The sequence below is a fragment of the Hafnia alvei genome, assembly GCF_034424155.1.
GTDB lineage: Bacteria > Pseudomonadota > Gammaproteobacteria > Enterobacterales > Enterobacteriaceae > Hafnia > Hafnia alvei.
In genome coordinates, this window is the sequence record NZ_CP139992.1 from 633,081 (window position 1) to 690,751 (window position 57,671).

The 57,671-nt window shown below is 49.4% G+C and carries 55 protein-coding genes, 3 tRNA genes and 1 riboswitch (1 of these 59 only partly in view); of the genes, 33 read left to right on the top strand and 25 right to left on the bottom strand.

The annotated features are described in order from the left end of the window. Positions 1-198, top strand: the 3' portion of a protein-coding gene (gene folB / locus U0008_RS02960) for a bifunctional dihydroneopterin aldolase/7,8-dihydroneopterin epimerase (RefSeq protein WP_043490812.1). It extends 159 nt beyond the left edge of the window; the window shows 198 of its 357 coding nt (coding positions 160-357); its start codon lies beyond the left edge, outside the window; the stop codon is at positions 196-198. A 137-nt stretch (positions 199-335) separates the two neighbouring features. Continuing rightward, complete coding sequence (bacA, locus tag U0008_RS02965) at positions 336-1,154, top strand: undecaprenyl-diphosphate phosphatase (protein ID WP_043490814.1); 819 nt, start codon at positions 336-338, stop codon at positions 1,152-1,154. A 60-nt stretch (positions 1,155-1,214) separates the two neighbouring features. Here the strand turns inward: bacA and U0008_RS02970 are convergent, their stop codons facing one another. The 4 genes from U0008_RS02970 to U0008_RS02985 form a co-directional block, all read right to left on the bottom strand. Further along, on the bottom strand, positions 1,215-2,462 hold the full coding sequence (locus U0008_RS02970; protein WP_043490816.1) for a multifunctional CCA addition/repair protein: 1,248 nt from the start codon (positions 2,460-2,462) through the stop codon (positions 1,215-1,217). A 176-nt stretch (positions 2,463-2,638) separates the two neighbouring features. After that, positions 2,639-3,256 (bottom strand): TIGR04211 family SH3 domain-containing protein, encoded by a 618-nt coding sequence (locus U0008_RS02975; RefSeq protein ID WP_025799024.1) that lies wholly within the window; start codon positions 3,254-3,256, stop codon positions 2,639-2,641. Between the two features lie 220 nt (positions 3,257-3,476). Beyond that, entirely contained in the window at positions 3,477-4,742 is a 1,266-nt protein-coding gene (locus tag U0008_RS02980) for an inorganic phosphate transporter (protein ID WP_043490819.1), read from the bottom strand. Between the two features lie 53 nt (positions 4,743-4,795). Continuing rightward, on the bottom strand, positions 4,796-5,476 hold the full coding sequence (locus U0008_RS02985) for a TIGR00153 family protein (RefSeq protein WP_025799027.1): 681 nt from the start codon (positions 5,474-5,476) through the stop codon (positions 4,796-4,798). Positions 5,477-5,634: 158 nt separating this feature from the next. On the opposite strand from U0008_RS02985, the gene U0008_RS02990 reads away from it, so the two are divergent. The 4 genes from U0008_RS02990 (at position 5,635) to U0008_RS03005 (ending at position 10,554) form a co-directional block, all read left to right on the top strand. Then, the gene (locus U0008_RS02990; protein WP_043491003.1) at positions 5,635-6,957 is read left to right on the top strand and encodes a CYTH domain-containing protein; all 1,323 of its coding nucleotides are present in this window, start codon (positions 5,635-5,637) and stop codon (positions 6,955-6,957) included. A 105-nt stretch (positions 6,958-7,062) separates the two neighbouring features. Continuing rightward, a complete protein-coding gene (gene glnE / locus U0008_RS02995; protein ID WP_043490822.1) occupies positions 7,063-9,897 on the top strand; it encodes a bifunctional [glutamate--ammonia ligase]-adenylyl-L-tyrosine phosphorylase/[glutamate--ammonia-ligase] adenylyltransferase in 2,835 nt (944 codons plus the stop codon). A gap of 94 nt (positions 9,898-9,991) precedes the next feature. Then, a complete protein-coding gene (locus tag U0008_RS03000; protein WP_043490825.1) occupies positions 9,992-10,237 on the top strand; it encodes a type II toxin-antitoxin system CcdA family antitoxin in 246 nt (81 codons plus the stop codon). Then, positions 10,237-10,554: a CcdB family protein gene (locus U0008_RS03005; RefSeq protein WP_043490827.1), complete on the top strand. Its 318-nt coding sequence runs from the start codon at positions 10,237-10,239 to the stop codon at positions 10,552-10,554. Before U0008_RS03000 ends, U0008_RS03005 begins: the two co-directional genes overlap by 1 nt. Positions 10,555-10,618: 64 nt before the next feature. Here U0008_RS03005 and U0008_RS03010 read toward each other — a convergent pair whose 3' ends face one another. Then, positions 10,619-11,548, bottom strand: coding sequence for a Kdo(2)-lipid IV(A) acyltransferase (locus U0008_RS03010; protein ID WP_025799036.1), 930 nt, complete (start codon positions 11,546-11,548; stop codon positions 10,619-10,621). Positions 11,549-11,714: 166 nt separating this feature from the next. Here U0008_RS03010 and hldE point away from each other — a divergent pair, with 166 nt between their 5' ends. Together hldE and yjeH are read left to right on the top strand one after the other, a co-directional pair. After that, complete coding sequence (gene hldE / locus U0008_RS03015) at positions 11,715-13,145, top strand: bifunctional D-glycero-beta-D-manno-heptose-7-phosphate kinase/D-glycero-beta-D-manno-heptose 1-phosphate adenylyltransferase HldE (protein ID WP_025799038.1); 1,431 nt, start codon at positions 11,715-11,717, stop codon at positions 13,143-13,145. Between the two features lie 30 nt (positions 13,146-13,175). Continuing rightward, positions 13,176-14,432 (top strand): L-methionine/branched-chain amino acid transporter, encoded by a 1,257-nt coding sequence (yjeH, locus tag U0008_RS03020; RefSeq protein ID WP_043490829.1) that lies wholly within the window; start codon positions 13,176-13,178, stop codon positions 14,430-14,432. Between the two features lie 67 nt (positions 14,433-14,499). Here the strand turns inward: yjeH and ubiK are convergent, their stop codons facing one another. Next, entirely contained in the window at positions 14,500-14,778 is a 279-nt protein-coding gene (ubiK, locus tag U0008_RS03025) for a ubiquinone biosynthesis accessory factor UbiK (protein ID WP_043490832.1), read from the bottom strand. A gap of 207 nt (positions 14,779-14,985) precedes the next feature. After that, positions 14,986-15,163: riboswitch (FMN riboswitch) on the top strand. Positions 15,164-15,282: 119 nt separating this feature from the next. On the opposite strand from ubiK, the gene ribB reads away from it, so the two are divergent. Beyond that, positions 15,283-15,936, top strand: a complete 654-nt coding sequence (gene ribB / locus U0008_RS03030; protein ID WP_025799042.1) for a 3,4-dihydroxy-2-butanone-4-phosphate synthase — start codon at positions 15,283-15,285, stop codon at positions 15,934-15,936. Positions 15,937-16,002: 66 nt separating this feature from the next. Here ribB and zupT read toward each other — a convergent pair whose 3' ends face one another. Continuing rightward, positions 16,003-16,776 carry a zinc transporter ZupT gene (zupT, locus tag U0008_RS03035; protein WP_025799045.1) on the bottom strand — a complete coding sequence of 258 codons (774 nt, stop codon included), beginning with the start codon at positions 16,774-16,776 and terminating at the stop codon, positions 16,003-16,005. A 231-nt stretch (positions 16,777-17,007) separates the two neighbouring features. Here zupT and ygiD point away from each other — a divergent pair, with 231 nt between their 5' ends. Then, positions 17,008-17,790 (top strand): 4,5-DOPA-extradiol-dioxygenase, encoded by a 783-nt coding sequence (gene ygiD / locus U0008_RS03040; protein WP_043490834.1) that lies wholly within the window; start codon positions 17,008-17,010, stop codon positions 17,788-17,790. Positions 17,791-17,853: 63 nt separating this feature from the next. On the opposite strand, the gene U0008_RS03045 is transcribed toward ygiD, so the two are convergent. From U0008_RS03045 to U0008_RS03080, 8 genes are all read right to left on the bottom strand, one after another. After that, positions 17,854-19,068, bottom strand: coding sequence for an MFS transporter (locus U0008_RS03045; RefSeq protein WP_043490837.1), 1,215 nt, complete (start codon positions 19,066-19,068; stop codon positions 17,854-17,856). A gap of 177 nt (positions 19,069-19,245) precedes the next feature. Next, positions 19,246-21,081, bottom strand: a complete 1,836-nt coding sequence (locus tag U0008_RS03050) for an IucA/IucC family protein (protein WP_043490840.1) — start codon at positions 21,079-21,081, stop codon at positions 19,246-19,248. Further along, complete coding sequence (locus tag U0008_RS03055; RefSeq protein WP_025799052.1) at positions 21,078-21,680, bottom strand: GNAT family N-acetyltransferase; 603 nt, start codon at positions 21,678-21,680, stop codon at positions 21,078-21,080. The genes U0008_RS03050 and U0008_RS03055 overlap by 4 nt, the downstream gene beginning before the upstream one ends. Further along, positions 21,677-23,017 (bottom strand): lysine N(6)-hydroxylase/L-ornithine N(5)-oxygenase family protein, encoded by a 1,341-nt coding sequence (locus U0008_RS03060; protein ID WP_043490843.1) that lies wholly within the window; start codon positions 23,015-23,017, stop codon positions 21,677-21,679. The genes U0008_RS03055 and U0008_RS03060 overlap by 4 nt, the downstream gene beginning before the upstream one ends. A 175-nt stretch (positions 23,018-23,192) precedes the next feature. After that, positions 23,193-25,367, bottom strand: a complete 2,175-nt coding sequence (locus U0008_RS03065) for a TonB-dependent siderophore receptor (RefSeq protein ID WP_025799055.1) — start codon at positions 25,365-25,367, stop codon at positions 23,193-23,195. A 336-nt stretch (positions 25,368-25,703) separates the two neighbouring features. Continuing rightward, on the bottom strand, positions 25,704-26,078 hold the full coding sequence (locus U0008_RS03070; RefSeq protein ID WP_043490846.1) for a DUF805 domain-containing protein: 375 nt from the start codon (positions 26,076-26,078) through the stop codon (positions 25,704-25,706). Between the two features lie 133 nt (positions 26,079-26,211). Beyond that, positions 26,212-27,003, bottom strand: a complete 792-nt coding sequence (gene fhuF / locus U0008_RS03075) for a siderophore-iron reductase FhuF (protein WP_043490848.1) — start codon at positions 27,001-27,003, stop codon at positions 26,212-26,214. A gap of 309 nt (positions 27,004-27,312) precedes the next feature. After that, a complete protein-coding gene (locus tag U0008_RS03080; RefSeq protein WP_043490852.1) occupies positions 27,313-28,377 on the bottom strand; it encodes a GGDEF domain-containing protein in 1,065 nt (354 codons plus the stop codon). 292 nt (positions 28,378-28,669) lie between these two features. Between U0008_RS03080 and U0008_RS03085 the strand changes: the two genes are divergently transcribed. After that, positions 28,670-28,972: a DUF1435 family protein gene (locus U0008_RS03085; RefSeq protein ID WP_080723900.1), complete on the top strand. Its 303-nt coding sequence runs from the start codon at positions 28,670-28,672 to the stop codon at positions 28,970-28,972. Positions 28,973-29,082: 110 nt separating this feature from the next. Here U0008_RS03085 and U0008_RS03090 read toward each other — a convergent pair. The 4 genes from U0008_RS03090 to rsmC all read right to left on the bottom strand — a co-directional run bounded on the left by U0008_RS03090 (position 29,083) and on the right by rsmC (position 30,700). Beyond that, positions 29,083-29,169: transfer RNA gene (locus U0008_RS03090), tRNA-Leu, on the bottom strand. 47 nt (positions 29,170-29,216) lie between these two features. Then, a tRNA-Leu gene (locus U0008_RS03095) sits at positions 29,217-29,303 on the bottom strand. A gap of 34 nt (positions 29,304-29,337) precedes the next feature. Further along, positions 29,338-29,424: transfer RNA gene (locus U0008_RS03100), tRNA-Leu, on the bottom strand. A 235-nt stretch (positions 29,425-29,659) separates the two neighbouring features. Then, on the bottom strand, positions 29,660-30,700 hold the full coding sequence (gene rsmC / locus U0008_RS03105) for a 16S rRNA (guanine(1207)-N(2))-methyltransferase RsmC (protein WP_025799065.1): 1,041 nt from the start codon (positions 30,698-30,700) through the stop codon (positions 29,660-29,662). Between the two features lie 185 nt (positions 30,701-30,885). Between rsmC and U0008_RS03110 the strand changes: the two genes are divergently transcribed. The 10 genes from U0008_RS03110 (at position 30,886) to U0008_RS03160 (ending at position 40,559) form a co-directional block, all read left to right on the top strand. Further along, positions 30,886-31,296 (top strand): DNA polymerase III subunit psi, encoded by a 411-nt coding sequence (locus U0008_RS03110; RefSeq protein ID WP_043490856.1) that lies wholly within the window; start codon positions 30,886-30,888, stop codon positions 31,294-31,296. Further along, a complete protein-coding gene (gene rimI, locus U0008_RS03115; protein WP_080723901.1) occupies positions 31,265-31,732 on the top strand; it encodes a ribosomal protein S18-alanine N-acetyltransferase in 468 nt (155 codons plus the stop codon). The genes U0008_RS03110 and rimI overlap by 32 nt, the downstream gene beginning before the upstream one ends. 140 nt (positions 31,733-31,872) lie before the next feature. Beyond that, positions 31,873-32,190 (top strand): helix-turn-helix domain-containing protein, encoded by a 318-nt coding sequence (locus U0008_RS03120; protein WP_043490861.1) that lies wholly within the window; start codon positions 31,873-31,875, stop codon positions 32,188-32,190. Positions 32,191-32,192: 2 nt separating this feature from the next. Beyond that, a complete protein-coding gene (locus tag U0008_RS03125) occupies positions 32,193-33,461 on the top strand; it encodes a type II toxin-antitoxin system HipA family toxin (RefSeq protein ID WP_043490864.1) in 1,269 nt (422 codons plus the stop codon). Between the two features lie 267 nt (positions 33,462-33,728). Then, entirely contained in the window at positions 33,729-35,318 is a 1,590-nt protein-coding gene (gene prfC / locus U0008_RS03130) for a peptide chain release factor 3 (protein WP_025799070.1), read from the top strand. 529 nt (positions 35,319-35,847) lie between these two features. Continuing rightward, positions 35,848-36,462: a molecular chaperone OsmY gene (osmY, locus tag U0008_RS03135; RefSeq protein ID WP_043490866.1), complete on the top strand. Its 615-nt coding sequence runs from the start codon at positions 35,848-35,850 to the stop codon at positions 36,460-36,462. A gap of 137 nt (positions 36,463-36,599) precedes the next feature. After that, positions 36,600-36,761 carry a DUF1328 domain-containing protein gene (locus tag U0008_RS03140; protein WP_004846733.1) on the top strand — a complete coding sequence of 54 codons (162 nt, stop codon included), beginning with the start codon at positions 36,600-36,602 and terminating at the stop codon, positions 36,759-36,761. A gap of 308 nt (positions 36,762-37,069) precedes the next feature. Continuing rightward, complete coding sequence (locus tag U0008_RS03150) at positions 37,070-38,266, top strand: patatin-like phospholipase family protein (protein ID WP_043490870.1); 1,197 nt, start codon at positions 37,070-37,072, stop codon at positions 38,264-38,266. Between the two features lie 8 nt (positions 38,267-38,274). Continuing rightward, positions 38,275-39,060 (top strand): TatD family hydrolase, encoded by a 786-nt coding sequence (locus U0008_RS03155; protein ID WP_111330790.1) that lies wholly within the window; start codon positions 38,275-38,277, stop codon positions 39,058-39,060. Between the two features lie 233 nt (positions 39,061-39,293). After that, complete coding sequence (locus U0008_RS03160) at positions 39,294-40,559, top strand: NupC/NupG family nucleoside CNT transporter (RefSeq protein ID WP_172863857.1); 1,266 nt, start codon at positions 39,294-39,296, stop codon at positions 40,557-40,559. A 58-nt stretch (positions 40,560-40,617) separates the two neighbouring features. Here the strand turns inward: U0008_RS03160 and U0008_RS03165 are convergent, their stop codons facing one another. From U0008_RS03165 to uxaC, 4 genes are all read right to left on the bottom strand, one after another. Continuing rightward, entirely contained in the window at positions 40,618-41,151 is a 534-nt protein-coding gene (locus tag U0008_RS03165; RefSeq protein WP_043490876.1) for a YgjV family protein, read from the bottom strand. Positions 41,152-41,244: 93 nt separating this feature from the next. Continuing rightward, positions 41,245-42,735: a UxaA family hydrolase gene (locus tag U0008_RS03170; protein WP_043491005.1), complete on the bottom strand. Its 1,491-nt coding sequence runs from the start codon at positions 42,733-42,735 to the stop codon at positions 41,245-41,247. A gap of 22 nt (positions 42,736-42,757) precedes the next feature. After that, complete coding sequence (locus U0008_RS03175) at positions 42,758-44,233, bottom strand: tagaturonate reductase (protein ID WP_043490879.1); 1,476 nt, start codon at positions 44,231-44,233, stop codon at positions 42,758-42,760. Between the two features lie 230 nt (positions 44,234-44,463). Further along, a complete protein-coding gene (uxaC, locus tag U0008_RS03180; RefSeq protein WP_043490882.1) occupies positions 44,464-45,873 on the bottom strand; it encodes a glucuronate isomerase in 1,410 nt (469 codons plus the stop codon). Between the two features lie 629 nt (positions 45,874-46,502). Between uxaC and U0008_RS03185 the strand changes: the two genes are divergently transcribed. From U0008_RS03185 to U0008_RS03240, 12 genes are all read left to right on the top strand, one after another. After that, positions 46,503-47,798 carry an MFS transporter gene (locus U0008_RS03185; protein WP_043490884.1) on the top strand — a complete coding sequence of 432 codons (1,296 nt, stop codon included), beginning with the start codon at positions 46,503-46,505 and terminating at the stop codon, positions 47,796-47,798. A 201-nt stretch (positions 47,799-47,999) separates the two neighbouring features. Beyond that, the gene (exuR, locus tag U0008_RS03190) at positions 48,000-48,773 is read left to right on the top strand and encodes a transcriptional regulator ExuR (RefSeq protein WP_043490886.1); all 774 of its coding nucleotides are present in this window, start codon (positions 48,000-48,002) and stop codon (positions 48,771-48,773) included. Positions 48,774-49,059: 286 nt separating this feature from the next. Beyond that, positions 49,060-49,455 (top strand): fluoride efflux transporter CrcB, encoded by a 396-nt coding sequence (crcB, locus tag U0008_RS03195; RefSeq protein WP_025799091.1) that lies wholly within the window; start codon positions 49,060-49,062, stop codon positions 49,453-49,455. A 268-nt stretch (positions 49,456-49,723) separates the two neighbouring features. After that, positions 49,724-50,242: a hypothetical protein gene (locus U0008_RS03200; RefSeq protein WP_046449784.1), complete on the top strand. Its 519-nt coding sequence runs from the start codon at positions 49,724-49,726 to the stop codon at positions 50,240-50,242. Positions 50,243-50,324: 82 nt separating this feature from the next. Further along, entirely contained in the window at positions 50,325-51,002 is a 678-nt protein-coding gene (locus U0008_RS03205) for a DedA family protein (protein ID WP_040046218.1), read from the top strand. A 1-nt stretch (position 51,003) separates the two neighbouring features. Beyond that, positions 51,004-51,405 carry an EnvZ/OmpR regulon moderator MzrA gene (gene mzrA / locus U0008_RS03210; RefSeq protein ID WP_043490888.1) on the top strand — a complete coding sequence of 134 codons (402 nt, stop codon included), beginning with the start codon at positions 51,004-51,006 and terminating at the stop codon, positions 51,403-51,405. 262 nt (positions 51,406-51,667) lie between these two features. Then, positions 51,668-52,057, top strand: coding sequence for a DUF1090 domain-containing protein (locus tag U0008_RS03215; protein WP_025799099.1), 390 nt, complete (start codon positions 51,668-51,670; stop codon positions 52,055-52,057). A gap of 136 nt (positions 52,058-52,193) precedes the next feature. Next, positions 52,194-52,499, top strand: coding sequence for an ElaB/YgaM/YqjD family protein (locus U0008_RS03220; protein WP_004846778.1), 306 nt, complete (start codon positions 52,194-52,196; stop codon positions 52,497-52,499). Next, on the top strand, positions 52,499-52,900 hold the full coding sequence (locus U0008_RS03225) for a phage holin family protein (RefSeq protein ID WP_043490890.1): 402 nt from the start codon (positions 52,499-52,501) through the stop codon (positions 52,898-52,900). The genes U0008_RS03220 and U0008_RS03225 overlap by 1 nt, the downstream gene beginning before the upstream one ends. Next, complete coding sequence (locus U0008_RS03230) at positions 52,897-53,190, top strand: YqjK-like family protein (protein WP_043490891.1); 294 nt, start codon at positions 52,897-52,899, stop codon at positions 53,188-53,190. The genes U0008_RS03225 and U0008_RS03230 overlap by 4 nt, the downstream gene beginning before the upstream one ends. Before the next feature lie 320 nt (positions 53,191-53,510). Continuing rightward, positions 53,511-53,906 (top strand): DoxX family protein, encoded by a 396-nt coding sequence (locus U0008_RS03235; RefSeq protein WP_025799105.1) that lies wholly within the window; start codon positions 53,511-53,513, stop codon positions 53,904-53,906. Between the two features lie 135 nt (positions 53,907-54,041). Continuing rightward, the gene (locus U0008_RS03240) at positions 54,042-55,022 is read left to right on the top strand and encodes a glutathione S-transferase family protein (RefSeq protein ID WP_043490894.1); all 981 of its coding nucleotides are present in this window, start codon (positions 54,042-54,044) and stop codon (positions 55,020-55,022) included. A 246-nt stretch (positions 55,023-55,268) separates the two neighbouring features. On the opposite strand, the gene U0008_RS03245 is transcribed toward U0008_RS03240, so the two are convergent. Beyond that, positions 55,269-56,132 carry a YjjW family glycine radical enzyme activase gene (locus U0008_RS03245; RefSeq protein ID WP_043490895.1) on the bottom strand — a complete coding sequence of 288 codons (864 nt, stop codon included), beginning with the start codon at positions 56,130-56,132 and terminating at the stop codon, positions 55,269-55,271. Next, complete coding sequence (locus U0008_RS03250) at positions 56,104-57,666, bottom strand: YjjI family glycine radical enzyme (protein ID WP_043490897.1); 1,563 nt, start codon at positions 57,664-57,666, stop codon at positions 56,104-56,106. The genes U0008_RS03245 and U0008_RS03250 overlap by 29 nt, the downstream gene beginning before the upstream one ends. Positions 57,667-57,671 lie beyond the last annotated feature (5 nt).

The following is a 57,671-nucleotide window of genomic DNA, read 5'->3' on the forward strand; positions in this document are numbered from 1 at the left end:
GCCGACGTGAGCGACGCGATCATCAAGCATGTTGAGCCTAACCAGTTTGCGCTGGTTGAACGCGTGGCTGAAGAAGTGGCGATGATGTTGATGGATAAATTTAACAGCCCTTGGGTTCGCATCAGAGTCAGTAAACCTGGTGCGGTGGCGCATGCGAAAAGTGTCGGCGTGCAGATTGAACGTGGAAAGCGTGTTTAATCCATTAGCTCAATGAGATTTTAATGTCATATTGGCGAAACTTTATTGAATTAGCCTAGTCACAGTCATACTTCATAAGTGACGCTCTTGCGTCACTTTTTTGCGTGCGTAACGCTTTTGAAAAGGGTAGTACTTTTATGGATCTGCATTTGCTGATCAATGCGTTTATTCTTGGGGTTGTTGAAGGTGTTACAGAGTTTCTGCCGGTATCGTCGACGGGGCATATGATTATCGTCGGACACTGGCTTGGATTTGAAGGTGATAAGGCGAAGACCTTTGAAGTTATTATCCAACTAGGCTCGATTTTAGCGGTTGTCGTGATGTTCTGGCGTCGCCTGTTTGGTTTGATTGGCATTCATTTTGGTCAGCCTCCGGTGCATGAGGGAAAAACCCAAGGGCACCTGACATTAGGCCATATCCTGCTTGCGATGATCCCTGCGGTAGTCTTGGGGCTGGTGTTCCACGATGCGATAAAAACCCTGTTTGCGCCACGAACCGTCGTGTATGCACTGGTCGTCGGCGGTTTCCTACTGCTGGCTGCGGAATGGCTTAAACCAAAGCAGCCTCGCGCGGTTGGGCTAGACGATATTACCTATCGTCAGGCATTTATGATCGGCTGTTTTCAGTGTTTGGCTCTTTGGCCGGGATTCTCTCGCTCTGGTGCGACCATCTCAGGCGGGATGTTGATGGGCGTGAGCCGCTTTGCCGCGTCTGAGTTCTCATTCATTTTGGCGGTGCCAATGATGATGGGTGCCACCGCGTTAGAGCTGTATAAGAGCCTGCCGTTCCTGTCTATGGCTGACTTACCGATGTTTGCGGTTGGTTTTGTTACGGCGTTTATTGTGGCATTAATTGCGATTAAAACGTTCTTGAGCGTGATTAAACGGATCTCTTTTGTTCCCTTCGCGATTTACCGCTTTATTGTTGCCGCAGTGGTTTACATGGTATTCCTGTAAAAAGTGCGCTGAGCAACGAAGAAAGGCCTACGGTTTTTACCGAGGCCTTTTTTGTGGGCGTTAATCGCGGTTTTCTTCCTGTGGAGAGACGTCCTGCTTCCACTCTTTGAGCGCATTTAAGCGGCGCTGTTGCAGCTCCTCACGGATTTGAGGCCCTTTGAAACCGGCATCGACAACCTCACGAACAGATACGCTTTCTGCCACTTTACAGGCCGCTCGTAGATAATCGCCTTGAGGGTAGGGATTATTTTCAAATCCAGTACGCCCACGGGCATCGGCTTCGCTCGACATAATCATTTGTTCCAAACGCTGTGGCTTGCGCCAAACGTCAATAGAATCAAATAATTTAAGCAGCGTGACGGGCCGCAATTTCTCCACGGTATGGATCAGATCGTGATATTCAGCGACGATTTTTGCCAGTTCACGAATGGCGTTGGGTACGCGTAAACGTTGGCAAAGTGCTTCAACCAATTTCACACCCGCAGGGCCATGACCATGGTGATGCGGCCAATATTCTGGCGGCGTTAACCCCTTGCCTAAATCATGCGTTAGCGTGGCAAACCGCACGTCAATCTCGTCGGTAAGTTTGGCGGCGATAGCTAATGCCATCAGCGTGTGAATCCCCGTATCAATTTCTGGGTGCCATTTTTCGGGGGCCGGTACGCCAAACAGATTGTCGATTTCAGGGAACAATACGGCTAACGCACCGCAGTCACGTAGCACTTGGAAATAAACCTGTGGGCTCTGTGTGATCAACGCTTTTTCTGTTTCGCGCCAAACTCGCTCAGGCGTCAGGTTTTGTAGCTCATTATCTGCCGTCATCTGCGCCATCAAAGCCATTGTTTCTGGTGCGACGTGGAAGCCCAAATGAGCAAAGCGAGCCGCAAAGCGTGCAACGCGCAAGACGCGCAGCGGATCTTCGTGAAATGCATCTGATACGTGGCGTAGAACCTTGTTATTAAGATCGTTTAGGCCACCGTAAGGATCGATGAGTGTTCCATCAGCGCTTTCAGCCATTGCATTGATGGTAAGATCGCGCCGCAACAAATCTTGCTCTAGGGTTACGTCGGGTGCGAAATAGGTAACGAAACCGGTATAGCCGTGGCCTGATTTACGCTCGGTGCGTGCGAGTGCGTATTCTTCGCGGGATTTTGGGTGCAGAAAAACAGGGAAATCTTTGCCAACCTGCTGAAAACCTTGTGCCGTTAATTCTTCAGGTGTTGCACCTTCGATGACCCAATCACGGTCATAAACGGGTAAATTCAGTCGCTTATCGCGTACGGCTCCGCCGACCAAAAAAATCTTCAAACTCACTTCCTCACAGACGCCTCCCACATTCTTCGTGATCGGATAATCCGAGGAGGGAAGGCATAACACAGTTATTCGGATAAGATGATTTGTTAACTATAGGTTATGACAAACAGGTTACGACAAACGCGCCGTGCACTGAAATAAAAAAACGCCGCAAGCGGCGTTTTCTAAGATTAGTTCATCCAACGATCTTTTTTGCGTCGTGGAATTAAACGAGGCAACAGCAAGCCTAGCAGCAAGCCGCCACCGGCAACGCCGCCGCCGTATAAGAACCACTGCATAATGATGCCGCGCTTTTTATCATCTAACTGAGTGTTGATGGCGCTAACGCTTTTCTGTGCGCTGGAGAGCTGTTCTTTCAGCTTTTGATTTTCTGATTTTAGACTGTCGATGGTGCTGTCGCTGTTGGCCACTTTTTGCTGCATTTCAGCGGTGCGCTGGTTCCAGCTGTTATCGATATTAGTCAGTTTGTCAGTCAGCGTTTTTACCTGCTGCTCTAATTCTGGTACGCGGCTACGTAAGCTTGGCTCGGTGCTCAACTGCTCCATTGGCAACCACACGGTACGGCCTTTGGCATCGCGCACCTGACCATATTTGTTGTCCGCGTTAACGCTCAGTAGTTCAACTTCTTCACCCGCATTTAATGTTCCAACGATACGATACTGATTACCTGGGCCGCTATGGACGTAAGTATTCAGCTCATCGGAAATGTAACGCTTCTCTTCAGCGTGAGCATTTAGCGTGAAGCAGGTGGCGAGTAGTGTTAAACAAACTAAGCGAAATTTATGCATCTGATTTTCATTTTTAAGTGGGTGAAGAGACAAAATAGTACGGGGAACAGTGTGGCGACGCAATGAAAAATCCGAAATGGGAACTATCTGACTTCTAACGCGGGTCGTTACACCTTTTGGAATGCATGGCTAAAAATTAATAGGCCTGATAATTGCTTATCAGGCCAGAAGTTTCATCTATTTATTTGGCTTTCATCGACGGTTTGACGAAAAGCACGAATTAGCCAAACAGTGCCTGCAAAATATAAAACAGCACGATAGATAGCCCAGCCCCTGCTGGCAGGGTAACAATCCACGAAGCGACAATGTTGCGTACCACGTTAAGATTTAATGCCGCAATACCACGGGCGAACCCCACGCCTAACACTGCACCCACCAGCGTTTGCGTGGTGGAGATGGGTAATCCTGTTCCTGAGGCAATCACAACGGTAGACGCAGTCGCAAACTGAGCGGCAAAGCCTCGGCTTGGGGTAAGATCGGTGATGCCGCTGCCCACGGTTTCCATTACGCGTCGCCCCATTAATGCCAGCCCAACCACGATGCCCACTCCGCCTAGCGGTAATATCCACCAGACGATAGGTGACGTGGAGGCGAGCGCTAAGGGGTCGTGCACAATGGCTACGATGGCCGACAATGGGCCAATCGCGTTGGCGACATCGTTAGAACCATGGGCAAACGCCATCGCACAGGCGGTAATCACCATCAGCAAGCTGAAGACTTTCTCTACGCCACGGAAATGGTCTTCTTCATCGGCGTTATCGGTGAATGATTTACGCGATAGGTAAAAATAACCGCCGATCATCACTAACAGGGATAGCGCAATCGAGAGAATCCATGTTTCGCCGTTGGTCAGGTGTAGCCCAACGTGTTTAAGCCCTTTTTTGATGGTGACCAGTAAAATAACCAATGAGGTCAAAAACATATAAATCGGGCCATAGCGGCGTGCATTGGCGAAAGGATTATCGGTATTAAAAATTAAGCGCTGGGCGCTGAGGAAAATACCGTAAGCCACCACGCCGGAAATCAGCGGGGTAATAATCCAACTGCCCACGATACCTTTGACGCCGCTCCATTCCACGGCATCTGGCCCAACGGAGACACAGGCGAAGCCAATAATAGCGCCAATGATGGAGTGTGTGGTTGACACTGGCCAGCCCATCATCGAGGCGACAATAAGCCAAATCCCAGCCGCCAGCAGCGATGCCATCATGCCGAAAATCAGCACGTCTGGCTGCGCGCTGAACGCGCTGGTATCAATGATGCCGTTGCGGATAGTCTGCGTAACTTCCCCTCCGGCCAGATAGGCACCGGCAAACTCAAAGATCATGGCGATAATGATCGCCTGACGGACGGTGATTGCGCGAGCGCCAACGGAGGTGCCCATTGCGTTGGCAACGTCATTAGCCCCAATACCAATCGCCATCAACAGGCCGAAAAATGCCGCAATGAAGATCAGCAAAGTGCCGTGGTCAGCAATAATTGCCATTTGTGCTAGTCCAAAATATCAAAAGATTAAAATTAACAATGAGAAACCAATGACTACGTGCGAGCTAACATAAGCTCAAGGCGAGACCCCACGCGCAGTGATTCATCGGCAAGGCTGCCGATCCATTCCATGACCTGATACAGGCACATCACATCGATAGGGTTATACTGTGGCTCGAGTGCCAACAACGCCTGACGCAGCAAGATTTGTTGATGGTCGGTATCATCTTCAATGTGATCTAACTCCATCACCATTTGCTCAACCAGCGACGCTTCGCGCCCGCGGAAGCCGGTTTCTAACAGTTCGTCCAGTTCGTGGATCACTTTGTTGGCCTGCGTGGTAGCATCTAGGCAGCGTTGCAAATAAACCATGAAGTCGGTTTGCATTGATTCCGGTACCATGAGATGGCGGCCGATGACGCGTCCAGCAATATCTTTAGCGCGATTAGCTAAACGATCTTGCTGAGTCACGAGATCGAGCATATCGGTTCGATCAACCGGTAAAAACAGCCCGCGCGGTAGCTTGAGGCGAATTTCTCGTTTCAGCGTATCAGCCTGTTTTTCCAGCATGGAAATCTGTTCACGAAGATGTTGTGCGTTTTCCCACTGTTGTTGAGCCGTGGCTTGAAAGAAAGGGACGAGCAGCGAGCAACATTGGTGCACGCTGCTGGCATGTTCCTGAAGTGGTTTCAGGGGAGACTTGGCAAACAATCCTAATATAGTATTTACTGGCATCACTCATGCACCTTTTGATGGTTTTCTGCGCAAAAGTTGTCAGAAGGGTGCGCATGTTAACTGATGTGTTTTATGTTGCACACTATTTTTGTATTTCAGCCTGAACTTATTGATATAGTTCGGTAAAACCTTAATGTGAACCAATTATGACCGAAGCTATGAACGTCGAAATCGAACTAAAATTCATCGCTACTCCAGAAGTAGCGGAACAACTTTCTCAGCGTTTGGCTCCGTGGCCAAATGTTCATACTGCGGCGCAAAAACTCACCAATATTTATTATGAAACCGCCGATAACACCTTGCGTAGTTATGACATGGGCTTGCGCATTCGCGGATACGGCGATCGTTACGAAATGACGCTTAAAACTGCGGGCAAAACCGTGGGAGGGCTGCATCAACGCCCTGAATTTAACGTTGACCTCAAGGCCGCTGAATTAGACATTCATTTGCTTCCTGCGGAAGTATGGCCAGAAGGCTGTGATCTTCAGGCGCTTCAAGCCGCACTTTCACCGGTGTTTAGCACGCATTTCGCACGAGAAAAGTGGGTGGTTACTTACCGTTCAAGTGAGATTGAGGTGGCGCTGGATCAGGGCGAAGTAAAAGCCGGTGAACTCAGCGAGCCTTTATATGAAATTGAACTGGAGCTGAAATCGGGCAGCCGAGAGGATTTGCTCTCTTTTGCTCAAGAACTCACGGCTGAAGGCGGTCTTCGCTTAGGCAGCTTGAGCAAAGCCGCACGTGGTTATCACTTGGCAAAAGGCAATCCGGATCGCGAGATCGTTCCGTTGGGCATACTCAAAGTTGCGCCAAAGGCTAACGTTGAACAGGGCATGACCGATGCCTTTACCTTTGCGCTGCGTCACTGGCAGGCGAATGAAGAAGTTTGGCTGCACGGTGATCGTAAAGCCCAGAAAACCGTGCTTGAGGCCATTGAGCTGCTGCGCCAGATTTTTGTGTTATTTGGCGGTTTGGTACCGCGTAAGGCGAGCACCGCGCTGCGAGCGGGTCTCACCGAGCTAGAAGAACAGTTGGCAACGCCTCGTCTCGATGCTAAAAAAGTCTGCTTTAGCCCGCTGTATCTGAATACCCAGTTAGCGCTTACTCGCTGGATAGCCACCGCAGAATGGCGTTCTTTCGTGACAGATAAAACGCAAACTAAGCTGAATGGATCGTTCAAGCGCTTCGCCGATATCATGCTGGGGCGTACCGGTGCGGAATTGAAAGAAGCCTTCGAACATGTGCAGCACGGCGGCGAATATCAGGATAAATATGTCCGTTTGGTTCGTCAGTTGCTGCTGTTCCATGTGCTTTCAGGGGCCTATCCTGAAGAAGCTGTAGCAGAGTATTTATCTGGCTGGCACACGCTGCAGCAGGCGATTATTCAGAAGCAAGATGCCTACATTGAATCCACACGTAAGCATGCAATGGATCAGCCTACATTCTGGTTAAATGGTACTCAAAAACCTTCCGTCAACGACTAGCTGAATAGGTTAGTTGGCTCTCCTCCCTGAGGCTAGGGAGGAGATAGAAGAACTCATTACATCATCGTTTTCGTCTGCAAATAGACGTTTATTCAGGGAGTGTTTATGTCTGAGTCTGCTTCTCGCGTGCTTCCCCCTTTGCTTGAGGCTCAGGCCGAGCAAATCTCGGAGCGTTTGGTGATTTCCTCTTTTGAAGATCGCAGCGCGCTGGCGCTAAGCGATTTCATGAGTGAAAACTTTATCGCGCACCCCGAATGGTGGCAGCAACTGCATGACACTCCCCCCCAGCCTGATGAGTGGAAAAATTATGCTCATTGGTTGGATGAACAATTAATCGATGCTGATGATGAAGTGAGTTTGATGCGTGTGCTGCGGCTGTTTCGGCGTCATATGCTGTCGCGAATTTCATGGATGCAATCACTCAAACGCTGTGAAACCGGTGATACGCTGCGCCAACTAAGCGAACTGGCTGAAACACTGATTATTACCGCGCGCGATCGTTTATATCAAACCTGCTGTGCAGAATGGGGTACGCCGTGCAACGCGCAAGGTGAGCCGCAGCCCTTGTTGATTTTAGGTATGGGGAAATTGGGCGGCGGTGAACTGAACTTTTCGTCGGATATCGATCTGATTTTTGCCTATCCAGAAAGTGGAGTGACGCAAGGTGGAAGGCGTGAGTTAGACAATGCCCAGTTTTTCACCCGCTTAGGCCAGCGCTTGATCAAAGCACTCGATCAGCCCACGGTGGACGGGTTTGTTTATCGTGTTGATATGCGCCTGCGTCCGTTTGGAGACAGTGGCCCGTTAGTGCTGAGCTTTGCCGCACTTGAGGATTACTACCAAGAACAAGGACGAGATTGGGAGCGTTATGCGATGGTCAAAGCGCGTCTGATGGGCGGCAATGAAGACGCCTATAGTCAAGAGCTACGCCGTACGCTGCGCCCGTTCGTATTCCGCCGTTATATTGATTTCAGCGTTATTCAGTCGCTGCGCAATATGAAAGGCATGATTGCCCGTGAAGTTCGCCGCAGAGGTCTGAAAGATAATATTAAGCTGGGTGCTGGTGGTATCCGCGAAATTGAGTTTATCACGCAGGTTTTTCAACTTATCCGCGGTGGGCGTGAACCGTCTTTACAGCAGCGTGCGCTCCAGCCTTCACTGTTGGCGATTGGTCAGCTTGGTTTACTCAAGACCGAGCAGGTTGTAGATCTCACTGAAAGTTATCTGTTTTTACGCCGGTTGGAAAATCTCCTTCAGGCTATCAATGACGAACAAACCCAAACGCTGCCCAACGACGAACTGAATCAGGCTCGCTTAGCTTGGGGAATGGGCGCTGCGGATTGGGCACAGCTGATGGCGCAGCTAGAGCAAAAGATGTTGGCTGTGAGGGCTATTTTTAACGAATTAATTGGCGATGATGAGAGCGAAGAAGAAAGTGCGGAAGCACCGCGCGAGCAATTTGCCGCTCTGTGGCAAGATTTGCTGGATGAGCGCGATCTAGACCCCTTCACGCCACAGTTAGAGAGCGAGTCACGTCAGCTATTGCTGCGTTGTATCAACGATTTCCGCAGCGATGTGGATAAACGCACCATCGGGCCGCGTGGCCGCGAAGTACTCGGCCAACTGATGCCCGCGCTACTCGGTGAAGTGTGTGCTAGAGAAGACGCTGTACGCGTGCTCCAACGTCTAACTCCGCTATTGCTCAACATCGTCACGCGCACCACGTATCTGGAGCTGCTGGTGGAGTATCGTGCGGCGCTGAGCCAACTGATTCGCCTATGCGCGGCTTCGCCGATGGTGGCGACGCAGCTGGCACGTTACCCGCTGCTGCTGGATGAACTACTCGATCCAAACACCTTGTATCAGCCCGTTCCTCAAGATGCCTATCGTGATGAGCTGCGCCAATATTTGATGCGGGTTCCCGCCGATGATGAAGAGCAGAATCTTGAGGCGCTGAGACAGTTTAAACATGCTCATCAGTTGCGAATTGCTGCCAGCGATATTTCAGGGGCGTTGCCGGTGATGAAAGTCAGCGATCATCTCACCTATCTTGCCGAGGCGATGATTGATGCGGTGGTGCAGCAGGCGTGGACACATATGGTTGGGCGTTATGGTCAGCCGACGCATCTGCAAGGGCGTGAAGGGCGAGGGTTTGCGGTACTCGGCTACGGAAAATTGGGCGGTTGGGAGTTAGGTTATAGCTCCGATCTCGATCTTGTTTTCTTGCTCGATTGCCCGTCTGATGTGATGACCAGCGGCGAGCGTAGCATTGATGGTCGCCAGTTCTATCTGCGCTTGGCGCAGCGCATTATGCATCTGTTTAGCACGCGTACGTCATCAGGGATTTTGTATGAGGTAGATGCTCGTCTTCGCCCTTCTGGGGCTTCAGGCATGCTGGTGAGTACCGTCGATTCCTTTGGCGAGTACCAGCGAAACGAAGCGTGGACGTGGGAACATCAGGCCTTGGTACGCGCCCGCCCTGTTTATGGTGACGTGCAGATTCATCAGCAGTTTGATGCGATTCGCCATGAGATTTTGTGTCGTTCCAGAGAAACGAACACCTTAAAGACTGAAGTCCGTGAAATGCGGGAAAAAATGCGCCAGCATCTGGGCGGCAAGCATCGCGACCAGTTTGATATTAAAGCCGATGAGGGCGGCATTACGGATATTGAATTTATCGCTCAATATCTGGTGCTTAACTATGCCTCACAGGAACCACGCCTCACGCGTTGGTCAGACAACGTACGTATATTTGAGCTGATGGCGAACTACAACATCATGCCGGAGGCAGAAGCGGCGGCGCTGACGCAGGCCTATGTGACGATGCGTGATGCGATCCACCATTTAGCTTTGCAAGAGCAGTCGGGTGCCGTCGGACTGGATGCATTCGTTGCTGAGCGTGAACAGGTGCGCCGTAGTTGGGCGACGTGGTTGGGGTAGAGAATAAAATCTTTGCGAAGCTGTGCGCAAATTTCAACCGTTTCTCTTTTTGTTGTTCTATAATGCGCATAAATTATGCGCATGGAGTTTCGTGATGAAACGTAGAACACTTTTAACGGGAAGTAAAAAGGCGGTGAATGTGAGCATCGATCAGGGACTGATTCAGCAGGCTAAAGCACTAAACATCAATTTATCTGCCGTGATGGAAGAGGCTTTGCAGCAGGTTGTTATCACAGAGGGGCAGCGACAGTGGCTTGATAGCCATCAACAAAGCATTGCTACCTATAATCAAGATGTTGAAGAGAACGGTGTATTTAGCGATGGCCTGAGGTCTTTTTGATGAGCCAGTTTGCCGTCTACAAAAACCGAGATAGGGCTTCTGCAAAACGTTTTCCGTATCTTCTGGATGTTCAGCACGATTTCTTGTCATCGCTGGCGACCCGAATGGTTATTCCATTAGGGCTAAAAACCACATCATCGTTGGCTGAACAAGAGCGACTGATCCTGAGCTTTAAGATTGAAGAACATGAGGTGTTACTGATGACGCCACAGATGGCTGGAGTTACGTTGTCGCAGCTAGGGGAACAGGTCGACGACTTGGGGTATTGCAGAGATGATATTGTGGGAGCAATGGATTTTCTCCTATTTGGCTATTAGTGGTTTCGTCCCTGAAACCCTGTCCTTGAAATCCATTTAGAGCAATAAACGTGATTGCTCTGCGCTAGTAGCGAGATGGCATGCCTTTGGGGCGAGTTTTAAAGCGGCGATGCATCCACATGTATTGTGTTGGCGCGCGTAAGATTTCTTGTTCGACGACTTTATTCATAGCGATAGCCGCGACGGTTTCGTTTTCCAATGGGAAATCTTCTAACCGTGGCTGAATCACCATGGTATAGCCGCTCCCATCTTCCGCTCGAACCGCGTTAAACGGGATAATTGCCGGTTTTCCCATGCGAGCCAGAATGTAAGTGCCCGTTGTGGTGGCCGCTTGCTCAACGGCAAACAAAGGCACAAAAACGCTGCTACGTGGGCCGTAATCGTGATCGGGCGCGTACCAGACGATCTCACCTTCTTTGAGCGCGCGGATCATGCCTTTAACGTCTTTGCGGTCGAGCATATATTTATTGGAACGCAGACGTCCCCAGGTTTGCATCCAGTCCACAACTTTGTTGTCGTTAGGACGGTAAACACCGACGCCAGGATTATGAACGCCAAAAATACGTGCGCCCAGCTCTAGCGTTAGGAAGTGCAAACCAATTAGCAATACGCCTTTGCCTTCCTGCTGAGCTTTAGCGATGTTTTCTAAGCCTTCAGCTTTGCACCAGCGATTAATGCGCCAAGTTGGCCAAAACCAAGCCATACCGGTTTCAATGAGCCCCATACCAACGGACTCAAAATTTTTGGCAACTTTTGCTCTACGCTCAGCTTCACTCATTTCGGGGAAGCAAAGCTCTAAATTGCGTAGAGAAATTTTTACCCGGCGTTTCATAAATTTCATCGCAGTTCTACCTAACCACGTTCCAAATTTATACAGCCATGGATAGGGCAGAAGCACTAAAATGTAGAGTACTCCCAGCCCCAACCAAGTTAACCAGTAACGTGGGTGCAGTAATTCGCGCTCGAATTTCGGGTAAACATGATTGTCAGCCATAACGGGGAAATCAGAACCTCGCTGAATGAATTAAGGTTCTATTGTATACATAAATTACGTGGAGTTGCAGTCAGCGAGCAGCCACAACCCGTAAGAAGGGTGTAATAGAAATAGCGCTGGGTGTGATAATATCGCGCACAATCTTAGTCTTTTTTGGAGTCCGGGGATGAAAGTAACCCTACCTGATTTCCGTCATGCCAACGTTCTGGTTGTGGGTGACGTCATGTTAGATCGCTACTGGTATGGACCTACTAGCCGTATTTCACCTGAAGCACCGGTACCGGTGGTTAAAGTGGATACCGTTGAGGAGCGTCCAGGCGGGGCGGCCAACGTGGCAATGAACATTGCGTCGCTTGGCGCGAATGCTCGTTTGGTAGGTTTAACCGGTATCGATGACGCAGCAAGAGCGCTAAGTGCCAAGTTGGGCGAAGTTAACGTTAAATGCGATTTCGTGTCCGTGCCGACGCATCCAACGATCACTAAACTGCGTGTTTTATCGCGTAATCAACAGCTGATTCGTCTCGACTTTGAAGAGGGTTTCAGCAGCATTGATCCTCAGCCAATTTTTGAAAGAATTCAGCACGCATTGCCAAAACTGGGCGCGTTAATTTTATCCGATTATGCCAAAGGGGCATTAAATTCGGTCCAACAGATGATTCAATTAGCACGTGCGGCGAATGTTCCTGTGCTGATCGATCCTAAAGGTACCGATTTTGAACGCTACCGAGGTGCAACGCTGCTAACGCCAAATCTGTCTGAGTTCGAAGCCGTGGTAGGCCGTTGTAAAACCGATGAAGAATTGGTTGAGCGTGGTTTGCAATTGATGCGTGAATTTGATCTCACAGCGCTGCTAGTTACGCGTTCTGAGCAGGGCATGACCTTGTTGCAGCACGACCAGCCACCGTTGCATATGCCGACGCAGGCGCAAGAAGTGTATGACGTGACCGGTGCTGGCGATACAGTGATTGGTGTTCTGGCAACGGCAATCGCCGCGGGAACGTCATTGGAAGAGGCTTGCTTCTTAGCCAATGCGGGCGCGGGCGTGGTGGTGGGCAAACTGGGAACATCTACCGTTTCACCTATCGAGCTGGAAAACGCCATTCGTGGGCGCAGCGAGACGGGCTTTGGCGTGATGAGCCAAGAAGAGTTAAAAGCCGCCGTTGCTAATGCTCGTCAGCGTGGCGAAAAAGTCGTGATGACTAACGGCGTCTTTGACATTCTGCATGCGGGACATGTTTCTTATTTGGCTAACGCACGCAAATTAGGCGATCGACTAATCGTTGCGGTAAACAGCGATGCATCAACCAAACGCTTGAAGGGTGAAGAGCGTCCGGTCAATGCGTTAGCACAGCGTATGATCGTACTGGCTGCGCTAGAAGCCGTGGATTGGGTTATCTCATTTGAAGAAGATACGCCGCAGCGCATTATTTCTGAGGTATTGCCTGATCTGTTGGTTAAAGGCGGTGACTACAAGCCTGAAGATATTGCAGGTGGGAAAGAAGTGATCGCTGCCGGTGGTGAAGTGCGTGTGCTGAATTTTGAAGATGGTTGTTCAACCACCAACATCATTAAAACAATTCGTCAGGGCCACGAATAATCCCCCGATGAACGCTAAGCGGAACATATTGTGAGCGGATTAAAGCAAGAGCTAGGGCTGGCTCAGGGAATAGGATTGTTATCTACATCGCTGTTAGGCACGGGTGTCTTTGCTGTGCCTGCATTAGCGGCGCTGGTGGCCGGCAATGATAGCCTGTGGGCATGGCCGATTCTTATTATCCTCGTGTTTCCGATCGCGATTGGTTTCGCTGCGCTAGGGCGTCACTTCCCAAGTGCGGGCGGTGCCGCTCATTTTGTCGGTATGGCATTTGGGCCGCATATGGCGCGAGTGACCGGTTGGCTGTTTCTTTCCGTTATCCCCGTTGGTTTACCTGCGGCGCTGCAAATTGCGGCGGGTTTTTGGCAGGCTATGTTTGGCTGGCATGGCTGGGAGTTGCTGCTGGTGGAAATCGGCACGCTGATGGTGGTGTGGTTTCTGGGCACCCGCGGAGCGGGTTCCAGCGCGAACTTACAGACGTTGATCGCCGGACTGGTGATGGCTTTGGTTGCGGCCATTTGGTGGCGCGGCGGAATATCACCGGCGGAAATTCCATTCCCGACTCCAGAAGATGTCAGCCCTCAGAACCTCTTTTCTGCATTGGCCGTGATGTTTTGGTGCTTTGTCGGATTAGAAGCTTTTGCCCATCTGGCCTCTGAGTTTAAAGATCCCGAACGTGATTTTCCGCGTGCATTGATGATCGGCTTGCTGCTGGCAGGCGTGGTGTACTGGGGTTGTACGGTCGCGGTTTTGCATTTCAATGCCTTCGGCGCGGAAAAAGCCGCAGCGGCGTCACTGCCGGGGATCGTCGTACAGCTATTTGGTCAAAAAGCGCTATGGATCGCCTGTATTATTGGCTATCTGGCTTGTTTTGCTAGCCTTAATATTTACACCCAAAGCTTTGCTCGCCTGGTTTGGTCACAGGCGCAACTGAAACCACAAAGCCGTTTGGCGCAGCTTTCGCCGCGTCAGGCACCGGTCAACGCGCTGAATGTTGTACTTGGCTGCTGTTTACTGTGCGCGGTGGGAATTTATGCACTAGGTGTGGCGTTGGATGAACTGATTATTTATGCCAACGGCATTTTTATCATGATCTATCTGCTGTGTATGCTGGCGGGTTGCCGTCTACTGAAAGGACGTTCACGTCTGATGGCGGCCATAGGCAGCCTATTGTGTTTGTTATTGCTCTATATGGTTGGCTGGAAAAGTATTTATGCGATCGTAATGCTAGCTGCACTATGGGCACTGTTACCTCGGCGTGCGATGGAAAACGGATTAAACTCCCATTAGCTCTCGAGCTGAGCAGCAATAAAAACGGAAGCCTAGGCTTCCGTTTTTGCGTTTATGTTCGACTCGTTTATTCAGCGTCTTTTGTCGCGGGTGCTTCGATTGCTGCCAGTTTTTCTTCTAACGCAGCTAAGCGCTGTTCCATCATCGCCAGCTTTTCACGCGTGCGCAGCAAAACCTGCGTTTGTACGTCAAACTCTTCGCGATTCACTAAATCCATGCGATTAAATTGTGCCTGCAGGATTTGGCGGATTTTTTTCTCGACATCATCCCCGAACTCGCGCAGTCCTTTTGGCATGGATTCATGCACCTGACGGGCAATCTGTTCAATTTTCTTCGGGTCAATCATGGCGTGTTCCTTGGTCGTTATGGTCATGCGTTAGGGCTTAAGAACCACTATCAGAACGAATGACGATGATATTGAGCTGATGCACAATAGCAGAGCTATAGCTGCATAGTGTAATGCGAGTTGGCGAATGGATAAACCTCTGTGATCGCTCTTGGATAATCTGGAATGACGATTGCCCAAACTAATCATTAGCGTTATAGTTGACCTGCTTATTCTCAGGGCGGGGTGGAAGTCCCCACCGGCGGTAAATTTATGCATAACGCATGCCTTTCACGGCAAGCGCAGCATAAAAAGCCCGCGAGCGCTTATGCCGCAAGGTGTAAGGACAGCAGATCCGGTGTAATTCCGGAGCCGACGGTTAGAGTCCGGATGGGAGAGAGTAACGATACCTGTTGGGTTTGTCCCACTCGCGTTATTAGGCGCGTTAGCCGTAGGCTTACGTTTGCCACTCCTCAAAGCTGCCCTGATTCTGGTAATCCATATAATTAATGAGGTTTTTTTACCATGAATCAGACTTTACTTTCCGATTTCGGTACTCCGATGGAACGTGTTGAACGTGCGCTGGCTGCATTGCGTGAAGGCCGCGGCGTTATGGTGCTTGACGATGAAAATCGTGAAAACGAAGGCGACATGATTTTCCCTGCTGAAACCATGACTGAAGAACAGATGGCGCTGACCATCCGTCACGGTAGCGGCATTGTTTGCCTGTGCATCACCGAAGAGCGTCGTTTGCAGTTAGATCTGCCGATGATGGTCAGCAACAACACCAGCCATTACGGCACCGCATTCACCGTGACTATCGAAGCCGCTGAAGGCGTGACGACCGGCGTTTCTGCCAAAGACCGTTTGACTACCGTGCGTGCCGCAAGCGCTGAAGGCGCTAAGCCTTCTGACCTGCATCGCCCTGGTCACGTGTTCCCGCTGCGCGCTCAAAACGGCGGCGTTCTGACTCGTCGTGGTCATACTGAAGCAACTATCGATCTGGTGACTTTAGCGGGATTCCGTTCTGCGGGCGTACTGTGTGAACTGACCAATGACGACGGTACTATGGCACGTGCGCCAGAAGTGATTGTGTTTGCTAACAAACATAACATGCCAGTCGTGACCATCGATGATTTGGTGGCTTACCGCCAGTCTCAAGAAAAAATCGCGAGCTGATTTTTAGCTCTGCACGAAAAAGGACAGCCTAGGCTGTCCTTTTTGCTATTTGGAGATGGGAGAGTCTTAACCGAGCGGGCTGCTTTGTAACAGCGTCAGGCTAAATCCCATCACCGTCATACCGCACAGCACGCCATAGCTTGGGTTATTCTGCGGATCAATCTCTTTGGCTAGCGGCATCAGTTCGTCTACCGATAGCGCCACCATGATACCCGCTACCATTGCCATGATTGAGGCCATTAACACCGGAGATATGGCCGGCCCCAGCAAGAAGAATGCCAGTAACCCACCTAAAATTTCGGCGAAGCCCGAAACGCTGGCCCACCATAGCGCCTTAGTTTTTGAGCCCGTGGCGGCATAGACCGGCCCAGCAACCGCTAAGCCTTCAGGAATATTGTGAATGGCAACCGCGAGCGCAATACCCATGCCTAATTCAAGGTCGGAGCTGGCGGTGACAAAGGTGGCAATGCCTTCTGGAAAGTTATGCAGGCTAATGCCGAGCGTTAGCAGCATGGCTGTACGGCGCAGGTTGCGTGTTTTCCCTGCCTTAGGCGCATCCATCAGGTCATGTGCATGCTGGTGCGGCAACATTCTGTCCAACATGAAATAGCCCACCAGACCAATGATAAACATGCCATAGCCAAGCATCGGTGACATGCCTTGGGTATCCAGCGCGGCGGGTAACATTTCCATCAAAGAAATCAGCAGCATAATCCCTGCGGCAAAGCCAAGCGCAAACGCTAAAACCCGGTTGGAGGGTTTCTGTCCGATAATGGCTAATAACGCGCCGACAAATGTGGCACCGCCAGCTAGCAAAGTCAGAATAAGTGGAACTGACATAGCGCCTCCTTGTTGATAATGATTCCTATTATTGTTTTAACCTATCTTTAAGTAAATAGCGAATACAAAGTTATTACCAATGACTCTAATAACTCAACCCCTCTGGGTCTGATATTCAAATTTACTGACAATCATCATCATGGTTATCCGGCAGACGATCGAGATAAATCTGAGTAATGTATAACCATTCGGAGGCGATGCTCTCCGCCAGACTAAGAAAAGGATAATGTTATGACTACCTCTCGTATGCCTGCGCTATTTCTCGGTCACGGTAGCCCGATGAACGTGCTGGAAGAAAATGACTACACCACGGCTTGGCGCGAGTTAGGTAAAACGTTGCCGCGTCCGAAAGCGATTGTTGCTGTTTCTGCGCATTGGTACACCCGTGGTACGTTTGTCACGGCGATGGAACAGCCGCGGACGATCCATGATTTTGGTGGATTCCCACAGGCCCTGTTCGATACGCAATATCCAGCGCCGGGTTCGCCTGAACTCGCTCGTCGAGTACAGGAATTACTGGCGCCAGAAATGGTGCATTTGGATACCAGCGAATGGGGTTTGGATCACGGTACTTGGGGCGTTTTGATCAAAATGTATCCAGATGCCGATATTCCGGTGATCCAACTGAGTATTGATGGTACTCAACCCGCGGCTTATCACTATGAACTAGGCAAGAAACTCGCCGCCTTGCGCGATGAAGGCGTGATGATTGTCGCGAGCGGAAACGTGGTACATAACCTGCGAATGGTTAAGTGGCAGGGCGAAGCGGAACCTTATCCGTGGGCATTCAGTTTTGATAATTTTGTGCGTGAGAATCTGGCACATAAAGGCGAAAACCATCCACTGGTTAACTTTATGCAGCATGAAGGCGCTGAATTATCTAACCCATCGCCGGAGCACTTCCTGCCGCTGTTATATGTGCTTGGCGCATGGAACGGTGAAGAGCCGATTTCTGTGCCGGTGGACGGCATTGTGATGGCGTCGCTGAGTATGTTATCGGTCGTCGTGGGATAGTACCCGCAAACGAAATTCCTCCCCTGCAAAGGGGAGGATTACGATAGGGTCAGTATGCGGAAGTTAGCGACTGGCCTTCTTCTTCAAAAACACCCACATCAGAGCCAACCAAAGCAGCCCGCTGATTAATCCATACAAATTAAAGATCCCACTTCCCTGCCAGAGATAAATACGTTTTGCGATTTCGATGCCCAAGGCATAAATGCCAATGGTGGTCATACCGAGCGCGGCGGCAACGGTGCCTTTGCGCATATCGCTGGCAAACAGCGTGAGGCGATATAATCCTGCGTTAATCAATCCTGTGCCGAAGGCGTAAAGGCTTAAACCGGCAATGGTCCAAAGGTAAGCATGCGGGGTAAACAGCGTGCCGAAAGTGGCCAGTGCCAGACCGGCAATGATCGGCGCTGCGCCGAGCCACAGCGGTTTTTCAATCGACATCTTTCCTGCGATGCGTGCCAGCACTAAATTGCCCATGATAAGGGCAACAAAAATAGGCACCTGCAACCAGCCATATGCCACTGGCGTCAGCCCTTCACCATCGATCAGTATCACCGGAGAAATCGCGACCCACGCCAACAGCGGCAGGGCCGAAAAACCGATTGATGCCGCACCACAGACAAAACGCAGATTGCCAAATACCTGTCGATAATCTGCCAGCAGGGAGGTTAAGCGTAATTTTTCGCCCTGCGACTGCGCGGTTTCCGGCATCGCTTTCCATAGACCGAGCCATGCAATAAATGCCACTAAGGCAAATACGGCAAACATGCTTTTCCACGGTGCGAATTGAATAAATGCCGCACCGGCCAGCGGGCCAATCAATGGCGCTATCAAGGCCACGTTGGCCATTAATGCCATCAGCTTGATACTGAGCGTTTGATCGAAGGCTTCTTGCACGGCGGCATATCCCACGGCGCCGATAAAACAGAGGCTGATACCTTGGATAAAGCGCATCAGAATAAATTGTTCAATGCTGTTGGTGAATAGCGTAGCGATACAGGCGGCAACAAACAGCATCACGCCGGTCAGCATCACCGGGCGGCGGCCAACGCGGTCAGAGAGTGGCCCAAGCAGCCATTGCAGCATCATGCCACCGAATAAATACGCGGTTAATGAGGTTGGAACCCAGCTCACATCGGCATTGAAATCACGCACCACATGAATCATGCCCGGTTGGATCATGTCGTGGGCGATGTAGGTTGCGAACTCGAACAACACCAGTGCGAGCGGAAACAGCACGGCACGGCGAGTTAGCTTAGAAGCAGCAATATAGGATGACATGTCGGGTGATTACTCGGTTTATGTAAAGAGTTTGCCCCTGCGTTCCCAGTGAAAAAGAAACGGCAGGGGCTATAGTCGTTCAATTCTGATTTTCGGGGGAGCGTAGGATGCGTTATATAACCGCACCCTGCGATAAACCCGTCTATCTTTTTGTGTCAGCGCCAGTCACGTCGAGCGCTATTTAAAAGTCACCAATGGGTTATCCAACTGGCCCGCAAATTTCAGATTTTGTGATGGATCGCTGAGGTTGATCATCTGGCGATTGTTAGCCAATTGGAGGCGATTCAAACAAGAGTGCGTGAAGGCAGGGCTGAACATATCGTAGCGCTCGAAACGTTCGGCCAGCTCAGGATGCGCTCGCTGATAATCCGTCACGCATTCGGTCACGCGCTGCCAGAATTTCTCCTGTGGGTAATTTCCCTGCTCATGCAGAATCGCAGCCATAAAGCGGAAGAAGCCGTCGAACACATCGGTAAAGATCGATAGGATTTTAAGCTCGTCGGGTACGAATACCGCAACGCGTTTGGCTTTTTCTGGCAAATCGGCATCGGGATCCATCACCACGATCTCTTCGGCGATATCTTTCATAAAGACATGCACCGGGGTATGGTTTTCCAGCACGAGGATCAGGTTTTCACCGTGTGGCATGAAGGCCAGATCGTAGGTGTATAAGCAGTGCAGCAGCGGGCTGAGATAGCTTTGCAGATAGCGTTTCAACCATTCGCCGGTCTCTAAGCCAGAAGCCTGAATCATGGCTGGTAGTAACGCATTGCCATCGCGATCCTGATGCAATAGGGCCGCCATTGTCATAACACGCTGGTTTGACTGAATCAACGCCAGCGGGCTTTCGCGCCACAGCGCAGCCATCATTTTTTTGTATGGCGTATCGCCGCTCACCGCGCTTTCGTAATAGTGATTACGATAGCCGATGGTCGCCACTTCGCGCAGCATACGGAAACCATAATCACGCAGGCAACTGTCGTTTTCGATAAGCTCGGCCAGCCATTCGTTGATGCCCGGCGTTGTCGCCATATAGTACGGAGACAGGCCGCGCATAAAGCCCATATTGAGGATCGAAAGCGCAGTTTTTACATAGCGTTTGCGCGGATGACTGGTATTGAAGAAGGTGCGGATGGACTGTTGAGCCTGATAGTTATCATCGCCAATACCCAGATAAACCAGTTCACGCTTGGCAATGTCGGGGGCGAAGATCCCCGTCAGCTTATTTTGCCATTGCCATGGATGCACGGGCATAAAGATATAGTTATTCGGATCAAGATCCTGAGCGATCAATTGCTGAGTGAAACCGTCAACGATGCTTGGCGTGAGCTCTTCTTCCAGTAGCTGTTGGTAACTGAGTTCATCGATGCTGGCGAAATGCGCTTTGCTTTTGTGAGCAGCAAGCCAAACAAAGTTGATTGGCGCTGCGGCTTCTGGCGCATAGGCCTGATAATCAAACGCATCAAAACCAATACGACCATTGTTTGCCACAAACGCAGGGTGGCCTTCCATCATGGCGCCTTCTAGCGTTTGGAAATCAGCCTCGAGCAGATGCTCAATCAAAACTCCTTCGCGCAGATGTTTAAAGGCGCTGCTGTATAAGGTGCTGGTGATTTCTTCCATATAGGTGGGCAGCATTTCCTGTGGAATGCCCAGCACGTCTTTGAATTCAATGATAAAGCGAAGCGAGTCCAGCTCTTGCTCAACGCCATTTTGTGTTTTTTGAATAGAGTCAGCATCAATGGCCCAGTGTTCCAAGGCTAGGCGACGTGCGCGAAAGTGATAGATCACTTCGTCTTGTGGCGCAGCCAGTTGGTAATCGGCCATTTCATCGGCTGACGTTGGCTGGCTAACGCATTCAGGCGTAAATAGACGCTCATGTGCAAATTCGGCAATCGCCTTGCGCACGTGTAGACGGTTGGCTTTACTCCACAGTTCGGGGGTCAGGTGAGCGATAACGTGACGGTTTTGTTCTGCCACAGGCAAATGAGAAAACTGAGTATGAGCGGTCATGCGTGGGTCTCCTGACGGGAAACAGAATGGAATTGTGCATCATGGCGCAGTGCAGCAGCGTGCTGCTCGCGATCGCAGAACGCTAGCCATGCGGTTTTGTTCGCGAGTTCGATTTGATGTTGATAGACGAAGCCAGCGCGTTTGTTCAGACGATGGATTTTCTCATTACGCACATCGGGTTCGACCACAATGCGAGCAACGCGCTCATCGCTAAACATGAATGCCACAATGGTTTGGAATACGGCCCAGGTAAAACCGCTGACCGGTTTGTCTGCTGGCGCGACCAAAATGTGCATACCATAGTCACTGTTTTGTGCCGGATAGCATTGGCCAACCGGATCGTGAATCGCCTGATAGCGTTCCAATAGAAACGTCGGTTTGCCTTGATACACACCGATGAATGCACCATCGGGATGATGCTTAAGCAGATCGAGATAGAAATCCCGTACCTGTTCAACGCTTTGCTCCATCATTCCCCAATAGCGTGCGTAAGGTTGGCTAACCCAGCTATGCAGCAGCTCGGCATCTTGAACCGCATCCAGCGGACGTAGGGCAAAATCGCCCACGTTTTCCACCTGATGCTTAAATATATAACTCATAGCAAATCTCCGGTTTGCGGGGCGGCAAACTGTTGGAACGCAATTTGTTCTTCAATCGGGTAGTGTTCGGTTCCGGTGATCTCACGCAGGATCCATGAGTTGCGGTAGCAGGCCATACCAAGATCGGGAGTGACGAAACCGTGAGTATGCAGCTCGGCGTTTTGCACGAAGATCTCTTGGTGCTGTGTATCGATTGAGTAGTTGCGGGCAACGTCGTAACGGCCTTTTTCATCCCACGCGATCCGATCATGGATCGGTTGTAAAAATGCAGGCGGCTGGTGGCGATATCCGGTGCACAGGATCACTGCCTCGCTGTCGATGGCGAAGTGTTGATCCTGTTCATGCTGATGCAGCGCCAGATTCAAGGTTTTATGGTTAGCGGTATTTTGTACGCCGGTCAGGGCGGTATTGGTGAATAAGCGGGTATTCACATGACCGTCCAAGCGTTTGATGTATAGCAGATCAAAAATGTCGTTAATTAGGCTGCTGTTGATGCCCTTGTAAAGCTGCTGGCTTTGCATATTAAGCTGGTCACGCTTTTCTGCGGGCAACTGGTGGAAGTAGTCCACATACTCCGGCGATGTCATTTCCAGCGTTAGCTTGGTGTACTCCAGCGGGAAGAAGCGCGGCGCGCGAGTGACCCAGTTTAGCTGATAGCCATACTTATCAATCTCAGAGAGGAGGTCGTAGTAAATTTCTGCCGCGCTTTGCCCGCTGCCTACCACCGTTATAGAACGGCGGGTTTGAAGCTCTTCCTTGTGATGCAAATACTGGCCGGAATGCACCATTCGTTCGGCAAATGGCTGGCAGCACTCAGGGATAACCGGCGAAGGGCCGGTGCCAAGCACCAGATGGCGCGTTTCAAACTTTAACTTCTTACCGTTGCGGGTATCGCTGCAATGCACCTGATAACAGCGGCTATCCTGATCGAACTCCACGCGCTCAACTTTGGTATTGAATCGCAGGTTGCTCAGGCGCTCTGTCGCCCAACGGCAATACTGGTTGTACTCTTTGCGCATCAAAAAGAAGCTTTCGCGAATATAAAACGAGTACAGACGTCCCTGTTGTTTTATGTAGTTCAGGAAACTCAGTGGGTGCGTTGGATCTGCCAGCGTCACCAGATCGGCCATAAACGGCGTTTGCAGATGAGCGCTTTCCAGCATCATGCCAGGGTGCCAGTCAAAGCCTGAATTTTGGTCAAGAAACAGCGCGTTTACCTGCGACAGCGGCTGCGTGAGGCATGCTAACCCAAGATTAAATGGCCCAATACCAATGGCGATAAAATCATAAGGTTGTGTCGCAGCCTGCTGCTGAGAGGATAAGGAGAACTGGGTCATAGATCTTACCTTAGATTATTACGAGGAGTACAAATTCGATGCTCAGCATTTATCCAGATTTCTAGATGGCGGATACGGGTTGTGAATCTGGCGCTAAATCGCCAATAAATTAATTTAAAAGGTGTTTTTATTCAGGGATGCCGAAATGCCCGGCATCCCTATTTTTTAGAGGTACTTAGAAGGAATATTTCACGCCAACCACCACGGAGCGCTCTGCACCGAACCAGCAGTTATTGCTGTCGTAGCAGCTTGCGACGTAGCGCTTGTCAGTGATGTTATTCACCGCCATTTTCAGCGTGGCGTTATCCAGCGCAGGCGTTAGGTTACCTAACTCATATGACGCAGCCATGTCATACAGCGTAACGGCTGGCAACTGCTCAGTATTACTCTGGTTAGCTTCCATACGACCGATGTAACGGATACCGGCACCGACGGTGAGCCCGCGCAGGAAGGTATCGTCAATGGTGTAGTTAGCCCATGCGCTAGCGTTGTCTTTAGCCGTTTGTACCGGACGGTTGCCGATCAACGCTTTGTTAGCATCTTCGGTAATCTTCACGTCGGTATAAGCGTAGTTCGCCGTCAACAGCAGGTTTTCCAGCGGGGAAGTGCGCAGTTCAAACTCGTAGCCTTTCGACTCGATTTCGCCACTTTGATACTTCTCGTAGGGATCAACGCCGTTCGGATTAGAGGTCAGCGCATTCTCTTTTTTGATATCAAACACAGCGGCCGTGAAGATGGTGTTCTGGCTTGGTGTGGCAAATTTCACCCCACCTTCCCACATCTTGCTGGTTTCTGGTTTGTAAGAGCCACCGCTTTTGTTACGCCCAGCTAAAGGCTCAAAGCCTTCAGAGTAAGCAACGTACGGGGAGATGCCGTTTTCAAAGTGGTACATCGCGCCATAGCGCTGGGTGTATTTGCTTTGAGAGAAAGTTTCATCTGTATTGGCACCGTATTGCAGGCCGTAGGTGCGCTTCTCGTATTGGTCATAACGACCACCGGCCAAGATGGTCAGCTTGTCGAGATCGATAGAGTCCTGCCAGTAGTAGCCGTTCTGGTGCATTGAATAGCGCACGTTGGTGGCCAGTGACGGATCCCAGGCAATATTGCCGCGGTTAATTTCGTGGTTATTGCGATCGAAGATATCGATGCTTGGCGCAGCGGCATCCTGATACTCGGTTTTGTTGTTCTGCCACTGGTAATCGAAGCCCAGCAAAACATTGTGGCGTAGGAACGCGGTATCAAATTTACCGGCAATCTGGTTATCAATGTTGAAGGAATCCATGCTCTCATCGGTCATGTACATACGACGACCGAGAGTGCGGCCATCATCAGCAAGACCGGTGCTGTAGGTGTTTTCCTGATAGGCCGTGATATGCATAAAGCGGGCTTTCTGCGTGAAAGACCACTCATCGCTGAAGCGGTGATCGAACTGGTAGCCGACAGATTCTTGTTTACGCTTATAGGCTTCCCAATTGTGATCGCCCAGATAAACGTCAGTCGGCAGTTTGCCATAAGGAGAATACTTGAAGGTGCCTTCGCCTGGCAGAGAGGTATAAACGCCGGCATTAGGATCGTTCTGGAAGAAGGCTTGTAGCAACAGGCTATTGTTATCGTCGATATCCCAACGCAGAGAAGGCGCTAACAGATAGCGCTCATCTTTGGAGCCTTCGGCCTGCCCATCAACGGCACCGGCTAAGCCCACAAAGCGGTAGCTGACGTCGCTATCGCCAATTTGTCCGGTTGAATCGATTTTCCCTTCGCGACGATTATCGCTGCCGGTATCAAATTCTACGTCGGTATTTTGGTTTTTCTGTGGTTTTTTACTGATCATGTTGACGATACCGCCTGGTGAGGCGTTACCGTATAAAACTGATGCGGGGCCTTTCATGACTTCGATACGATCGAGCATGTAGGTATCAACTTGGCCTTGAATGTTCCATTCGTTGTAAGGCAGTTGTAGGCCGTCGAGATAGTTTTCGCTGTTTTTGAATCCACGAATGGTGAATTCATCAAAACGTGTGATGGCGCCACCACGGTTTTCAGTGGTTACGCCCGATACGTAGCGCAGCGCTTCGTTTAGTGAGCTGATGCCGCGCTCGTCGAGTTCTTGGCCTTCAACGGTGTTGATAGTTTGCGGAGTATCTTGCGCGGTCAGATCGGATTTTGTGCCGGTATTTTCGTAGCTTCCCAGCGGTGGGAGGCTGGATTTGGCGCTGACAACGATTTTGTCTGCATCGTCTGCTGCTGCGGTATTTGTTGCTGTATCTGCGAAGACGCTCAAAGGGAATACCAAACAACCGATTGGCAACGCCGCTTTCAACGAAGAGTTAATAAACGCTTTGTATTTCATCTAATTATCCCTGCTTGAAAAAGCACGAAGATCTAATAATTAATTGTGAGCAATCTGGCCATCGCCGGATGTTAACCAGTCAATGACATCGCTATATCAAATGCGATACAGAATGATAATTATTCTCGTTAGCTTTGGTAGCTTTTATTCAAGCAGAGGAGGGGAAACTATTTTTCTTTGTGATCTACGTCACGAATTCATGAGAGTAATTTAAGAATAACCATAAATAACTCAATGAAATTAATCGAGTAATGGTTATTAACAGGTAAGGTATTAATTCTATTTATATATAAGGCAGTCTAACCCACCGATGGGTGGGTTAGTGGCGAGGAGATCTTATTGAGTGATGCCAGCAGGTTGCTCAGCTTTTGGGTCTGCACCATAACGATTGGCGCCTGTAGTTCCTTCTTTGCAAAGCCAGACGAGTACAATGATTGGGCCGACAACGGGAATAAAACTAATGAAATAAAACCATCCTGAGCGCTCAATATCATGCAATCTTCTGACTATGACCGACAAGCTTGGAATGAAAGTAGCAAATATATATAAAACGGAGATACCCGTGATAAGCGAGCTTTCAGATGCGAGCATCAGTCCATACAGTATTAACCAAACGATGCAGTTAAAAAGGCTAAACATCCAATACTCTTTACGGCGAGCCCGGCCACTGAAGGTGGCGTAATTTTTTAATGCCTTGATATACCAATTCATTGAAAACATATCCTTTGTTTTTAAGTCGCATAAGGATACGTAATGAAGGGGGAATTCTTCTGACGCCGATCAAGAAAGCTATTACTTGATTTAGTAGTAATAGATAAGAATGTTTTAAGTTGACTCCGTCTTTCTAACCCAGCGTGAGCGGGCAATCACCACACTCTTTCATCTTAGGCAGCTTATAGCGTTGGCAGCAGGTACGGCGCTGAATAGTACCGTTACGCATCAGTACGGTGCGATAGAGTGGGTTGTCTTGGCCGTCGGGGAAAGAGGCGGAGAAAAAGAGAGCCTGTTCGAGCTGCGAGAAAAGCACATCACCAATCAGGGGACGTAATTCTCCTAAATACCAATGCATCACATAGCCAATATTGCTCCACATCAGCTTAGCGTTTAAAACGCCTTGGCGCGCAATGGCGTTTACTGCTGGAATCAGATGACGCTCAACTAAGGACACCATACGTTGTAGAGGAGTGCTGTTACGGGCGTCACCGGCTATTAACTGCGGATAATAGATAAATGCCTCAGGGCGTCCACTTTCATGGAAACGAACTTTGAACTGCCGAATATGTGGATCGAGAGGGGCTGATTGCTGAAGTAACAACAGCATCATTGGCGGCACCAATAACCCAAAATACCACTGCGCCCACAGGGATTCTAACGGTTTGGCTTCCGGCGTTTTATCAGGGTATTCAGCGTAGTGTTCTTGCTGATAGTTTGCCATGAGCTTGGCGTAGGTTTCTGCCGTTGACCATTGCATAGCAGATAAATCGTGGCTAGCTGCTGATTCATCGATCAAGAACGTGGTGAGAAAATGAGGGTAGTGCTGGCTAAAAAGCGCAGTGAGCTCTTCCGCTTCTGGCGGAAAAGCAGGAAAGACGGCTGGAAAGTAGGCATCAAATTCAGTCAGCGCAGTTATCTTCACCACAACACCCTAGAGATTAAGTATCAAAACGCAATAGTACTGATAACTATTATCAATCGCAAGATGGTGGTTGAACGAAATGTGTCATAGCGCTCATTTAGGTGAAAATTGAAAACTGGTGGTGATGGCTAAGCTAAATGACCAGCATAAACATCGTTGACGCCACAATGTCGGCAAGTAAAGGACGGTGAGTTACGTTACGGGACTATATTTTTTTTAATAATTTATCTTTTAATCAACATATCTACGAATAGGTTGTGCTTAGCTAGATAGAAATTATTTTCCTATCTAGCAGATTATAAAAAGAAATTAGGTTTCTTTTTGCAATAAAACTCTATTACGACCTTTCTGTTTTGATATGTACAGCGCTTGATCGGCACGCGTTATGGCATTTTCTAAATTATTGCCATGCATCTCTGAAAGCCCCGCTGAAATTGTTACCACGTTGCTTCCATTTGGCTGGTATTCATTGATTAACGCCAACTGTTCTACATGCAAACGAATATGCTCACATATTTGTATCGCGAGACTTTCAGACGCATCGCGTAAAATAAGTAAAAACTCTTCACCGCCATAACGAATGGCTAAATCTCTAGTACGAACGGCTTCTTTGATAATTTGAGCAATACTTTTTAATGCTATATCACCGTATTGATGTCCGTAGTGATCGTTATAGAGTTTAAAGAAATCAATATCTAACATGACAACAAAGTGTTTATGCTCAGTGTCACAATCGCTGCCCATATGATGGAACTGGAACTCGAGGCCACGGCGGTTAAGTAGCGTGGTAAGGGGATCAATCATGCTAAGATCGCTGAATCGCGCTCTGTCTTGCTCCAACTGAGTGACTAGTCTGCGTGTAAATGCCTCACGCCGCCGCGTCATTGCGTGATGCAATGACAACGCAATGATCGGTAATGTGAGAACGAATAAAATACGCGTCATATTGTGGAAATCTTCCAACACAATAACGGTTATTGCGACGGGAACGGCATTAAGGCAAAACGCTAATAAGTTGTCAGAAAGCGCGACGGCTGCAATAAAAAATATGCTGAACAGATTGATCAATAAAAACTCATGGCTGTTGGCGTCAACATGCTGATATTTAGCTGCTATATGAAACGACCATAGCAATCCTAGCAATAGAGAAGCAACGTTGAGCTTCAGCAGATATTTGTCGCGATGCCATATCAATGATATGGACGAGAATAGGCAAAAGACAAAAACGCCAATGCCTGCAAACGTATACGGCGGATCTGTCTGTAATGGATTGAGCAGCGCATAAAACGATGTAGCACCATTTAACAGGATAAATAGCAAGAATGTCATATGGCTTTTGCTATTTAATAGGTCGTCGTAGTTTTTTGCGTTCATTAAATAAGGCTCGTGACTGTCAATATCGCTCAAAATAAAAATAGAAAATGGCAGTAATATGTTAGCTGTTAGACAAGAATTTTCTTAGGGATGTCTGATGTGGCGATAAAACTAACAGCTTTGATCTAAGATGTCATGCGCTTGTAATCAATGTGGGTTATATCGCCTTTTTTTGAGTGAATATCGTACAGTGCCTTTGCATGTCCGGCCGATTTAATGCCTTTACACATACATAATTCATGGGTGAAACGGTCCATGACTCAGTATATGATATTGGGAATTATTATCATTTATGGTGCGGATTATGCTGATTGCTGCGATGGCGTTTCTGGTGGTGTGGGGGATAAGTTTATGGGTCTGCAAATCTCTTAGCGGGATTTGGGGGATAAGCTTGCCGACGTTAGTGCTACCCATGCTGATTGTTTCCAATCTGAATCTATCTTTTTTAAAAGGCATGATGGTGCTGGCCATGTTGGTCACGTTGGCGATGCTGTTTAATCCACGTCTGCGCAACTATGTGCTGCTTCCATCAGGGCTGGCTCTGGCGGGAGGGTTAGCGACAATTTCATTAAATTACAATTACTTTGGGATTTAATATGCGGGTATACGAGCGAGAAATTATTTGAATTGAAAGCGAATAGTAAAAGCGAATAGTAAAATAGAGGGATTTTAAGAAGACTCGCTGAGGAAGAAGAAACAATCTGTTGGTGCGAAGAGAGGGACTTGAACCCTCACGTCCGTAAGAACACTAACACCTGAAGCTAGCGCGTCTACCAATTCCGCCACCTTCGCACATCAGATTACTTTTCTGTACTGCAGTTTGACTATGCTCACCAGCTTGGTGCGAAGAGAGGGACTTGAACCCTCACGTCCGTAAGAACACTAACACCTGAAGCTAGCGCGTCTACCAATTCCGCCACCTTCGCAAGATGCTGTGAAGCATAAATCATCGTGGTTATTTGGTGCGAAGAGAGGGACTTGAACCCTCACGTCCGTAAGGACACTAACACCTGAAGCTAGCGCGTCTACCAATTCCGCCACCTTCGCATACCGTTTACGTCGCCTTGCAGCAACATAACCACGGAGGCGAATTCTAGAGATTTTCGCGGTTACGTCAACACTTATTTCCCCATCAATGCTTGTTTGATGCGCGTTTGCTGAAAATGTGGGCATTTATTTTGTAAATCACGATAGGACAATGAATTATCGTGATCAATAGCACGGCATGCAGAAAAGTCAGTGGGGCGCTGGTAAACCGAGGTTTACCAGCTAAAAGCAGAAATTAACGTTTTTTCTTGGCCATCGCAGCACGGCCTAAGCGTGCTGAATACACTTTGAAACGACCGGTCTGCGCCAGCACTTCGTGAGCGCCAAAAACATCGTCCAACAGCTGCGGATAAGGCAGGAAGGCGTTAGCCACGATACGCAGTTCACCACCAATTTGCAGCTGTTTAGCTGCGCCGCGGATCAGCGTTTCTGCAGCGGTTAAGCTGGTTTGCATGCCGTCATGGAACGGTGGGTTCGAAATGATCATGTCAAAGCGTCCGGTAATGTCGGAATAGACATTGCTGGCAATCACTTCGCCCTGAATATCGTTGGCGGCAAGCGTTGCACGGCTAGATTCAAGCGCAGCAGCGCTGACATCGCTTAGCGTCAGCTTAATTTTCGGTGACATTTTTGCCATCGCAGCAGACAACACACCTGCACCACAGCCGACGTCTAGAACTTTGCCTTTCATATGTGGTTCAAGCGAAGACAGCAGCAGATGGCTGCCGACATCCAGCCCGTCGCGGCTAAATACACCCGGTAAGGTGGCGATAGTCAGGCTGCCTGTCTGATAGTTTTCCCACCAGTCTTCGAGCTTGAAATCGCTCTGTTTTTCTAAACGACCGTGATACAAACCGCAGCGGCGTGCGCTGTCGATTTTATTCAGCGGGCCAAACGCTTCGATGACACCTTCGGCGCTACGCACGCCTGCGCGGTTTTCACCGACGATAAATAATTCAGTGCCAACCGGCAGCAAAGAGAACAGGTTTTGCAACTGGAACTGTGCTTCTTGCTTGCTCTTGGGCCAGTAGTAAATCAGGGTGTCGCAGTCGGCAACCAGTTCTGCATCAGCCGTCAGCCCAAACTGGCAGCGCTCTGCCATCGTGCGGCTCAACTGCTGCCAATGATGATACTGATTGGTGTGAACACGAACCTCTGCCGCTTCAAACTGTGCTGGCAGGGTATCTTGTAAATCGCCTGCAAAGAGGACTCGGCGTGATTCGAATTCCTCGCTGTGGCGCAGAATGACTTCGCTGGCAGGGGTAAATAATGACATTAAACGTGTTTCCTTAGGTTAACTAGCCGCGCAGTATATACCCAAACTACGTGGAGTTGCAGCCAACACCGCGCCGCTTCGTGCAACAAGGAGATTGAGCTTTAATGACGCGGGTTCGCTAGCTTTGCTAGAATACGCGGCAATATCGTTTCTTTAACGTCTCTTTGACACTTTAGCAGGACAGTATGGCCACCCGACGCGACCTTCTTTTACAGCAGCTTGGTATTACTCAGTGGGTGCTGCGGCGTCCAACGGCGCTGCATGGCGAGATTGCGGTGAGTGTACCTAGCTCGACCCGCTTATTAATTGTTTCCGCGGAGCCGATTTCTCCCGATGACGTTTTGTTGTGTGACGTTCTCAAGGCATTGATGCTTGCGCCGGATCAGGCGGTTATTCTCACGCCAGAACAGTACGCCATGCTTAATGATGGTGCAGAATATTATGTTTGGTGGCTAGGCGATCCTCCGGCTACCGAACGCGCAAGCGCTACGCTGCATTCTCCGGCGCTCAGTGCGCTTTACCATAACTCAGGCGCCAAACGCGCGCTATGGCAGCAAATTTGTCATGATGAACAACATTTCTTCCCTAAAGGGTGAGATCTCACCTCTCACCGAGGCTGATTTTAAAGCGGCTTTTGACATCGAATGTGCCAGCCACGCGTTTCCGTGGACGGAAAAAACGTTCCTCAGCAATCATGGGGAGCGTTATTACAATCTAAAATTAGAATGCGACGGAAAACTCGCCGCTTTTGCGATTACGCAGGTGGTGCTTGATGAAGCCACACTGTTCAACATCGCCGTTGCTCCAGAGTTCCAACGCAAGGGGCTTGGGCGTGAATTACTGGATGCGTTAATTGTAGGGCTTGAGGAAAAAGGCATCGTGACATTGTGGTTAGAGGTACGAGACTCTAACCGCGCAGCGATCGCGCTTTATGAGTCGCTTGGCTTTAACGAAGTTTCAATACGCCGCAATTATTACCCAACCGCCGATGGCCGCGAAGACGCCCGTATTATGGCGTTACCGCTGGGCTGATCTGCAAAACAACGATTTTGTTGTTATTTGCTGTAATTACAACTATTAAGTTGTATTCTGCGTGAAAAACAATTCATTAGTTGTTAATGGCATGATTAACAACTAATCTGTTGTTATTGTCTTACGCTGAGTTTATCGCCATGAAACACCTCTCTGAGCTACCCAGCCAGCTTAAACTGCGCCGGCAACAGCTCGATCTCAATCAAAAAGATATGCTGATGAAAATTGGCATGTCACAGCAGCAATACCAGCGTATTGAAGCGGGGGGCGATCCACGCTTGTCGACTCTACTTAGGGTGCTGGAAGGGATGGATTTGGAGCTGATGCTGGTACCGCGGGATAAAGTTATTGCGGTGGACGAGTTGCTCGCTGTCAGCTTGAAACCAACGGCTTCGGAGGCGCAAACTCAGCCTCAGAATGAGGATTTGCAAGATATTCTGCGTAAATTAGAGGACTAGCGGTGATGAGGCAAACGGAGTCCGTTCAGGCATTAGCGTTGTATCTCAACCAACAACGGGTTGGGGTTCTGACACATTATGCGAGCAGTCATAATATTCTGACCTTTGATCCTGAATATGCCGCGTTGCCACCCTCGGTTCGTCCTATTCTTACGTTACAACAAGTCATCAATCCTCACTATTTACAGTTACCGCTCAGGGCGAGCATGAGATTGCCGCCGGTGCTGTCTAACCTCCTTTCTGAAGGGGCGTTACGAGACTTAATGACGCGAACGTTAAAGTTGCACCATGACGCCGAGTTTCCGCTACTTGCTTATACCGGTGGTAATTTGCCCGGTGCGCTTATCGCTAAACCTCTCACGTTGGGTGATATTCCTGCATGGGCGTTGTCTGCTCGTGGTGAACGCTTAGAAGCGGTTCAGATTGAGCTTCGCCATCAGGCGGATAAGTTTTCTTTGGCCGGTGTGCAGATGAAATTTTCCGCTCAAAGCCGAGACAACCGCTTTAATGTCAGTGCAGACACCGATGGCGATAGCTGGATTATCAAAACGCCTTCAACGATTCATGCCCACGTACCGGAGAATGAATTTACGGCGATGACGCTGGCAAAGGCGATTGGCGTTGAGATCCCAGAAATTAAATTAGTCGAACTGTCTCAGCTAGATAATTTACCCAAGATCAATCTACCGGATGAACGCTATGCATATGCCATTCGCCGGTTTGATCGCGGTGAAACGGGCAGAATACACACCGAGGATTTTGCACAGATATTGGGTGTCTATCCACATGAAAAGTATGGTCGCTATAACTATGAAATGGTGGCTGCCTTGATGTACCGGTTTGGTGCAGGTGGTTTGGCTGATGTACAGCAAATGGCCCGTCGTCTGCTGGCGAATATTTTGCTGGCCAACGGCGATGCTCATTTAAAAAACTGGACGATGATCTACCGCGATACTTTAAATGGTCGGCTATCTCCGGCCTATGATATTGTGACGACGTTACCTTACGTTGCAGGTGAGGACAGCGTTGCCTTAAATATGGCAAAAGAAAAACGCTGGCAACACATTGAACTATCGACCTTTGAACGCTGGACTGAGCGCGTTCAAATTGCTTGGCCCGCCATTGCGGTTCATTTGCAAGATGCTATTTCAACAGCACGGCAAATTTGGCCTTCTATGCTCGAAGAATTGCCAATGAAGGAGGAACATAAAATCGTATTAAAAAACCATTGGGCGAGCCTCTCTTCCGACTTCCGCATCGCTGTGCCTTAGCGCTTAAAAAACGATTGATTGTCTAACCTGACTAAATCAGGGAAAATAGCCCGCTATACCCGTCATACTTCGAGCCGCATGTGCGTTGGCTACGTTTGTTCACCCTAGTCACATAGTTATCTATGCTCCTAGGGATTCACAAACTTGCCGCCTTCCTGCAACTCGAATTATTTAGGTTATAACCCTTTTTATTCCCGCTTTGCGTAACAATAAATCGCCTGAATTACGGGCGTTGGCGCAGGGTGGCTAACGATAGAACGTAAAAACATGTCTCCTAGTGAATACGCTCGCGAAGTGGCTAAACGCCGCACTTTCGCAATTATTTCTCACCCCGATGCCGGTAAAACCACGATCACTGAAAAAGTTCTGTTATTCGGACAGGCTATTCAGACCGCGGGTACGGTAAAAGGGCGCGGCTCTAACCAGCATGCTAAATCTGACTGGATGGAGATGGAAAAACAACGTGGTATTTCGATTACCACCTCGGTGATGCAGTTCCCTTACCACGATTGTTTGGTAAACCTGCTCGATACCCCAGGGCACGAAGACTTCTCTGAAGATACCTATCGTACCCTGACCGCCGTTGACTGCTGCTTGATGGTTATCGATGCGGCAAAAGGCGTCGAAGATCGTACCCGTAAGCTCATGGAAGTTACGCGCCTGCGTGATACGCCGATCTTGACCTTCATGAACAAAGTTGACCGCGAAATTCGCGATCCGATGGAGTTGCTGGACGAAGTCGAAAACGAGCTGCGTATTGTGTGCGCGCCAATCACTTGGCCAATCGGCTGTGGTAAATCGTTTAAGGGTGTTTATCACCTGTATAAAGACGAAACCTATCTGTATCAAACAGGTAAAGGCCACACCATTCAGGAAGTCCGCATCGTTAAAGGTTTGGACAACCCTGATCTGGATGCTGCCGTTGGCGAAGATCTAGCAGAGCAGCTGCGTGGTGAACTGGAGTTGGTAAAAGGCGCTGCCGCGGAGTTTGATAAGGACGATTTCCTTAATGGTGAATTGACCCCTGTCTTCTTCGGTACGGCTCTGGGTAACTTCGGTGTTGACCACATGCTTGATGGCTTGGTGGATTGGGCTCCTGCGCCAATGCCACGCAAAACCGATACCCGCGTGGTCAGCGCTGATGAAGAGAAGTTCACCGGTTTCGTGTTTAAAATTCAGGCCAATATGGACCCAAAACACCGTGACCGCGTAGCCTTTATGCGCGTGGTGTCTGGCCGTTATGAAAAAAGCATGAAACTGCGTCAGGTCCGCACGGGCAAAGACGTGGTGATCTCTGACGCCCTGACCTTTATGGCTGGTGACCGCTCACACCTTGAAGAAGCCTATGCGGGCGACATCATCGGTTTGCATAACCACGGCACGATTCAGATTGGTGATACGTTCACTCAGGGTGAAGATATGAAGTTCACCGGTATTCCGAACTTTGCGCCAGAGCTGTTCCGTCGCATCCGTCTGCGCGATCCGCTGAAACAGAAACAGCTGCTGAAAGGCTTGGTTCAGCTGTCTGAAGAGGGCGCGGTGCAGGTGTTCCGTCCAATTCACAACAACGATCTGATTGTGGGTGCGGTCGGTGTGCTGCAGTTTGAAGTGGTGGTAGCACGTCTGAAAAGCGAATATAACGTTGAAGCTATCTACGAATCCGTTAACGTATCAACCGCTCGTTGGGTTGAGTGCGATGACGTGAAGAAATTCGAAGAGTTTAAACGTAAGAACGAGCTGAACTTAGCGTTAGATGGCGGTGATAATTTAGCCTATATTGCGCCAACGATGGTCAACCTTAATCTGGCTAGCGAACGCTACCCTGAAGTGAAATTCCGCAAAACTCGCGAGCATTAATCGTTTTGTTCGTGTAATTTTTCTGCTGAATTTGCTGATAAACCGCACTCATGTGCGGTTTTTTTATACCCAAAATTCGCAGAATCGTCTTAATAAGCCGCTTTTTTGCACAAAAAAACGCCGGTTATTGTGATCTAAACTGCATTTTTTTGTTACTGGGCTATAGTTAATCCAGTAGCGCATGACACCGAGAATTAATCGATTTGATTAGATTAGTTTTACAGTCGAGTGCTTCACCAAGGTAAAGCGAAAAGCATAACGTATTGATTTTAAATCAGCAGACTAACGATTGATAGTTTGAAAAATGGATGATGGTGTGGTCTACAAGACGTGTTTTCATACTGTGATTTGTTAATCGTTTGTTTGTTAATTGCTGGTTTTAACTGCTTCTTGCTGAGCCGATGGTGAACGATAGGCTACGTTTTTAAGCATTAGCACAGCGAGTCTCCGATGAGACGATGTGATTAAGGGCTGAAAGAAATACGGCCCACGGCGTTAAGCCGTTACTGAAATCAAAAGGAAGAAATCGATGAAAAATACCAAGTTTGCACGTTCAATGATGGCAATTGTTTTAGGTTCTGTACTGGTTAGCGGTAGTGCTATGGCAGAAGAAACCTTAATGCAGAAAGCACAAAGCGCGGCTGACTCTACCGGTGCGAAAATCGATAGCTCCATGAAGAAAGTTGATGGTTACATGGACGATAGCGGGATTACCGCTAAAGTTAAAAGTGCATTGGTTGATGCCAAAGATATCAAAAGCAACGATATCTCTGTAAATACCAACAAAGGTGTCGTTACCCTGAACGGTTTTGTCTCTTCACAAGATCAGGCAGAACGCGCAGTGACTCTGGCGAAAGGTGTTGAAGGCGTTAAATCCGTGAGCGATAAACTGCACGTGAAAGACAGCACCAAGGCCAGCGTTAGCGGATACGCCAGCGACACGGCGATCACTAGCGAAGTAAAAGCGAAATTACTGGCTGATGACATCGTCCCATCACGTAATGTGAAAGTGGAAACCGAAAATAGCTTGGTACAGCTTTCCGGTACGGTGAAAACCAAAGCTGAATCCGATCGTGCTGAAAGTGTTGCTAGCGCGGTGGAAGGTGTAAAAAGCGTTAAAAATGATCTGACGGTAAAACAGTAATCTGCTTTCCCCGGACGAACCACGGCGTGGGGCGTTCGGTGTGATTACCTATGAGAAACAAAGACCTTTTAGAAACAAAGAGAAGAGCGTCGTTGGTCGACACTTCATTTTTATTTTAGGCAAGGTAAGGAGAGCATATGTTTCGTTGGGGAATTATCTTTTTAATCATTGCATTAATCGCTGCAGCATTAGGTTTTGGTGGTCTGGCCGGTACAGCGGCATGGGCAGCTAAAGTGGTGTTCGTAGTGGGTATTATTCTGTTCTTGGTCAGCCTATTTACAGGGCGTCGTCGTCCTTAGGTAAGGATACCTTTAGCGCTCATTGTTAGGACATTAGACATGAGCGATGGGGGTATCAACACCAAATCCGCCATCCATTTTGAATGGAAAGCACAAAAGGTTTGTAAATATGAACGGTGACATTGTTGTCGGTAAGTGGAAACAGATTCGCGGTCAAGTCAGGTCTACTCTGGCTGAATGGCTTGGCAGTGACGGCGAATGGCTTGCTGGCAACAATGATTGCCTCCTTGGATTGCTGCAAGAGGATTACGGAATTGCGCAAGACAGGGTATCCTCGGAGGATGTGAAGACTCATTGAGGATGGATGGTTGGGATACAGAATACCGATTACGCTGGGCAATATAGAGCCGCTAGCGTACAAACCCTACCAGCCGGGTAAAATTGCGCTGGTATGTGAAGGCGGCGGTCAGCGCGGTATTTTTACCGCTGGCGTGCTGGATGAATTTTTGCGCGCGCGCTTCAACCCCTTCGATCTCTATCTCGGCACTTCTGCTGGGGCACAAAACCTTTCCGCTTTTGTCTGTGGCCAACCGGGCTACGCACGACGCGTCATCACTCGCTACACCACTTCAATTGATTTTTTTAATCCGCTACGTTTTGTCCGTGGTGGGCACTTAATCGATCTTGATTGGTTAATTGAAGCTACCGCGAACGATCTGCCGTTAGCGATGGATTATGCGGAACAACATTTAGTCGATGGCCGCCAGTTATTGATGTGTGCCAGCCGCACTGAAGATTTCGCTCCTACCTATTTTCCTGCGCAGCGTAAAAATTGGCTCGATGTGATCAAAGCCAGCAGCGCCATCCCAGGATTCTATCGCTGGGGCGTGGAGCTTGACGGTGTGAGTTACCAAGACGGTGGGATCAGCGATGCAATTCCGGTGCGCGAAGCCCATCGACGCGGAGCCGATACCATAGTGGTGATACGTACCGTGCCATCGCAAATGTTCTACACGCCCAAATGGATGCGTCGAATGGAAGCTCTGCTGGGTGAAAGTAGCTTGCAGCAGATGGTCAAAATGATGAAGTACCATGAGAAAAGCTACCGTCGTATTCAGCGCTTCATTGAGAAACCGCCGGGTAAGGTGAAGGTGTTTGAAATCTATCCGCCGAAGCCGCTGGCGAGCCATGCGTTAGGGAGCAAAATTGCTGCCTTAAATGCGGATTATCATCTCGGACGCCGCTGCGGTCGCTATTTCTTAGCCACCGTTGGACATTGGCTATTGCCACGAGAAGATCAGCCTAATGTAGACAAACGGGCGTTCTCTCGTCGCCTACTACAGCCGTCAGATACTATTTCTCCTGAAATGCCGATTGTGGCGGCAACGCATTCGGCGGCTAAAAATGGCATTGTTCTGCCGGAACCGCAAACCAATATGGTGGCGGAGAAGTCCCTGATATTACCTGACAGCGTGCAACTGGATAAAAGTGCTCGGCAAACCACCATTGATCCGAGTACTGCAAAAAAAGCAGATAAACCGTCTTCGCAGGACAGTTCGACGTGACAGAACCTATGACTGATGCGCAGTTCGTTGATACTCACTGTCACTTTGATTTCCCGCCCTTTAGCGGTAATGAGTCCGAAAGCCTTGAGCTAGCCTACGCACAGGGAGTGCGTAGCATCATCGTTCCAACCATCAGCGCACAGCGCTTTCAGCAAGTTCTTGAACTAGCTAACCGTTACCCGATGTTGTACGCCGCGTTAGGTCTTCATCCGCTGTATATTGCCCAGCATCATGAGCAGGATATTGATGTTCTGGTGCAAGCATTGGCGCAGAAACCCAATAAGCTGGTGGCCATCGGTGAGATTGGCCTTGATTTGTTTATGGACGATCCACAGCTTGAGCGACAAATCTCGCTGCTAAAAGCCCAGCTAAAACTGGCTAAGCGATATGATTTACCGGTGATCCTGCATTCGCGTCGCTCCCACGATCAGTTGGCTCGTGAGTTGAGAAACGCAGCGGTGCCGCGATGTGGCGTTGTGCACGGTTTTTCTGGCAGCCTTTCTCAGGCACAGGCTTTCATCAAGTTAGGCTATTTTATTGGCGTTGGTGGCACGATAACCTACGAACGAGCGCAGAAAACGCGGCAGGTGATTGCCCAATTGCCATTAAGTGCATTACTGCTGGAAACCGATGCGCCCGACATGCCATTGGCGGGTTATCAAGGCCAGCCCAACCGCCCTGAACGTGTGCGTCAGGTCTTCGAAACGCTATGCCAGCTCAGGCCCGAATCTCCCGCAGTGATTGCTGAGGCCATATTGGTAAATACTGATAGATTATTCGGTATTTCCGCGTAGTTTTAGATTCATTGCTAACTATTCTAAATGCAGCTGAATTATTCATTTTTATTGATGTGATGGATGTCTCATTTTAATGATTTTGGATGCTTCAGGTTGTATAAAACTGTGACAGCGCTGACCAATAATTCTTCTCTCCTCGGTATAATCGCCGCCATCGGCAATGTGAATCTTTCGTCGATACTCAATCAAAAAATCTAACGCGTTACAGGGACTATTCCATGCAACTTATTATGAGCGTGGTAGGGATGGCGGTACTCATTCTGATTGCCGTGCTACTTTCGAGCAATCGTCGTGCTATCAACCTACGCACCGTGATTGGCGCATTTCTTATTCAGGTCGTTATCGGCGCGTTCGTGCTTTATGTCCCCACTGGGCGGGATGTGTTGGGTGCCATGTCTTCCGGCGTCGCCAACGTGATTGCCTACGGAAATGAAGGGATTTCATTTATTTTTGGCGGGTTGGTGTCTGACAAGATGTTTGAAGTCTTCGGCGGTGGCGGGTTTGTATTCGCACTGCGTGTTTTGCCCGTTATTGTTTTCTTCTCTTCATTAATTGCCGTGCTGTATTACCTCGGCATCATGCAAATCGTTATCCGTTTACTCGGCGGCGGCTTGCAGAAACTGTTGGGCACTTCTCGCACAGAATCACTGTCTGCAACTGCAAATATCTTTGTGGGTCAGACTGAAGCACCGCTGGTGGTTCGCCCATATATTTCCACCATGACGCAGTCTGAGCTGTTTGCCGTGATGTGTGGCGGTTTAGCTTCGGTGGCGGGTTCGGTATTGGCAGGTTATGCGCAAATGGGCGTGCCGTTGGAGTATCTGATTGCAGCGTCATTTATGGCGGCTCCGGGCGGCTTACTCTTTGCCAAGCTGATTGTGCCTGAAACAGAAAAAACCCACGACAAAACTGACGCAGCGGCGCTGATTGCTGAAGAAGATCGTCCGGCTAACGTGATTGATGCGGCGGCGGCGGGGGCGGCGTCTGGTATGCAGTTGGCGTTGAACGTGGGCGCGATGCTGTTGGCGTTTATCGCGTTGATTGCGCTTGTTAACGGTATGCTGGGCGGTATCGGTGGCTGGTTCGACTATCCGCAGCTTTCGCTGGAATTGATCTTAGGTTGGGTGTTCTCGCCGATTGCTTATCTGATTGGTGTGCCGTGGAGCGAATCCCAGATTGCGGGTTCTTTCATTGGTCAGAAGATTATCGTGAATGAATTTGTGGCATTCATGAACTTTGGTGAATATCTCAAAGCGGATGCGGAAGTTGCCGCAGCGGGCTTACAGGTTCTCTCCGACCATACCAAAGCGATTATCTCCTTTGCACTATGCGGGTTTGCGAACCTCTCCTCGGTGGCTATTCTGCTCGGAGGTTTGGGAAGCATGGCACCTACGCGTCGTCATGATATCGCCCGCTTCGGTCTGAAAGCCGTGGCCGCAGGTACGTTATCAAACCTGATGAGCGCCACAATTGCCGGGTTCTTCCTCGCGCTGTAATGGTTTTACTCAATCTCCAGCCCGCTTGTTGGGCTGGAGGTTTTGACTCCCCCGGTAACTAAGCCTTACCTTCGACTTTAAACGGATCGATACCGCGCAGCTGCATGCGGCGAAAACGGATAATATTGAAGCCGTTCATCAGCAAAAAACTCCCTTCAATCAGTGAACCGCCAATCGAGCCCAGCCAAATATTATGTGTGACCCAGCAAGCCGTGGAACACCACATGACGCAGCGCGTGGTTAATCCTTTGGTTCGAAAGAGCGCCCAAGTACTGGCAACGGTGCCAATAATCGGCAGCAACTCCATTGCGTGCTGTAGGCTATAGCCGCCAAATCCCAGCGTGAGAGCAATAAAAATAAACATCACCCAATTGCTGCGTGTACGAGTAGATATCACGGTACGAATGGCATTAAGTTCGGCGGCAGCGGCGGCTGAATGCGCGCCCATCAGGAAAAAATGCAGACCAATAATGGCTGAATAAATAGAGAGTTGGTATTTGAAGCGCAGCTCATTGCGATTGAAAAAAGTGGTGATACCCACCAGAAAAGCAAAAAACCCTACGCCCTGCGCAAACCACTCGTAGCTGTGCATCTCTAACTCCCTTTAATTCCTTCTTCATGCCGCTTCAGATAGAAAAACGGCGCTCACACGAACGCCGTTTTTGCGAGTGACGTGACTATGGCTTTACAGCGTTACACCGCTCTTAAAAATGGCCAGCTCACGGAAGTCATTAATTTCGTTACGCGTCTGATGACCATTGGCAATATTGACGATCATATCGATGAATGAAGCCAATAGCTGATCCATGGTTTTACCGTGCAACAACTGACCCGCATCGAAGTCGATCCAGTGCGGTTTTTTGGTGGCGATTTCGGTATTGGTCGCCAGTTTCACGGTTGGAACGAAGCCGCCGTATGGCGTACCGCGACCGGTACTAAACAGCACCATATGGCATCCGGCTCCGGCCAGCGCGCTGGTGGCAACCGCATCGTTGCCCGGTGCACTTAGCAGATTCAGCCCCGGCGTTTTTAACCTTTCGCCATAGCGCAGCACGTCGATAACCTGACTCTGTCCTGCTTTTTGTGTACAGCCTAAGGATTTCTCTTCCAGCGTGGTGATACCGCCTGCTTTGTTGCCCGGAGACGGGTTTTCATAAATAGGCTGGTTGTGTTCGATGAAGTATTGTTTGAAGTTATTAACCATGTCGACGGTCTTTTCGAACGTTGATTCATCGCGGCAACGGCTCATCAGAATACGCTCAGCGCCAAACATTTCAGGCACTTCGGTGAGAACGCTGGTGCCGCCGTTGGCGATCACATAATCGGAGAAACGGCCCAGCAGCGGATTAGCGGTAATGCCGGATAAGCCATCAGACCCCCCGCACTCTAAGCCAAATTTCAACTCGCTGAGTTTGCCCGCTTCACGGCGATCGTTGCGCATCACTTGATAAAGCTGATGCAGATGTTCGATGCCGGCTTCAACTTCGTCATCCTGTTGCTGACATACCATGAAATGCACGCGGCTGGCATCGTATTCACCCAGCGTGTCACGGAAAGCCGCAATTTGGTTATTCTCACAGCCCAACCCAACCACCAGGACAGCTCCGGCGTTAGGGTGGCGCACCATGTTTTGTAGCATGGTGCGGGTATTGATGTGGTCGTCGCCCAACTGTGAGCAACCAAATGGATGAGTAAACAAATAAGCGCCGTCGATGCCTTCTGCATCGCCGGTTTCCTTCAAAAAACGGGTTAACATCTGACGAGCCATCCCGTTAACGCAGCCAACGGTAGGCAAGACCCAAAGTTCATTGCGGATCCCTACATCGCCGTTTTGACGGCGGTAGATCTGTACGTCACGATCGACCATCTGCGCGGGAAGATCGGCAAAATCTGGCTGGTATTGGTACTGATCCAGATCGTTGAGGTTGGTTTTCGCATTTTGCGAATGAATATGTTCACCCGCGGCAATCGCCGTTAAGGCATGGCCGATGGGCAAGCCATATTTCACAATCATCTCACCCGATGCTAACGGCGTGAGGGCAAATTTGTGCCCACGAGCAATGTCGCTCAGCAGATGGATGGGCTGTGATTCCACGCTAAGGGTTTCACCCGCGTTGAGATCGCGTAGGGCAACGGCGACATTATCCAGTGGATGAATTTTAATAACGCTTGGCATATTTTGCATAATTCAATTCAGCTCAGGCAGTAACGGATAATGATGAAACGGCAGAACGCATACCGTGCTGTTCAATTTGCTGTAAGTATCCGGTGATGGTTTGGGTCATTTCAGGGATCTGGTTAAGATCTTGTCCCCAGTGGTCGGCCTCGCTCAGGATTTTTTGCACGAAGCTTTCCAGACTTTCACCGCCTGCTTTTACTGCGCTCCAGCCAGAGTGATAACGCTCGAGCCAATGCGCATCATCTTGCAATGGATAGGTTTCGCCATCGCGCTCGCCACGGTAGAACGCGATCAACGCGGCAAGTGCAAAGCATAAACGCTGGGGCAGTGTGCCCGTTTGCTGCTGGTAAGCCAGCACCTGAGGCAGAATACGGGTGCGGTATTTCGTCATACCGTTTAACGCAATGGATAACAACTGATGCTGAATGAACGGGTTACGGAAACGGCTTAGCACTGCGTCAGCAAATGATTTCAGTTCATTGGCAGGCAGATCGAGCACCGGTACGATCTCTTGGCTAATCGCTTTCTCGACGAACTCGGTTATCTGAGCGTCGTTCATGCTTTCGCCCACGGTGTTAAGTCCGGCTAAGAATGCCACTGGAACCAATGCGGTGTGAGCGCCGTTCAGGATTGCTACTTTGCGCTCTTTATAGGGCTTGATGTCATCCACGATGCGAATGTTTAGCGGTTTATGATCCTTGGCAAAGGCATCTAAACGAAGCTCTTGAGCCAGCGACTGTGGGCCTTGGATGACAAACAGATAAAAGTGCTCTGCGGTATCTAAAAATGCGTCTTGATAGCCCAGCTCTTTCGTCAATGCTTCGACTTCGTCGCGCGGATATCCGGTCACGATGCGGTCTACCAACGTTGAGCAGAACGTGTTGCTTTGCTCTAACCACTGAATGAATGCTGACGGTAAATCCCACTGCTGAGCGTAGCGCAACACCAGTTCGCGCAGCGCTTCACCGTTGTAGTCGATTAACTCGCATGGCAGCAATACCCAACCTTTATCGGCTGCGCCGTCGAAATGGCAAAAACGCTCGTACAGTAAGCGTGTCAGCTTGGCTGGGAAGCTGGCTGGTGGGGTATCGGTCAGCTTATCTTCGGCGACATAGCTGATGCCTGCTTCGGTGGTGTTCGAAAACACAAAGCGGATGTTGGCATCATGCGCCAGTGCCAAATAAGCATCAAAGTCCTGATACATATTGATTTCGCGGTTCACGCTGCGAATAATGCGAGACTCACGAACGGCTTCGCCTTGTTCGTTTAAACCACGAATAATGGTGGTAAACAAACCGTCCTGTGTGCTGAGTGACGGCGGGAAATCGCTGTTTAGTGGGCGAACAACCACCACGCCCGCATTCAAATCGGTATGCTCATTCAGCAGATCCAACTGCCAGTCTACAAACGCACGTAGGAAATTGCCTTCACCAAACTGAATCACTTTGTCTGGGTGCTGGCGGCCGGGAAAATCACGACGATTAAGAGTTTGCATTCTGGATCTACCTCAGAGGGGCCGCGATTTGGCGGCCTTCAACATATAAAAGGAACAAGCGTTGGGTGTTATACCCTTCATACTTCAAGTTGCATGTGCGTTGGCTTTCCTCGCTCACCCTAGTCACTTACTCAAGTAAGCTCCTAGGGATTCACTGCGTTGCCGCCTTCCTGCAACTCGAATTATTGTGGGTATAGAAAAAAAGGGGCGGCTAAACCGCCCTAGGATAATTACAACTCAATCGCAAAATAGTTTTTGGCATTATCGAAGCAGATGTTTTTCACCATATTACCCAGCAATTCGATATCTGCCGGTGCTTCACCGTCGGCCACCCAACGTCCAATCATTTGGCACAGAATGCGACGGAAATATTCATGACGGGTGTAAGACAGGAAGCTGCGGCTATCGGTGAGCATGCCAACAAAGCGGCTCAGCAAACCCAACTGGGCGAGTTGAGTCATCTGGCGTTGCATACCGTCTTTCTGATCGTTGAACCACCAGCCAGAACCGAACTGCATTTTCCCCGCCATGCCTTCGCCTTGGAAGTTACCAACCATGGTGCCGATGACTTCGTTATCGCGTGGATTCAGGCAATAGATAATGGTTTTGGCTAGGCCACTAGAGCGGCTTTGCGCATCGAGCAAGCGAGAAAGAGCAAAGGCCACCGGCGCGTCATGGATAGAGTCAAAACCGATATCAGGGCCAACGGTTTCAAACATGCGAGAGTTGTTATTACGCAGTGCGCCAATGTGGTATTGCTGCACCCAACCGCGCTTATGGTATTCGGCACCCAAGAACAGCAGTACGGCCGTTTTAAACTGGGCAACTTCTTGCTCAGTTGGCATTTTGCCTTCTAGGCGGCGGGTCAGAATACCGTTCAACGTGGTTTCGTCGGCTTCGCCGTACATAACCACATCAAGTGCGTGGTCAGACACCTTGCAGCCATGTGCGGCAAAGTGGTCCATCCGGATTTTAAGCGCATCGCAGACATCGCTGAACTTACGGATATCAACGTCAGCCGCGGCGCTCAGTTTTTGCATATATTCTGGGAAGATCGCGGCATCAATGTTAAATGCTTTATCTGGACGCCAGCTCGGTAGCACTTTGACGTCAAAGCTGCTGTCTTCCGCGATGATTTTATGGTGGCTCAGATCGTCAATAGGATCGTCCGTCGTCCCAACCATTTTGACATTCATCTGCTTCATGATGCCGCGAGCGCTGAATTCTTCGCGCTCTAGCAGCGCATTACAGCGATTCCAAATGTCGTCTGCCGTTGCGCCAGAGAGCAGGGTGCCGGTAATGCCAAATGGGCGACGCAATTCTAGGTGTGTCCAGTGATAAAGCGGGTTACCAATGGTATGAGGAACGGTTTCAGCCCATGCTTGGAACTTCTCACGATCGCTTGCGTCACCGGTGCACAGGCGTTCGGCAACGCCGTTGGTGCGCATCGCACGCCATTTGTAGTGGTCGCCTTTCAACCAGATGTCATACAGGTTTTTAAACCGATAATCCTGTGCAATTTGCTCAGGAGGGAGATGACAGTGATAGTCAAAAATTGGCTGTTCAGCCGCGTACCCGTGGTACAGGCGGCGCGCAAACTCGGTATCAAGCAAGAAATCTTCGGTTAAAAACTGCGACATAATCGGGTTCCTCAGGAGCGTAACGCTTCGGTGAGCTATTCTTTTGCGGCTAAAGTTATCACACCAATTGTGGCGCTCGTCCAGAACTTTTTCCGCGATTAGCCTAATGAAAGCGACAAAACAGAATAATTACTCAGCACTTTCGCTTATGAAGCCACTTTTCTGCGTGGCTAAAGTGTGTGTTTATTATTCCTTAATCCAAAAATGGTTTTTGTGATGGCTCTCAACTTTTAAATCTGTATGACAAGTTATCTTAGCCACCGCTGCGAAATGAGTATTGCCCTAACCAATCATGAGAAGTGGTTTGACCAATATCTATTTACCAAGCACCAGAAAACCAATTCAAAGTCGGAACAGGAACGTCCGAACTTTCCATCTAGAGCCGTAGTTTTAGAACCACAGCGCAGATGAATAAGGTAGATGCGTACCTCACACGTAACGCTATCACCGTTTCAATATGGAGAGTTATTACGCGGCGCAGTCACAAGCGCGGTTCATTGCAGCCTTGCACACATCGCCAAAGGCGTTCCACAAGGCAGAGTTCTAAGCCCAAACAATTTCAAGGTGTCGGAAGTCGGCCAATGCTGATGTCGCTTGAAGGTTACGGGATATACTGGGAGAGAGTTTAAATGCGTAAAATTAAAGGCTTACGCTGGTACATGATAGCCTTGGTTACCGTGGGGACTGTATTAGGTTACTTAACTCGTAACGCCATTGCCGTTGCTGCGCCGACCTTACAAGACACCATGCATATCACCACCCAGCAATACTCTTATATTATTGCTGCGTATTCTGCGTGTTATACCATCATGCAGCCTGTTGCGGGCTACGTGCTTGATGTGCTGGGAACGAAGGTGGGTTATGCACTGTTTGCCATCCTGTGGGCGGTATTCTGTATGGGGACCGCATTAGCCAGTAGCTGGGGTGGTTTGGCTATCGCACGTGGTGCGGTGGGTATGGCTGAAGCCGCGATGATCCCTGCTGGGCTGAAAGCCTCTTCCGAATGGTTCCCGGCGAAAGAGCGTTCTATTGCCGTTGGCTACTTTAACGTAGGTTCATCGATTGGTGGGATGATCGCGCCTCCATTAGTGGTATGGGCTATCGTGGCACACAGCTGGGAAATGGCCTTCATTATTACCGGTGCACTCAGCCTGATTTGGGCAATCTGCTGGTTAATCTTCTACAAACACCCGAAAGACCAGAAAAAACTGTCTGATGAAGAGCGTGATTACATCCTGAATGGTCAGGAAGCACATCACCAAACCAACAACGCTAAGCGTATGTCTGCATGGGAAATTCTGCGTAACCGCCAGTTCTGGGGTATTGCCCTGCCACGTTTTCTGGCTGAGCCTGCGTGGGGGACTTTCAATGCCTGGATCCCTCTATTCATGTTTAAAGCTTACGGCTTCAACCTGAAAGAAATTGCGATGTTTGCTTGGATGCCAATGCTGTTTGCTGACGTTGGTTGCGTGCTGGGCGGCTATTTGCCTCCGCTGTTCCAGAAATATTTCAAAGTAAACCTGATTGTTTCGCGTAAGTTAGTTGTCACCATGGGGGCGGTTCTGATGATTGGCCCAGGCATGATTGGCTTGTTCACCAGCCCTTATGCGGCAATCGCCCTGCTGTGTGTCGGTGGTTTTGCTCACCAGTCTCTGTCTGGCGCTTTGATCACGCTATCTTCCGACGTCTTTGGGCGTAATGAAGTGGCGACGGCCAACGGCTTGACCGGGATGGCCGCATGGACCGCGAGTACCATGTTTGCTCTAGTCGTCGGGGCATTGGCAGATACCATTGGCTTTAGCCCGCTGTTCGCAGCATTAGCGGTCTTCGACCTGCTGGGCGCACTAGTCATCTGGACGGTGCTGCAAAACCGTACGGCGGAAGAAGTTGAGGCTGCATCGGGTCATCAGAAAGCAACGGTGTAATTTATTTGATGTACTAACGGTTTAGCTTATCGACCGTATCCTTAAAATCCGCCGTTTATCGGCGGATTTTTTTATCTGCATTTTTCCCTATCACCAGAGCGTTGGGCTCTCTGGTGCCCATATTGGAAAAGTGGTATAACAGATTTAAATCTGCATGTATCACAGCCTTTGCCCACTCTTAACCTTAATAGAGCACCATAAATGGAATTCACAGAACCCAGAAGACTGTACCAACAGTTAGCCGCAGAGCTGAAACAGCGCGTCGAATCAGGCGTTTACCCTGTGGGTGAGAAACTGCCAGCCGAGCGTTATATCGCCGAAGAGATGAACGTGAGCCGCACCGTGGTTCGCGAGGCTATCATCATGCTGGAGGTTGAGGGCTATGTTGAGGTGCGTAAAGGTTCGGGCATCCATGTCATCAGCAATCAGCCAAAAACGCTGGTTCAGCCTAATCGCAATATTCAGTTTGCGAGCGCAGGGCCGTTTGAACTGCTGCAAGCACGCCAGCTGATTGAAAGTAATATTGCCGAGTTTGCGGCAACTCAGGTCACCAAGCAGGATATTGTGGCGCTGATGGAAATTCAGGAACATGCGCGTCAGGAAGATCGTTTCCGTGATTCTGAATGGGATTTGAAATTTCACGTACAGGTCGCTTTGGCCACGCAAAACTCAGCCATGGCTACGATTGTGGAGCAGATGTGGAGCCAGCGTATTCATAATCCATATTGGCTAAAACTCCATGAACATATCGACGATGTGTCGATCGAAAGCTGGTGTGAAGACCACGACAAGATCCTCAAAGCGTTGATGCGTAAAGATCCCTACGGCGCGAAAGTGGCGATGTGGCAACATTTGGAAAATACGAAGCAAATGCTTTTCCAAGCGACCACCGATGACTTCGAGTTTAACGTCGATCGCTATCTGTTTGCCGAAAACCCCGTGGTGCATTTGGACGGCGTAACCAACGTCAAATAATTTCACCTAAATGATTGTGCGTTGTAAAGAATCGTTGGCTTAATCTATAATTCAATCGGTGATGGTGCTCCACCGTTGGTTGCTCAATTCTCGGCAACTAAAAACCGCCAAAAGAGTTTTCTCTTTTCGCTGATGACGCCTGGCAGAAGTTTGAGTTTTATTTCTCTGTTTATTCAGAGCGATAGCGCTTGGCTGCCGGGCTGAAATCCTCTCCCTGTGGTTAATCAAATCGCCTCTGCTGACAGTCTTCATCTATAACATGCTTGTTATTATCAAGGAGCACGCCATGAGCTATGGCTTAACATTACTGATTGTTGCCTTTGGTGGCGCAGTGGGAGCTATTACCCGTTTTCAAATCACCAACTGGTTCAACGGTTGGTTTGGGAATTCATTCCCTTACGCCACGCTGACGGTGAACGTTGTGGGGTGCTTTATCATGGGGTTATTGGTTGCGGCGCTAAATACTGGCACGCTAATTTCTCCTCATTGGCGTCCACTGATTGCGGTTGGTTTTCTGGGGGCGTTAACCACTTTTTCTACGTTCTCGTTTGATACCTTGGCGCTGTTTACTCAAGGATTCTGGCTGCGGGCAGCCATGAACGTTATTTTGAATCTGGTGCTGTGCATGATTGCGGTTGCTGCAGGCTATGCGCTGCTGAGCCGTGGCTCTATGCCGGGTTAATCAGTATCAGTCTGTCTAGCCGTGTTTATTGAGAACGTAGATTTATTGAGAACAAATAGGTAAACACGGCATAGTTCATTGATCATACTAATACCTACTTTTTTCCCTTCTGGTTTTCTTTTCTTGAACCTCGCGGAAACCAGAGGCAAATAAGCACCTATATCGCTCAATTCGTCGCGATAAATGCGTATTTTCTGCTGTTTCCTAGACGGTGATTTTGCTACAGTTAGCCGACTTTTTTCTGCATATGTCTGGAAGCAACAAAATATTGAAGCGTCTTTCGTCTGCCACCGTTATGTTACTGTTGTTATGCTGGGTCAGTGTGGCCTCTGGCAAGCAAACGGCTTGGCATTCGCACAATGCGAATCACTATGCTATTCCAGCCTACGTTGTTAAAGCAGATAGCGATTTAGGCGAAATATTCACAGATAGTTTGTCCATGTCGGTCATGCAACCGTCAGATGAACCAGCGCAATATCTTTCTCGTAAATCGAATGCGCGGAAGCTGGCGGCGCTACTGCGCCTCCATATGCAAACAGGTTCAGAACAAGGGCGAATGCTGCCTAAGTTACCGGATGCTCCTCTACCGCTGCGCGCGGAAATTCCCTATTTTGAAGCTTCTCGACAATATAGCGGCGAGAGCGTTTCTCTTGCTCTATTACGAACATTACAGCTTCCCCCGCATCAAAATCGGCTGGGTGGCTGGAAAGAGAGTAATATTCTATACAGAGGCAAGCTGACGTATGACCAACCGGATGCCAAGCGCACGTTGGTTAACTTTAGCTAGCTCCCTGACTCCATCGTCCTTTGTGACGTCCATGAGATGAGCTGGCGGATGGACCTTCCGAATTTTCAGTTAGGAATACTCGATGGATATGATTAACGAATTGATACATGCCCTGTGGCAACAGGACTATGAAACACTGGCGAACCCATCGCTGGTGTGGACGATTTACGGCATTTTGTTTGTGATTTTATTTCTGGAAAATGGTTTGCTGCCGGCGGCCTTTTTACCGGGCGATAGTTTGCTGATCCTCGTCGGCGTGCTGATTGCTAAAGGCACCATGGGCTTTGGCATGACCATCTGTGTTTTGACCACTGCGGCCAGCCTCGGCTGCTGGGTGGGATATATCCAAGGACGATGGTTGGGGAATACCAGACTGGTGCAAAAGTGGCTTTCTCATCTTCCTGCGCATTATCATCAGCGCTCGCATCATCTGTTCCATAAACACGGCCTTTCGGCGCTGCTGGTTGGGCGTTTTCTTGCTTTCGTGCGTACGCTGTTGCCGCTGATCGCGGGTCTTTCTGGTTTAAGCAGCACTCGCTTCCAGTTCTTTAACTGGATGAGCGGTTTCCTGTGGGTCATTATTTTGACAACGCTAGGCTATGTGCTGGGCAAAACCCCGCTGTTCCTGCGTTACGAAGACCAGCTGATGTTCCTACTGATGATGCTTCCGCTGGTACTTCTGGTGGTGGGATTGGTGGGCTCATTGGTCGTGTTATGGCGTAAAAAACATACAACGACACAGCCTGAGCAAAGGAAATAACGTGACTCTGCTACTTATTCAGCGGCTTGGATGGAAGCGTGCTTTACTGCTTTTTGTATTGATCGTCGCTGCATTTGCATGGTGGGTTGTGCCACATTTGGTGCACAAAGAAACCACGCTGCAAATCAGCGCGACGCAGTCTGGTTTAGCGACGCCCGATGGTTTTTTTGTCTATCAGAAACTCGATGAGCACGGCATCAGCATTAAAAGCATCACGCCAGATGGAAACGGCTTGTTGGTTCATTTAGCTAAGCCTGAACAGCAGGATGAGGCAATGCACGTGTTGCAGACGGTGCTGCCGCGTGGCTATAGCATTGCGTCTAAAACGCATCGGCGCACGCTATTCCAGTCAGCCGAAAGTGACGTCAAGGATCCTCCCAGGCAACCGAGACTTAGCAGCTAAACATTAAAAACAGAGCCTTATGGCTCTGTTTTTGTTTTTAAGGATTGTCTGATTTTTCGATTATCGGCTCCCATTTTTGACTGCAAAGCACCTATTATTTAATGATAGTGATAAGTAATCGTTAATAATTGCAGGTTATAGTTATAACGGTCGGGCGCACTCCAGTGACGAGGTTATGCGTATCGAACCCTAGGCTTGTTTCGATGATACAAAGACATATGTCCCCGGAGTGGGGCACTTTTAAACTCAATAAGGACTTTTCATGACATTCAAAAAAACCGTACTTTTAGCTGTGACCGTTGCTTCTTTGGGCATGATGAGCGCGGCCGCTAATGCGGCGGCGGTGACCTGCGCGAGCAAGCAGCAAAGCATTGAAGAGCAGATCCAATACGCCCAACAGCACAACAACACACATCGCGTTGCCGGTTTGCAGAAGGCGCTTAGTGAAGTGAAAAGCAACTGCACTGAAGCTGGGCTACGTGCCGATCTGCAAAAGGACGTAAAAGAAAAACAGCAGAAAGTTGCTGAACGTCAGCAAGAACTCAGCGAAGCTCAGCAAACCGGAAAAACTGACAAAATCAGTAAAAAAGAGAAAAAACTGGTCGAAGCTCAAGACGAGTTGAAAGAGGCGCAGCAGGCGTTAGGGCAGTAATTAACGTCAGTAAAATGCCGAGTTTTTTCATACCAAAAACGGCAGATACAGAAGGATATGTGGCAATTACCTTTGCGCTCATGGAAAAAGCTCGCTATGTTAAAAGACCATATCAGTAAAGTTAAGGAGTCTAGGAATGGCTAACGATTCAACTTCCGAGCAATTACGTGCCGAACTGAAGTCCCTCGCCGATACCTTAGAAGAGGTTCTGAATTCTTCTACCGACAAGCCGAAGGCCGAGCTGGAAAAAATCCGCGCGAAAGCTGAAAGCGCGTTGCAAGGTAGCCGTGCGCGCTTGAACGCGGCCGGTGAGAAAGTGGCTGCACAAACCAAAGAGATCGCAGATCGTGCAGATAGCTATGTTCATGACAATCCTTGGACTGGCGTTGGCATCGGCGCAGCGGTCGGTGTGGTGCTAGGCGTTCTATTGGCTCGCCGCTAATGCCTGCTGATAACACCACTTCTCAGGGCCCCGCTCGCGGGGTTCTGAGTACCGCTCAGCGCATTGTCACCATTATTGTTGGCATGGTGGAAACTCGGCTGCGTTTGGCCGTGGTGGAGCTGGAAGAGGAAAAGGCTAACGTTATTCAATTGCTGATGATGGCAGGCATTACGCTGCTGTTTACGGCATTTGGTTTGATGACGTTGCTGGTTCTGCTTTTCTGGGCAATTGATCCGGCCTATCGCTTGATGGCTTTGGGGATCACCACCGCAGTTTTACTGGGTCTAGCATTAATTGGGGCAATTTGGACTATCACCAAAGCTCGAAGATCAACGTTGTTAGGAGCCACTCGGCACCAGCTAGAAATTGACCGAGAGTTACTGGAAGAGGATCGCAAGTGAGCCGTAATCGTCAAGAACTCGCCTTAGAGAAAGCGCGTCTGCTGCGTCAGGTTCAGCAGCAACGTCTTGATTTAGCTGGTGAGCGTCGTGCATGGTTACAGCTCACGGCGAAATTCGACCACCGTATTTCGGCCGTGATGCGGTTACGCAAATTTATGCTGCTAGGCTCAAGCCTACTGGCGCTATATGGCGCTCGTCATCCGGCTAAAACCGCTCGCTGGACGCGTCGTGCATTCAGCGTATGGGGCGTTGTTAAAGTAGTACGCAAAGCGTTTTACTCAAAAGCCTAACTAAATTCCGCTCTCTTCAGACCTATAAAAATCCCACAAAAATCCTGCGTATTTATCTAAATTAAAAGTAATAACTTGCGAAATCACTCGCGTGCTATCTTTTAACTTATTGTATTTGATTATTTTCTTATAACTTTTTGACTTCAGTTTTTTTGAAGAATTCCAGCAATTTTACTCGCTAACACTCCTTCATGCTTTGTCCTAGTATTAGCCCATCGAGAGAAACGCGCTCCACAATATGGCTAACGCCACATGGATTGCACGCCTCACACCGAATAGCGCTGCATAAGCGGCAACATCAAATTGTCTGGAGCATGAAAATGAGCAACAAATTAGAAAATATCGCACTGCTGGCCGCCCGTATCCTGATGCCAATCCTGTTTATTTCAGCGGGTTGGGGCAAAGTGACTGGCTACGCTGGCACACAGCAATACATGGAAGCCATGGGCGTTCCGGGCGCACTGTTGCCGCTGACGATTCTGTTGGAGCTGGGTGGTGGTTTAGCCGTTCTGTTCGGTTTACTGACTCGCACTACCGCACTGTTTACCGCAGGCTTCACGATTCTGACCGCGTTCCTGTTCCATTCGAACTTTGCAGATGGTGTTAACCAACTGATGTTCATGAAAAACCTGACTATCGCTGGTGGCTACTTGGTTCTGGCCGTTGCAGGCCCAGGCGCATTCAGCATCGACCGTTTACTGAACAAAAAATGGTAATGACTTACCTTTCTACAGCTCGAATGATTTAGAGTAAAAAGGGCTATAGTGAGATAGTAAAGGGGCGAACACGCCCCTTTATGCTTTGGTATAAAGTCACTTCCCTGCAAATGATGGGCACAATCAGGAGGATTTATGGGACAACTCGTTGACGGTATCTGGCAAGATATCTGGTATGACACCAAATCTACCGGTGGACGTTTTAAGCGTTCAAACGCGCAATTCCGTAACTGGGTCACTTCTGATGGATCTGCTGGCCCAAATAATGAACCGGGATTTAAGGCAGAAAAAGATCGCTACCATCTTTATGTCTCTTTGGCCTGTCCGTGGGCACATCGCACGTTGTTAGTCCGCAAGCTTAAGGGGCTGGAAACGCTGATACCTGTTTCCGTGGTCAGCCCGCTGATGCTGGAAAATGGTTGGACGTTTGAGCGCTCCTTCGCTGCCGCGACCGGTGACGAACTCTATCACCATGATTTTCTCTACCAGCTCTATCTACAGGCCGACCCGCACTATACCGGACGCGTCACTGTCCCTGTACTGTGGGATAAACAAACTCAAACCATCGTCAGCAATGAATCTTCAGATATCATTCGTATGTTTAATACGGCGTTTGATGATTTGGGCGCAAAGCCGGGTGATTTTTATCCGTCGGAATTGCGTGCTGAGATTGATGAGCTCAATAGTTGGGTTTATGACACCGTTAATAATGGCGTCTATAAAGCAGGGTTTGCGACGTCGCAAGAGGCCTATGATGAAGCCGTTAGCGCGGTATTTGCCTCATTAGATAAGCTGGAAAACATTCTTGCCCGTCAGCGTTACTTAACCGGTGAGCGTTTAACCGAGGCCGATCTTCGTTTGTGGACGACGTTAGTGCGTTTTGACCCAGTATACGTGACGCATTTTAAATGCGATTGGCAGCGGATCAGTGACTATCCGAATCTGTATGGATTCCTGCGTGATATCTATCAGATGCCGGGTATTAAAGAGACGGTCAATTTGGAACACATCCGTAATCATTATTATCGCAGCCATAAAACCATCAACCCAACGGGCATTATTTCGATCGGGCCAAGGCAAGATCTTGATGCTCCGCACGGCCGCGATAAGCGTTAAAAAAAGCCCTGCAAAAGCAGTAACACCTTTCACTTAAGTGTGATTTTAGGGGAAGTACACCGATGGGGTCGTAGCAGCTTTAGCTGCCGACAACTTTGCTTGGAGCAAAGTTGAACAACGCTTTAGCGTTGGCCCTCTGGGAGGAACACAGGGATGTGTTCCTTAACCGCCCCGCGGTGTGCTAGCCCCGTGTATCTCGATCTCTTAAACGAACGGCGTTATGCACAAGCAGGGCTTTTTGATTTCTCATAAATACAGCGCAGGGCGGATAATTTGCTTTACGCCACGCTGGGCAAGCGCGGTGGCAAGCGTTTCAATATCTTCTTTTGTGGCACTTTGCCATGCTTGTGCATCACCGCGAACACCATGATGATGAAAGGCGTTGAGGCGTACAGGAATATCACCGAGCGTGGTAATAAACTGCGCTAATTCATCAACATGCTGCAGGTGATCGCTATGCTGTGGGATCACCAGCAGGCGCAGCTCGCTGAGCTTGTCATGTTTTGCCAACCACTGAATGCTTTGTTTGACCCTTTGATTATCTCGCCCCGTCAATGCTATGTGGCATTCGCTGCCCCACGCTTTAAGATCAATCATGGCACCGTCCATCCATGGTGCGATTTTCTCCCAGCCAGTCGTGGATAATTCACCGTTACTGTCGATTAGGCAGGTTAAATGCTTGAGCACTGGCGTGGATTTAATCGCGGTGAAGAAGTCACATAAAAACGGCAGTTGCAGCGTTGCCTCACCGCCGCTAACCGTGATGCCATTGATAAACAGCGCATTGCGTTTTACCTGTGCCAAAAGAGAATCTACGCTGTAGCGCTGCACCATTGGGCTGGATTGGCGTGTGCAGGTTTGCAGGCAGGTATCGCATTGCTGACAGGCTTTCTCATCCCAACGCACACGCCCATCTTCCAGACGTAATGCCTGATGAGGGCAGGTCTCTACACAGTCGCCGCAGTGGTCACAAAGACCAATCGTGTAAGGATTGTGGCAATTCTTACAGTTTAGATTGCACCCTTGCAGAAAAATGGCCAAGCGACTGCCTGGCCCATCGACGCAGGAGAATGGTAAGATCTTACTTACCGAAGCGCATCGATTGCTCATGGCTAATCACTCGTGGCTGGCGTTGCATGATCCCGGTATTCTTGGCCGCTTCCTCTCCTAACCACGTGGTATTTAGTCGTGAGCCTTCCACATTGAATTTTTCAATATCAGACAGACGCACCATGTAGCCGGTGATACGAACCAAATCGTTACCGCAGACGTTGGCGGAAAACTCACGCATACCGGCGGCAAAACCACCGAGGCAAAGCTGCATCATGGCTTCAGGATTGCGCTTGATGGTTTCTTCCAGCGTTAAGATGTCGCTGATGCCCGATGTGTAATGCGCATGGTGAGGGGCCACGGTCATCAAATGGGTAACGGGATCGGGTTCTGTGCCGTAAGGAATTCGAGCGCCCGGCGTGGTGCCAATGTCAGAGCTAATACCCGATTGGGCATGCAGCATGGCACGCTGTTTCCAGCCGTGTTTAACCGGCGTTTGTGCCACAAACTCGGCCAGTTGTTCACTGATACGATAGCCAAGCTGATTCGCCTGTTCGCTTTCGCCGTAAACACCCGGTAAACCGTCTTTCTCCTGCAAAATATTCACCGCTTCCGCTAACGCATAAATCCCAAACATAGGCACAAAGCGCTGAGGATCGATTAAACCTTCTTTTACCAAGAAGCTTTGCTCAAAGAAATGCGATTGGTTGTAGAGGAAGTCGGTTCGAGCATCAATAATATTAATTTGCTGGCGACAATAATACGGTAGCTGGCGGGTAAAGAAGTCCTGTGAAGACTCGCTGCGTAACGCAACCTGCTTCAAATTAATACGAACTAGCGTGTTTCCGCCGCCGGCAAGTGGCAGAGAATTGTAACAGCTGACGATACCGTAGCCGCCTTTTGTGAAAATATTATCATGCACAGGGCCGTTGGCGATGTGAGGCTTACTGCATTCACAAATGTTTTTAGCGGCCTGAAGTAGCAAAGATTCAGGTGTGATTTGTGGATCGTAGATAAACGTGAGGTTAGGCGCAACCTGCTTTAGCTCGGCATCTACGCGTAAAATCAGGCGAGTCAGTAGGTTATCTTTCGGCCCAATGTTGGCATGCATAAAAGCATCTGGCAAAGTGCGATCCAGGTAACGCCAGAAACGTTTTATGCGGATATATAATTCGTTTTCTGTTAGAATTCCAACATAAGGCAGCAGTAGGCTGTCTAAATGGCCGAGAAATACCGGCATAGAGGTAACGGAAGGGACATGGTGGTACAGGATGCACAGCATATTGAGTGCGTCGTCAAAATCCTGCGCTGGTTCCAGTTCCAGATATTCGGAGCCCTGTGACAAAAACTTGACGTAATCCGGCAGAACGTAGCGTGGTTTGTACGGCGCATGCCCTTCAAACATATCGCAAATGACGTTCTCATCCAGTGCCTGACGGGCTTCTGGTGGTAGATTGGGATACGGTAGGGCGTTCTCGGCCTCTAGAGCCAAAAAGTGACGTTTTTGCTCTGGAGACAGCGTTTCGCTGGTCGCAATGTGCTGGCAGCGCTGTAGGAATGCAGGTAGTACAGAAGTATCGGTGGAATTCGTCATAACGC

What these genes read in the sequence shown, in the direction of transcription:
- bacA (WP_043490814.1), top strand. Translation starts at nt 336, where the DNA reads ATGGATCTGCATTTGCTGATCAATGCGTTTATTCTTGGGGTTGTTGAA.
- U0008_RS02975 (WP_025799024.1), bottom strand. Translation starts at nt 3,256, where the DNA reads ATGCATAAATTTCGCTTAGTTTGTTTAACACTACTCGCCACCTGCTTC.
- U0008_RS02980 (WP_043490819.1), bottom strand. Translation starts at nt 4,742, where the DNA reads ATGGCAATTATTGCTGACCACGGCACTTTGCTGATCTTCATTGCGGCA.
- U0008_RS02985 (WP_025799027.1), bottom strand. Translation starts at nt 5,476, where the DNA reads ATGCCAGTAAATACTATATTAGGATTGTTTGCCAAGTCTCCCCTGAAA.
- U0008_RS02990 (WP_043491003.1), top strand. Translation starts at nt 5,635, where the DNA reads ATGAACGTCGAAATCGAACTAAAATTCATCGCTACTCCAGAAGTAGCG.
- glnE (WP_043490822.1), top strand. Translation starts at nt 7,063, where the DNA reads ATGTCTGAGTCTGCTTCTCGCGTGCTTCCCCCTTTGCTTGAGGCTCAG.
- U0008_RS03000 (WP_043490825.1), top strand. Translation starts at nt 9,992, where the DNA reads ATGAAACGTAGAACACTTTTAACGGGAAGTAAAAAGGCGGTGAATGTG.
- U0008_RS03005 (WP_043490827.1), top strand. Translation starts at nt 10,237, where the DNA reads ATGAGCCAGTTTGCCGTCTACAAAAACCGAGATAGGGCTTCTGCAAAA.
- U0008_RS03010 (WP_025799036.1), bottom strand. Translation starts at nt 11,548, where the DNA reads ATGGCTGACAATCATGTTTACCCGAAATTCGAGCGCGAATTACTGCAC.
- hldE (WP_025799038.1), top strand. Translation starts at nt 11,715, where the DNA reads ATGAAAGTAACCCTACCTGATTTCCGTCATGCCAACGTTCTGGTTGTG.
- ubiK (WP_043490832.1), bottom strand. Translation starts at nt 14,778, where the DNA reads ATGATTGACCCGAAGAAAATTGAACAGATTGCCCGTCAGGTGCATGAA.
- ribB (WP_025799042.1), top strand. Translation starts at nt 15,283, where the DNA reads ATGAATCAGACTTTACTTTCCGATTTCGGTACTCCGATGGAACGTGTT.
- zupT (WP_025799045.1), bottom strand. Translation starts at nt 16,776, where the DNA reads ATGTCAGTTCCACTTATTCTGACTTTGCTAGCTGGCGGTGCCACATTT.
- ygiD (WP_043490834.1), top strand. Translation starts at nt 17,008, where the DNA reads ATGACTACCTCTCGTATGCCTGCGCTATTTCTCGGTCACGGTAGCCCG.
- U0008_RS03045 (WP_043490837.1), bottom strand. Translation starts at nt 19,068, where the DNA reads ATGTCATCCTATATTGCTGCTTCTAAGCTAACTCGCCGTGCCGTGCTG.
- U0008_RS03050 (WP_043490840.1), bottom strand. Translation starts at nt 21,081, where the DNA reads ATGACCGCTCATACTCAGTTTTCTCATTTGCCTGTGGCAGAACAAAAC.
- U0008_RS03055 (WP_025799052.1), bottom strand. Translation starts at nt 21,680, where the DNA reads ATGAGTTATATATTTAAGCATCAGGTGGAAAACGTGGGCGATTTTGCC.
- U0008_RS03060 (WP_043490843.1), bottom strand. Translation starts at nt 23,017, where the DNA reads ATGACCCAGTTCTCCTTATCCTCTCAGCAGCAGGCTGCGACACAACCT.
- U0008_RS03065 (WP_025799055.1), bottom strand. Translation starts at nt 25,367, where the DNA reads ATGAAATACAAAGCGTTTATTAACTCTTCGTTGAAAGCGGCGTTGCCA.
- U0008_RS03070 (WP_043490846.1), bottom strand. Translation starts at nt 26,078, where the DNA reads ATGAATTGGTATATCAAGGCATTAAAAAATTACGCCACCTTCAGTGGC.
- U0008_RS03080 (WP_043490852.1), bottom strand. Translation starts at nt 28,377, where the DNA reads ATGAACGCAAAAAACTACGACGACCTATTAAATAGCAAAAGCCATATG.
- U0008_RS03085 (WP_080723900.1), top strand. Translation starts at nt 28,670, where the DNA reads ATGGTGCGGATTATGCTGATTGCTGCGATGGCGTTTCTGGTGGTGTGG.
- rsmC (WP_025799065.1), bottom strand. Translation starts at nt 30,700, where the DNA reads ATGTCATTATTTACCCCTGCCAGCGAAGTCATTCTGCGCCACAGCGAG.
- U0008_RS03110 (WP_043490856.1), top strand. Translation starts at nt 30,886, where the DNA reads ATGGCCACCCGACGCGACCTTCTTTTACAGCAGCTTGGTATTACTCAG.
- rimI (WP_080723901.1), top strand. Translation starts at nt 31,265, where the DNA reads ATGATGAACAACATTTCTTCCCTAAAGGGTGAGATCTCACCTCTCACC.
- U0008_RS03120 (WP_043490861.1), top strand. Translation starts at nt 31,873, where the DNA reads ATGAAACACCTCTCTGAGCTACCCAGCCAGCTTAAACTGCGCCGGCAA.
- prfC (WP_025799070.1), top strand. Translation starts at nt 33,729, where the DNA reads ATGTCTCCTAGTGAATACGCTCGCGAAGTGGCTAAACGCCGCACTTTC.
- osmY (WP_043490866.1), top strand. Translation starts at nt 35,848, where the DNA reads ATGAAAAATACCAAGTTTGCACGTTCAATGATGGCAATTGTTTTAGGT.
- U0008_RS03140 (WP_004846733.1), top strand. Translation starts at nt 36,600, where the DNA reads ATGTTTCGTTGGGGAATTATCTTTTTAATCATTGCATTAATCGCTGCA.
- U0008_RS03155 (WP_111330790.1), top strand. Translation starts at nt 38,275, where the DNA reads ATGACTGATGCGCAGTTCGTTGATACTCACTGTCACTTTGATTTCCCG.
- U0008_RS03160 (WP_172863857.1), top strand. Translation starts at nt 39,294, where the DNA reads ATGAGCGTGGTAGGGATGGCGGTACTCATTCTGATTGCCGTGCTACTT.
- U0008_RS03165 (WP_043490876.1), bottom strand. Translation starts at nt 41,151, where the DNA reads ATGCACAGCTACGAGTGGTTTGCGCAGGGCGTAGGGTTTTTTGCTTTT.
- U0008_RS03170 (WP_043491005.1), bottom strand. Translation starts at nt 42,735, where the DNA reads ATGCCAAGCGTTATTAAAATTCATCCACTGGATAATGTCGCCGTTGCC.
- U0008_RS03175 (WP_043490879.1), bottom strand. Translation starts at nt 44,233, where the DNA reads ATGCAAACTCTTAATCGTCGTGATTTTCCCGGCCGCCAGCACCCAGAC.
- uxaC (WP_043490882.1), bottom strand. Translation starts at nt 45,873, where the DNA reads ATGTCGCAGTTTTTAACCGAAGATTTCTTGCTTGATACCGAGTTTGCG.
- U0008_RS03185 (WP_043490884.1), top strand. Translation starts at nt 46,503, where the DNA reads ATGCGTAAAATTAAAGGCTTACGCTGGTACATGATAGCCTTGGTTACC.
- exuR (WP_043490886.1), top strand. Translation starts at nt 48,000, where the DNA reads ATGGAATTCACAGAACCCAGAAGACTGTACCAACAGTTAGCCGCAGAG.
- crcB (WP_025799091.1), top strand. Translation starts at nt 49,060, where the DNA reads ATGAGCTATGGCTTAACATTACTGATTGTTGCCTTTGGTGGCGCAGTG.
- U0008_RS03205 (WP_040046218.1), top strand. Translation starts at nt 50,325, where the DNA reads ATGGATATGATTAACGAATTGATACATGCCCTGTGGCAACAGGACTAT.
- U0008_RS03215 (WP_025799099.1), top strand. Translation starts at nt 51,668, where the DNA reads ATGACATTCAAAAAAACCGTACTTTTAGCTGTGACCGTTGCTTCTTTG.
- U0008_RS03220 (WP_004846778.1), top strand. Translation starts at nt 52,194, where the DNA reads ATGGCTAACGATTCAACTTCCGAGCAATTACGTGCCGAACTGAAGTCC.
- U0008_RS03225 (WP_043490890.1), top strand. Translation starts at nt 52,499, where the DNA reads ATGCCTGCTGATAACACCACTTCTCAGGGCCCCGCTCGCGGGGTTCTG.
- U0008_RS03235 (WP_025799105.1), top strand. Translation starts at nt 53,511, where the DNA reads ATGAGCAACAAATTAGAAAATATCGCACTGCTGGCCGCCCGTATCCTG.
- U0008_RS03240 (WP_043490894.1), top strand. Translation starts at nt 54,042, where the DNA reads ATGGGACAACTCGTTGACGGTATCTGGCAAGATATCTGGTATGACACC.
- U0008_RS03245 (WP_043490895.1), bottom strand. Translation starts at nt 56,132, where the DNA reads ATGAGCAATCGATGCGCTTCGGTAAGTAAGATCTTACCATTCTCCTGC.
- U0008_RS03250 (WP_043490897.1), bottom strand. Translation starts at nt 57,666, where the DNA reads ATGACGAATTCCACCGATACTTCTGTACTACCTGCATTCCTACAGCGC.